The organism is uncultured Salinicola sp. (assembly GCF_937921195.1).
Lineage (GTDB): Bacteria > Pseudomonadota > Gammaproteobacteria > Pseudomonadales > Halomonadaceae > Salinicola.
The window spans coordinates 57,672-98,143 of sequence record NZ_CALFQK010000166.1 but is presented as its reverse complement, the minus strand read 5'-3'; the positions used below and the strand labels follow the sequence as shown (position 1 = coordinate 98,143).

Below are 40,472 nucleotides of genomic sequence, written 5' to 3'. Positions count from 1 at the left end.
AGCTGTAGGAACCGTCCGCGTTCAGCGTGAAGGTGCCGCCGTTGGAGCCGGTGATAGACTGCCCCACGCTACCTGCCACGCCATTGACCGCACTCACCGTTAGCGTCCCGCCATCGACATCGCTATCGTTGGCCAGTACGCCTTGGGCGGCGGAGACGTTGAGGGTGGCGTTCTCACCGGTGCTGCCGGTATCGGCGCGAGCTACCGGCGCGTCGTTGGTGCCGGTCACCGTCACGGTCAGTGTCGAGGTAGAAGTGCCACCCTGACCGTCGCTGACGGTGTAGCTGATCTGCGTCTTGTCAGTTTGGCCTGCAGCAAGGCGATCGAACGCCGTGCCCGGATTGAAGCTGTAGGAACCGTCCGCGTTCAGTGTAAAGGTGCCACCGTTGGAGCCGGTGATCGCCTGACCGACGTTGGCATCGGTGCCGTTCACTGCCCTGACACTCAGGGTGCCGCCGTCGACATCGCTGTCGTTGGCCAGCACGCCCCGAGCGGCGGAGACGTTGAGGATGGCATTTTCACCGGTGCTGCCGGTATCGGCGCGAGCTACCGGCGCATCATTGGTGCCGGTTACCGTCACGGTCAGCGTCGAAGTAGCGGTGCCACCCTGGCCGTCGCTGACGGTGTAGCTAACTTGGGTGGTGTCCTGCTGCCCCGCAGCCAGACGATCGAACGCCGAGCCTGGGTTGAAGCTATAGGAACCATCCGCGTTCAGCGTGAAGATGCCACCGTTGGAGCCGGCGATAGACTGCCCCACGCTGCCTGCCACGCCATTGACCGCGCTGACGCTCAGCGTGCCGCCATCGACATCGCTGTCATTGGTCAGTACGCCCTGAGCGGCGCCGACGGTGAGGGTGGCGTTCTCACCCGTACTGCCGGTATCGGCGCGGGCAACAGGGGCATCGTTGGTGCCGATGATATCGATCGTGATGGTCTGACTCGCGGAACCGTCAGCCGATTTCACTGCAAAGGTCTCGGTTCGAACCTGACCTTCACCAAGGTATTGAACCTTGCTGTCATCGACATTGAAGGTCCACCGACCATCGGTCGTGATGGAAAGCGAGCCCAGCGAGGAGGTCACGCCATCAGTCGTTCCACTGGCACCCATGAAGGTCGCGCTACCCGGGTTGAAACTCGACTGTCCGGTATCGATGTCGGTCACCGAGAGCGTGCCCGTCGTGGCGAGTTTCCCGCCGCTAACGCCACTATCTTCAACGACGCTGCCAACAGCAGGGCCGCTGATGATAGCCGCGTCGTTGGTGCCGACAATCGTCGCAGTCAAGGTTGTCACTGCGAAATTGCCGTGGCCATCGCTGACGGTGTAACTGATCTGGGAGGTGGTTTTTTCGCCCGCACCGAGTGAGTTGTAGGTATCTCCCGGCAAGAATCGATAACTGCCGTCGGATTGAACGATGAACGTTCCGCCGTTGGAACCGGCGATGGACTTTCCAACGCCCTCCGAGCTGCCATTGATGGCAACGACATGCAGCGTCGACCCGTCGCTTCCCAAGTCAGAATCGTTGGCCAGAACACCGTGTGCCGCATCGATGCTCAGCCCCTGCTCCTGCTGGGTCGAGCCAGTATCGGCAATCGCCGTTGGCGGCGTGGTGTCGACACCATAAGTGTGCGTGGTCGTGGCGGTGCCGGTGTTGCCGGCCGCGTCGGTGTGGCTGACCGTGGCATTGATCCGGTCGGCGCCGGCGTTGGCCAGCACCGCACCCGGGACAGAGACACTGAAGTTGCCGTTGGCACCCACCGTCGTGGTGTAGGTCTGGCCGCCTATCTCGATCGTCACCGTGTCGCCGCTGACCGCATCGCCGCCGGCCTTGCCGCTCAAGGTGACATTCTGCCGCGATTCGGCGGCGTTGATCACGTCGTCGCCGGCGATGGTATTCAGGCTGATCGTGACGACCGGCGCGATGGTATCGACGGTATAGCTGCCGGCGGTATTGGCGCTGCCGGTGTTGCCAACCGCATCGGTGTGGCTGACAACGGCCTGTATCGAGCCATTCTGGGCCAGCTGGTTTCCGGGCACGGTGATGCTGAACGAGCCGTCGGCTTTGACGCTGCCGGTATAGGTCTGGTTGCCCACGGTCAGTGTCACGCGGTCGCCGGCGGCGTATTCACCGCTGACCTTGCCGGTCACCGGGATCGATTGGTTGGCTTCGGCGGCGTTGACGACGTCATCGCCGGCAATGGTGTCCAGGGTGATACCGAGCGTCGGTGACGTCGTGTCGACGCCATAGGCGTGCGTCGTCGTGGCGGTACCGGTGTTGCCGGCCGCATCGGTGTGGCTGACTACGGCCGTCACCGTCGAGCCTGGCGCCGTTGCCAGGAGGCTGCCCGGCACGACGACGCTAAAGGTCAAATCGTCGGCGACCGGAACCTGATACTGCTGGCCGCCGATAGCGATGGTGACGGTATCGCCCGCCACGGCATCGCCGCCAACACGCCCCGTCAGGGTAATGGATTGACCGGACTCGGCGGCGTTGATCACGTCGTCGTCAGCGAGGGTATCCAACTGCACGGTTGGCGCCGGCGCATCGAGATCGACACTGTAGGGCCGGGTCGAGGTCGCGGTGACCACGCTGCCCTCGCTGGCATGCGTCAACGTTGCCGTGGCCGAGGGAAATTGAGCCAGCAGGCTGCCCGGGACGACAACCGAAAAGCCGAGATCCTCGTCCAGCACCGCAGAATAGGCGACACCACCGATGGTGACCGTGACCTGGTCTCCCGCGACAGCGTCTCCGCCGCCCTTGCCGCTGACGGTGATGCTCTGGCCCGATTCCGCGAGATTGACGATGTCATCGATAGCGATGGCATCGAGGCTGACACTGACGGCCGGGGTCGGCGTAGCCCCGCCGTCTGCCGTGCCGTCGCCCGGCGTCGCGTTCGGCTCCGGATTGAAGCTCGCGGGCGTCACCGTCACCCGATCGGGATCGGACAGTGTCGCTGCATAGCGATAGGTGCTGGACTCTTCGCGTGCGGTCCGGGCGATGTCGAAAGGCGCGGAGAAACCGCCGCCCTCCGACATCGTCCCGCCGCCCTCTCCGGCACCGGCCGCCGGGGCTTCCTGAATGGCCGTGGGATCCTGTCCGGAAGCGATGGCCGCCTGCAGTGCCGCCACCTCCGGATCCGCCGCAGCAGGTTCCGCCATGGTCAACGTGGCGACGCCTTCGATGATCTGCAATGTCAACGGCTGCCCTGCACTCAACGGCAGCACGGTACCGTCGGCGAGAATCAGTCGGCCGCCGTCCGGGGAGAAGAGAGTGGCGCCTTCCGGAACCGCCATCCCCTGAACCAGGGGCTTTTGCGGGTCCATCAAAAAGACATTGCCATCAACCCGAACGACAGTGACGAGAGCAGCCATCGACTTTCACCTCAGCAGACCGAAGAAGCGGAGACCAGTGCCCCGTCATTCGCGAAAAGTAACGTTTTTGTATCCGCATGCAACAGAAATTTATCAATTATTCTGTAATGCTTTTGCTAATCGTAGTGCAGGTTTTACAAACCTTAGCAAATCCAGCGCGTTATAAAATGTTAGCGCGTCGGGGCTCGACCAAAGAGACGATTAGCACGTCAAATCGATGGCGTTATAAGATTGGGCAGGCCCACTCCCCACGTGCGAGACATCCATGTTCGACGTAATCCCCGCCAGCCTGCGTCAATCCTGCTCTTCCCGCGTTCAGGAGATGCCCGACAACCAGATCGTCGCGGTCGCGGACCTCGCCCGGCACGATGCCTCGGTCGTGCGGCTCTGGATCGGTGAAGGGGATCTGCCCACGCCTGTCTACATCAAGCAGGCGGCGATGGATGCACTGGCGGATGACGATACCCGTTACAGCTACTCTCAAGGCTTGCCCGAACTGCGCCAGGCGCTCTCCGACTACCATCGTCGGCACTGGCAGGCGGACATCTCCAGCGATCGCTTCTGCGTCACCATTGGCGGCATGAACGCCGTCACCATGGCCATGCAGGCGATTCTCGATGAAGGCGACGAGGTCCTCATGCCGACGCCGGCATGGCCCAACGCCAGGCAGATGATCGAGATCGTAGGTGGGGTCAACGTCTCGGTGCCCTTCGATTTCTTCCCGGATGGCGACATCTCGCTCGACCTGGACAAGCTTTTCGCCAAAGTGACAGACCGCACTCGCGCCATCTTCATCAACTCGCCATCCAACCCGACGGGCTGGCGCATGCCGCTCGAGGACATGCAGCGATTGAAGGAGTTCTGTCGCGACAAGGGGCTATGGATCGTGGCCGACGAGGTCTACAACCATTTCGTTTATGACGACGAAGGCCCAGCGGCATCCTTCCTGCAGATCTGCGGGCCGAATGACAAGCTTCTGGTGACCAACACGTTTTCCAAGAACTGGTGCATGACGGGGTGGCGCGCGGGATGGGTCGTGTTCCCTAAAGGCATGGATCAGCTGTTCGCCCGCCTCTGCCAGTACAACACCACTGGCGTGGCATCGTTCATCCAGCGGGCTTGCATCGTCGCGTTGGAAGATGGCGACGAATTCATCCGCCAGCAGGTCGAACGTTGTCGAGCCTCGCGAGACATCCTGGTCGAGGGCCTGAGCGCGCTGGACAACGTGACCGTATTCTCGCCTCAGGGCACCTTCTACCTGTTCTTCAAGGTTCACGGGCTCGATGAATCCAGCCTGGAGACGGCCAAGCGAATTCTGCGGGAAGCCAAAGTCGGCGTAGCGCCGGGCAGTGCCTTCGGCCCGGAAGGTGAAGACTATCTGCGGATCTGCTTCGCTATCGCTCCCGAGCTTGCCAAGGAAGCGCTCGACCGGCTGACCCCGTTTCTTGCCAGGCTGGCCGCCGCACCGCAGGACACTGCCGCCAATCTAGAGGGCTAAAACCGCCTATCTAGAGGGCTAAACGAGACTGCCCGCCGATGACAGCGGGCAGTGTCGCGCGACATTCGAAACCGTTCAGCAGGTCGATAGCCTTTCCAGAAGCTCGCTGCGGCGGGTTTCCGGCATGAACGCGGCCTCGATGGCGTTACCCGCCAGCTGCTTGAAGCGATCACGATCCCACTCGAAGGCCTCGTAACACGCCAAATAATTGTTCAGCACGCCGCCACCGAAATAGGCCGGATCGTCCGAGTTGAGCGTCACGTTCACACCCTGCTCGATCATCGCGGGCAACGGATGATCTTCCATCGTCGGAACGACCTTCAATCGCACGTTGGAAAGCGGACAGACCGTCAGCGGAATCTGCGACTCCCGCAGGCGAACCATCAGTTCGGCATCCTGCAGGCAAGCCACGCCATGATCGATTCGACAGATGTCGAGTACGTCCAGCGCCTCGCTGATATAGGCCGCCGGCCCCTCTTCCCCCGCGTGGGCGACGCGTGGAATACCCAGCGCCTTGGCCCGCTCGAACACCGCCGCGAACTTGGCCGGCGGATTGCCCACCTCGGCACTATCGAGTCCGACGGCGTCGATCGACTCGTAGAAGGGCGCCGCTCTCTCGAGCACGTCCATCGCTTCGCTCGCGTCACGATCCCGCAGGAAGCTCATGATCAGCGCCGTGGTCATGCCCCAGCGGCGCTCTGCGTCTCGCATGGCGCGACGCAATCCCTCGAACGGGACCGCCAGCTCGACCCCGCGGTTCAGATGCGCCTGGGGATCGAACGACAGCTCGACATGCACCACGCCCTCTTCATTGGCGCGCTCGAAGTACGCCATCGCCAGGTCATGGAAATCCTGCTCGGTGTGCAGCACCCGCATGCCCTGGTAGTAAAGATTCAGAAAAGACTGCAGATCGCTGAAATCGTAGGCCGCGCGCACCTCATCCACCGTGTCGTAAGGCAGCGCCACGTTATTGCGCGCCGCCAGCGAGAACATCAGCTCCGGCTCCAGCGAACCCTCGATATGTAAATGCAGTTCGACCTTGGGTAGTTCACGCAGCCAAGTCTTCACGAGCGCTCCTCGCCAATTGAGTGGATGCGTTTCAGGATGCCGAAAATGGTCCATGGAAGAAAGCGTCGGCGAGGATGCCGACGGACCCCAGGAGCGATGACCAGCTCGATTTTAACGCAGTATCCAAGAGCGCGGTGATCCGTCGGCATTCTCGGGCTCACACCCGCGTCGTCAGCACCTTGATGCCCAACGCCACCATCGCCAGGCCCAGCACCCGGTCGATCCAGTGGCTGAAGCGCTTGAAAGCGCGATGGATTGGCGGCGTGGAGAGCAGCAATGCCACCGCTGAGAACCAACCCAACTGGATGAGCATGATCCAGGCGCCGTAGATGGCGATCTGATAGAGCGGCATGTCAGGCGACAGCACGATGGTGAACAGCGAGACGAAGTAGATGGGTGCCTTGGGATTGAGCGCGTTGCAGAGAAAGCCCGTGCCGACGGTACGCAGCGCCGAACGCGGCGGCAGGGTTTCAGCGTTGTCAGTGCCTGGCTCGAGGGAGGCGGGTCGGGATCGCAACCCCTTGATGCCGAGATAAAGAAGATAAGCCCCGCCCAGCAGTTTGATCGCCCACAACGCTTCGGCGGAATTGGCAATCACCGCCGCCAGCCCGAAAGCGGAATAGACGATATGAATCGACAGCCCCAGCGCAATGCCCAGGCTGCACAGTAGGCCGATACGCTTGCCGTGGTTGAGCGTCTGCTGGGTGACCAGCACGAAGTCCGGCCCCGGCGAGGCGGCCGCCAGCAGATGCACGAAGGTGATGACGATCAGACCGTGTAGGATTTCCATGACGATTCCTGCGATGCTGAAGAGAAGCGTGAGGGACTCCTGCCATGATCGAACACTTTCGCCATCAAGCCTACTGCAATCTGTGGTCCAACCATCGTCTGCTGAAGGCCTGCGCCCCATTGCCGGTGGCCGAACTCCAGGCCAGGCGCAGCAGCTTCTTCCCCTCGATCCGTGCCACGCTCAACCATATCCTGGTCGTCGACGCCTACTATATCGACGCGCTCGAGGAGGGCACGCTCGGTCAGCGGGCATTCGAGGACGAGACCCCGCACGCGAGCATCGATGCGCTGTGGCCGGCCCAGGAAGCGCTGGACCGGCGCCTGGTCGCTGTCTGCGAAGCGCTGACCCCCTCGACGCTGGCCGAAAACGTCACGCTCCAACGGGCCGAGCGCCGGCAGCTGGAACCGGCACATCGCGTGCTGGCGCACCTCTTCGTCCACCAGACGCATCACCGTGGTCAGGTTCACGCCATGCTCTCGGAGAGCGATGTCGCACCGCCACAGCTCGACGAATTCTTCCTGCTCGACGAAGCGCCTCTAAGGCAGGCGGAGTTCGAGGCGCTGGGAATCAGCGAAGCGCAGGTGTGGTCGACGCTTCGCTAGCGTCGGTCAAACCAACTCGCGATGCGCCTCGGCGAGCGCCGCCATGCTGTTGAAGCGGAAGTCGACCCTCGGCATGTCGCCTGGATTCATGGTCGCGCCGAAGCCTTCCTTGTCGTGGCGACGATAGATCCAGCAGTTGGCCAATCCATACCGGTTGGCCGGCTGGTGGTCGTGGAACATGCTCTCGGCGGTATGCAGGATTTCCGACTTGTCGATCCCGCGCTCACCGAGTTTTTCCAGCATATAGTCGAAGTTGCGCGCCGCCGGCTTGTAGGAGCCGATGTCCTCGGCCGTGTAGACCGCATCGAACTCGACACCAAGCTTGCGCTGGCTGTAGGCGAAGCTCTCGTTGTCGACGTTGGATAGCACCACCAGCTTGTAGTGCTGCTTGAGATAGCCGAGCGCCTCTGCCGTGTCGGCGAAAGCCGGCCACTGCTTGACGAAGTCGCCATAGGCAAGGCACTCGTCGTGGCTGACCGCCACGCCCCACTCTTCCGCCAGGCGCTTGTAGACGACCGCCAACAGCAGCCGGTACTGCAGATGCGGCGTGTAACGCTGCTGGGCCGATTCATGCCGGGCGTGCGCCTCGAGCACCTGGTCGCGACTCAGGCTCTGCCCGGTGCGCTGCAGCAGTGGCTGCAGCCCGGCGACCATGCCGCTCTCCCAGTCGATCAGGGTGCCGTAGACGTCGAAGGTCAGGGTGGTGAAATCCGTCAATTGCATGGGGATCCCTCTGGTAGTGTCGAGATGCGTTTCCAACGTCGTATGTCGATGATTCGGCCGGCGTTCAGCCGGAATCCGTATTGAGCAGGCGCATGGCGACCTGGAGCTGCAGTCTGGCGTCGGCGTCGTTCAGGGGCATGCCCAGCGCTGTCTCCAATCGCTCGATCCGGTAACGCAGCGTGCTGATATGGATATCGAGCGCACGGGCGGCCCGCGCCAACTGAAAGCCACTGTCCGCCAGTGCCGAGAGCGTCTCGATGGCGCTCTGCCGTCGCGCGCCTTGCCCCAGGGCACGGGAAATACGCTCGAGGAACAGTCGTCGAGCCTCGGTATCGCCCTCCAGCACCCGGTCGAACAGCAAGGCTTCGAAATCCCGGCGCTCTCCCGGCCTGAGGGAGGGCAGCAGGCGCGCCACGTCTCCGGCACCCTCGGCAATGGCCGTCGCCCCCCGCACTTCGCGACTGATCGCCATGGCCGCCGCGCCATCGTTGAGTTCGCGCCAGAGCATTGCCGTCGAGATATCGGTGCGAACCAGGAACAGCAGTTGGTTGAGCGAGACGGAGATCAGCGGCGGCAGGCCCTGTGCCTCGAGCTGCTCCCTCAGGCGACGCTCCCATCGCTCCCGACGCAGCAGCCCGTCCCGGCTCAGCGGCACCGGCTCGTTGAGCAGGATGGCACAGACATGGTAGCCGGTATGAGGATCCCACCCCTGCAGCGACGCGCGCTCCAGCGCGGCCGGGGTGGGCTCGAATCGTCCCTCCAGCAGCGAGTCGACGAAGGCGTAGCCGAGCCGGGTTTCCTGTGCCTGCAGCGCCCGTTGGTGGGACAGGTGCAGCGCCGAGATCAGGGCGGCCTGCTCGGCGGCGCGCCGTTCCATCTCGCCCACGGGAGAAGCCGTCTCGTCGATCCACAGCGTGGCGGCCGGCACCTCCAGAATTCGCACCGGGCAGGCCAGCATTCGGCCGCCGCCCTCCTCGCCCAGGGAGCGCGCCGAGACCGCGGTCAGAAACTGGGCATCAGCCAGCATGGCCGAGGTCGGCAGGCGCATCGCCTCGATCCCGGCGCTTCCCCCCAGCCATTCGCCCTCCAGACCGGTGAAGAGCACGTCCCGCTCGAGCAGCAGGCTCAATGCCGTGGCGATATCGCCCAGGCTGCGCGCCGTCAGCGCCGACCGGGTGAGGTCGCGATGAATCCGCTCCGCCTGGGCGATCAACTGTCCCTGGCGGGCGATCAGCCAGGCGTGCACCTCCTCGGTGATCTGGCTGAACGGAACGTCCCAGGGGATCTCCAAGAGCGGAAAATCCAGCGCTTCGGCCACGCGCCGGCTGGTCTCGGGAAAGGCGGTGAGGAACCTCGGCACCGCTAGCGCCACGCCGGCCAGCTCCTTCTTCACCAGCGCCTCGATCAGTGCCCGCTCGGCGGACGGCTCGTCAGGCCAGTGATAACCGGTGGTCAGCAGCAGTTGGCCCGCGCGAACCCAGGCGACGATATCGGGATGATCGACCATGTGCACCCAGCGCAACGGTCGATCCAGCGAACGCTCGCCAGCCACCACGCGAGCGTGGCGCAGATTGGTCTCACGCAGCGCCGTGGCCAGGTCGAGTTCGACCGGCGGTCGCGCCATGCCGGCCTCGTCAACCGACACGGCGGTCAGCCATCCAGCCGCGTCGAGACGAACTTGGTATCGAGATATTCATCGATGCCGTAGCGGCCACCCTCGCGACCCAGGCCGCTGTCCTTGACGCCGCCGAACGGCGCCTGGGGCACGGAAGGCGCGCCATCGTTGACGCCGACGATACCGTAGTCCAGCACTTCGGAAACCCGTGCCGCCCGACCCAGATTGCGGGTCCAAAGGTAGGCGGCGAGGCCGAACGGCGTGGCGTTGGCGGCGGCGATCGCCTCTTCCTCGCTGTCGAATACGATCAGCGGCGCGACGGGTCCGAAGGTCTCCTCCTGCATGATCTGCATGTCGTTGGAAACGTCCGCGAGCACCGTCGGCGCGACGAAGAACCCGTCGACATCCCGCGCCGCGGTCAAACGCTTCGCGCCCTTGGCCAGCGCATCGTCGATGTGAGACTGCGCCTTGTCGCGCCCGGCCTGACTGACCAGCGGACCGATCTGGGTCGTCTCGTCCTCCGGCTGCCCCATGCGCAGTTCGTCGACCGCCGCGGTCAGACGCGCGGAGAAGGCGTCGAGAATGCCACGCTGAACGTAGATGCGATTGGCACAGACGCAGGTCTGGCCGCCATTGCGGAACTTGCTCGCCATCACCTCGGCCACCGCGGCCTCGATGTCGGCGTCGTCGAAGACCAGGAACGGCGCGTGCCCGCCCAGCTCCAGCGACATGCGCTTCATGGTGGCGGCGGACTTGGCGTAGAGATGCTTGCCGACCGGGGTGCTGCCGGTGAAGGTCACCTTGCGGATGCGTCGATCTTCCATCAGAGCGTCGCTGACCGCCGCGGGTCGCTCGGCGGTGATCACCTGGAACACCTCCGCCGGACCGCCGGCCTGCTGCCAGAGCTGGGCCAGCAGCAGCGCCGTGACCGGCGTCTGCTCCGCCGGCTTGACGATCACCGAGCAGCCTGCCGCCAGCCCCGGTGCCACCTTGCGGGTAATCATGGCGGCCGGGAAGTTCCATGGCGTGATCGCGAGCACCGGGCCGACCGGCTGACGCAGCACGGCGAGCCGCTTGTCCGGATGCTGGCTGGGCAGGATGTCGCCATCGATACGCTTGGCCTGCTCCGCGTACCACTCCAGGAAGCTGGCGGCATAGTCGACTTCCCCCCGCGCCTCGCGGATCGGCTTGCCCATCTCCCGGGACATGGTGACGGCGAGGATTTCCTTGGCCTCCATCATCGCCCGGTGCCACGCCTTGAGCAGAGCCGCCCGTTCGAAGGCGGTGGTCTTGCGCCACGCCTCGAAGCCGCGCTGGGCGTTGTCGGCGGCCAGCTTCGCCTGCGCCACGCCGCAGTCGGCGACCTCTGCGATCACCTCCCCGGTGGCGGGGGAACGCAAGGCGTAGCGGCCCGCATCGGCGGCATCGAAGCCGACGATCGAAGCGGGATAGTAATGGGCATCAGCGGGCGTACGAAGCGGTACGGTTGGACTCTGAAGAGAGGATGAGGAGGAAGACATCGATCCGGTCACCTGTGCGAAAAGAAGGAAGTCTAGCCATCCTACCTTCAGGTCGAAGCGAAATCCTCCTGCAAAAAGTCGGATAAATCGGTCAAAAAACCCTGCTTGTCGTAGGGCGCATCAAACCACCTGGATCTTCGAGGCGGCCTCTTCGGTCATCCGGCCGCGCCAGGTCCGCCCGGGATCGCCGCTGGTCAACAGGGTGTCGAAGTCCGGCAGTTCGGCGAAGAACGCCGCTCGCATCACATCGAGCTTGCTCTCGTCGGCGACCAGGATCCTGCGTTCCGCATGTTCGATGGCGGCCTGCTTGGGTGCCACTTCATGGAAGTGGAAACAGCTTGCTCCCTTTTCGGCATGGACCCCGGCAGCGGAGATCAGCGCCTTGTTGATACCCAGGCGGCGAATCGCCGTGGTGACGTCCTGCCCGCCGAAGGAGTCGGAAGCGGCGTAGTAGAGCCCGCCCAGCACCACCAGGCGCATGTTGGGCATGTCGCGCTGGCTGAACGCGTTGGCGACGTTGAGGGCATAGGTCACGATGGTCACGTTCATCTCGCGCGGCAGCAACGCGCAGAACGGCATCAACGTCGTGCCACAATCGACGAAGACGGTATCACCCTCCTCGATCATCGACACGACCGCCTCGCAGAGACGTTGCTTGGCCTTCGCATAGCGATCTCTCTGTGCATCGAGATTATAGGCGGCGGCAAACTGAGGGTTGTCGGCCATGACCAGGTGGCCACCAAAGGAGATGATGGCACCGTTACTGGCGGCGATGTCCCGCCTCACCGTCATCTCGGAGACGTCGCACAGCGTCGCCGCATCGGCCAGCGGAAGCGCGCCGTTGCGCCGGATCGCTTCACGGAGTCTCTCGAGCCTCACGGCGCTGCGGCCATTCATGACATTCTCCCGACATTATCTTCCCGATCAGGGTGTTGCGACATCGTTTCACGCGCCATGTCTCTTCCTTGGACACTCACCAGCTGGCACGGTATCACCGCCGGTCATCGATGTTACCCCGTAACGCAGCGAGGAGCCCGCGGGCTCCTCGTCGACGAATCCACTCCAGCAGCGTCAGAACTGCCAGCCAACGCCGAAGTAGTAACCCCATCCGGTGGAACGCAACTCGAAGCTGTCGCCGTGACTGTTGGGGAACGGCGCCATCTCGCCATCGTTCCACTGGCCGCCGTTGTGGAAATAGCGTGCCACTGCCATGAAGCGCAGATGCGTGAACTGGTACAGCAGCACGTTGGTCGCCACGGTCGACTCGTTGGTACGGGTCGGATCGTTGTCGCCCAGGTCCGAACCGAAGTCGTGGTTGGTGAAACCGACGTAGACCAGCGACGCACCGTTATCGAAGCTGCCCAGCGGATAGGAGTAGTTCAACTGCGCGCGGTAGCCGTCCCAGGAGTGCTCGTTGGCGGCACCGTAGTTTTCCCACTGGCGACGCTTGTAGAGATTGAACGAGAGCCCGAGCGGCGAGCCGGTATCGATATCGGTGCCCAGGCCGGCATAGAGCGTGTTCTGACGGCTCTCCGTGGTATGTCCCCAGTCGAAGATATAGTCGAAGGCGACGAACCACTCCTTGAACGGGCCGAAACTCAGGTCCTGGCCGGTCATGTCGTCGATGGAGAGACGCGGCTCCAGCTCCATGAACACCGGCGACCCCTTGTCGAAGATGCCACTGTCCGCTGCATTGCCGACACCGAAGAATTTCGGGAAATCGATATAACCGTAGAGGTCCAGCGGCCCCTTGCGACCGAAGAATTCGTACTCCAGGTAGATATCGTCGACCTGCTGCGGCCCGAACCGGATGTTCTTGCTGCCGATGACGGTGAGGTTCTGGTGATACCAATCGGACAGATAGGGCCCGTCGGCGGTCTGCCCCTCTGCCGCCGGCCCTTCGTCCGGCGTCTCCTGCTCGATGACCGGCGCGTCGCCCTGACCGTCGGCGGCCCAGGCCGGGAACGCGGCCAGCGTCATCGCCCCCAATCCCAGCGACACCGACAACGCCAGATGGCGAGATCCTCCTTTCGGCCACCATTCCATAGCACCCATTGGCCGTGCGATTCGTTCTACCATGCCATTCCCCTACTCTTATTGTGTTGTCATCGTGCCGTCATTGCGGCTGCGTCATCGTCCAGACGGTTATCGCCGATTTGTGACTATTTTTTCATTCCCCTGACCGCCTGTGGCTGGCACAGGCATGCCATCGCGTCACTGCTACGCAATAGTGACTCGGAAATAGGTCGTAAAGCACTACATATGGGCCCATTCTTTGTCCAAAAGTACTCTATGAGCTTGTGAGAATAAAAACAACAAGTGACGGGGAAAACCAAAAAATGTTAAAAACATCTCAAGAAGATGTCCTGTCGAAAGGCGTTTTCTACCCATCAGGACCAACACCAAGGACAACAACATGACACTCATCATGGGCCTGGTCGGCGTCGTCGTGCTGCTGCTGATCGCGCTGATCTTTTCGAGCAACCGCAAGGCGATCAGCCTTCGCACCGTCATCGGCGCCTTTGCCATTCAAGCCGGCATCGGTGCCTTCGTGCTCTACGTGCCGTTCGGCCAGGCCGTGCTGGGATCGGTCTCCAGCGCCGTCAGCCAGGTCATCAGCTATGCCAACGACGGCATCGGCTTCCTGTTCGGCAACCTGGCCGATCCGACCAATGTCGGCTTCGTCTTCGCCATCAAGGTGTTGCCGATCATCATCTTCTTCTCGTCGCTGACGGCCGTTCTCTACTATCTGGGCATCATGCAGTGGGTCGTGCGGATTCTGGGTGGCGCGCTGCAGAAGGTACTGGGCACCTCGCGCACCGAGTCGCTCTCCGCCACCGCCAACATCTTCGTCGGCCAGACCGAGGCGCCACTGGTGGTGCGCCCGTTCCTGGCCAGCATGACCCGCTCGGAACTGTTCGCGGTCATGTGCGGCGGGCTTGCGTCCGTTGCCGGCTCCGTTCTGGCCGGCTACGCCGAGCTCGGCATCCCGATGGAGTATCTGATCGCCGCCTCGTTCATGGCCGCGCCAGGCGGTTTGCTGTTCGCCAAGATCCTGATGCCGGAGACGGAGAATCCCGACGATGACACGCGTCAGGCCAAGGATGTACTGGAAGCCGAGGACAAACCGGCCAACGTACTGGATGCCGCCGCTTCCGGCGCCTCGTCGGGCCTGATGCTGGCCGCCAACGTGGGCGCGATGCTGCTGGCCTTCATCGGCCTGATCGCCCTGATCGACGGCATCCTGGGTGGCGTCGGGGGCTGGTTCGGGATGGATTCGCTGAGCCTGTCGATGATCCTCGGCTGGTTGTTCTCGCCGCTGGCGTTCGTGCTCGGCATTCCCTGGCATGAAGCGACACTGGCGGGCTCGTTCATCGGCCAGAAGCTGGTGGTCAATGAGTTCGTGGCGTACATCAACCTGGCCCCCTATATCAGCGGGGATACCGTGGTCGAGTCGACCGGCCAGGCGATGTCCGCCCATACCGCCGCGATCCTGTCGTTCGCGCTGTGCGGGTTCGCCAACCTCTCATCGATCGCGATCCTGCTCGGCGGTCTGGGCACGCTGGCGCCCAGCCGCCGGCCCGAGATCGCCCGCTACGGCCTCAAGGCCGTACTTGCCGGCACCCTGTCCAACCTGATGTCGGCCACCCTGGCCGGGATCTTCCTGTCGCTGGCCGGCACGGCCTGAACCGGGATGCGTATCGCATGATCGCCATGAAACCCCGGCAGACTCGGCGGAGACATGCCGGGAGCCGGGCTCGGCAGGAAGCCGCCACCAACACGCCGGACAAGGAGATAGGAAGATGAGCAGTCTCGAGCAAGCCGCCAGCCGGGCGCTGGCCATGATGGACCTCACCTCGCTCAACGATGACGACGATGACGCTACCATCCGGACACTGTGTCGTCGTACCGACACGCCGTACGGCGCCCCCGCCGCGGTCTGCCTCTACCCGGCGTTCATCGACGCGGCGGATCGCGAACTGACGGCCATGGGAATTCGCGACCGGGTACGGATCGCCACGGTGACCAATTTCCCCGACGGTAGCGTCAACGTCGAGCGCGCCTGCCGCGAGACCCGGGCAGCCGTCGCGGCCGGTGCCGACGAGGTCGACGTGGTATTTCCCTACAAGGCGCTGATCGGCGGCGATGCCGAGTCGGGACGCGCCCTGGTCGCAGCCTGCCGCGACGCCTGCGGCGATCGGCTGCTCAAGGTGATACTGGAAACCGGCGAACTCGAGGATCCGGCGTTGATCCGCCAGGCCGCGGATATTGCGCTGGAGTGCGGTGCGGACTTCCTCAAGACCTCCACCGGCAAGGTGGCGGTCAACGCTACGCTGGAAGCCGCCGACATCCTGCTCTCCGCCATTCGCGACAGCGGCCGCGACGTCGGCTTCAAGGCGGCCGGCGGCATCCGATCCACCGAGGATGCCAAGGCCTACCTGGATCTGGCCGCCGGCATCATGGGCGAGGCGTGGCTCACCCCGGCGCACTTCCGCTTCGGCGCTTCCGGCCTACTGGATGCGCTGCTCGCGACGCTGTCCGGCGACGACACCCAACCGACCGGCGGCGGATACTGAATCAGGTCGACCACGAGCGGAGAGTGCCATGCTGACGCAGGAAATCATTCGACGTAAGCGCGATGGACAGACCCTCGACCGCAAGATGCTCGATCTGGTCATGGGCGGCATCGCCGACGGCAGCATCGGCGACGCGCAGATCGGCGCGTTCGCCATGGCCGTCTATCTCAACGGCATGAACCGGGACGAGGCGGTGGCGCTGACCGAATCGATCCGCGACTCCGGGCAGGTGATGCGCTGGGGCGGCCCCGACGATCTCGAGTGCGCCGGCCCGGTACTCGACAAGCACTCCACCGGCGGTGTCGGCGATCTGGTATCGCTGATCCTCGGCCCCTGGGTCGCCGCCTGCGGTGGCCATGTACCGATGGTCTCCGGGCGCGGCCTCGGCCACACCGGCGGCACCCTGGACAAGCTCGAATCGATTCCCGGCTACGACGTTACGCCATCCGACGCCGTTTTCCGCCGCCTGGTGAAAGAGGTCGGCGTCGCGATCATCGGCCAGACCGGGTCGCTGGCGCCGGCCGACAAGCGCCTCTATGGCGTGCGCGACGTGACCGCCACGGTGGAGTCGATCCCGTTGATCGTGGCCTCGATTCTGGGCAAGAAGCTCGCCTGCGGCCTCGAGACGCTGGTGATGGACGTCAAGGTCGGCAGCGGCGCCTTCATGCCGACGCAGGAAGCGTCCCGGGAACTGGCCGAGGCGATCGTCACCATCGGTTGCAGTGCGGGCACCCGGACCAGCGTACTGTTGACCGACATGAACCAGCCGCTGGCCGACTGCGCCGGCAATTCACTGGAAGTCTTCGAGGCACTGCGGCTGCTTGGCGGTCATGGTAAAGAGAGCCGCCTCTATCAGGTGACGCGGTCGTTGGCCCAGGAGATGCTGCTCCAGTCCGGCCTGGCCAGCGATGCCGCAGATGCCGACCAGCGGCTGGACCGCGCGCTCGACTCCGGCGAGGCTCTCGAGCGCTTCTCGCGCATGGTGCAGGGGCTCGGCGGCCCGGGCGATCTGGCGGAGCGTGCCGGCCACTATCTCCCCACCGCCCCGGTCACGGTCGATCTCGAGGCGGATCGGGCGGGTTTCCTCAGCGCCATCGACACGCGCGCGCTCGGCCTTGGCGTGGTCGAGTTGGGCGGCGGCCGACGCAACGCGGGTGACGCCATCGATCACCGAGTCGGCCTCTCACACATCGCCCCGCTCGGCCAGCGCATCGAACCGGGGCAGCCGCTGGCACGCATCCATGCCGTGGATCGGGCCGCTGCCGACGCCGTCAGCCAACGCCTGCGTCGCGCCTTCGACCTGAGCGAGGTGCCCGTCGAGCAGCCGCCGCTGGTTCACGCCACGCTGCGTCAGGAAGACCTGTCATGAACGAGGAGAAGAGATGAAACGTGCGATTCTGCTGGTCCTCGACTCCTTCGGCATCGGCAACGCCCCGGACGCCGCGGACTACGGCGACACCGGTTCCGACACGCTCGGCCATATCGCCCGCTATCGCGCCGATGCCGGCCGGCCGCTCGAGCTACCCAACCTGGCTCGCCTGGGGCTCTATCACGCCCATCGGCTGAGCACCGGCGACTGGGCGGCCGGCGTCGACGTTCCCGACACCGTCGAGGGTGCCTGGGCCTGCGCCCGCGAAATCTCCTCCGGCAAGGACACCCCCTCCGGCCACTGGGAGATCGCCGGCGTACCGGCACTGTTCGAATGGGGCTACTTCACCGAACGCGAGAACAGCTTCCCGCCAGACCTGCTCGAGGCGTTGATCGAGCGCGCCGATCTGCCCGGCGTGCTCGGTAACTGCCACGCCTCCGGTGTGCCGGTGATAGAGGCGCTGGGCGAAGCGCACATCGCCAGCGGCAAGCCGATCGTCTATACCTCGGCGGATTCCGTGTTCCAGATCGCCGCCCATGAGACCCACTTCGGTCTCGATCGCCTGTACCGACTGTGCGAGATCGCCCGCGAACTGCTGATGCCCTACAACATCGGCCGCGTCATTGCCCGACCGTTCATCGGCGAAACGTCGGAAACGTTCGAGCGCACCGGCAACCGTCGCGACTATGCCATCGAACCGCCGACGCCGACCGTGCTGCAGAAGCTGCACGACGACGGCGGCAGGGTACTGGGCGTCGGCAAGATCGGCGACATCTACGCCCATTGCGGGGTCAGCGAAGTGCGCAAGGCCCACGGCTTCGAGGCGCTGTTCGACGCCACCCTCGCCGCCATCGGCGACGCCGGCGATCGAACCCTGGTAATGACCAACTTCGTCGACTTCGACACCCTCTACGGCCATCGCCGCGATCCGGAAGGCTATGCCGGCGCACTGGAAGCCTTCGACCGGCGCCTGCCGGAGGTGATGGCCAGGCTCGAGCCCGGCGACCTGCTGATCCTCACCGCCGATCACGGCAACGACCCGACCTGGCGCGGGACCGACCACACCCGTGAACAGGTGCCCATCCTGGTCGCAAGTGACAGGCTGGCCCCCGGCAACTACGGCCGCCGCGAAAGCTACGCCGATATCGGCCAGACCCTGGCCGAGCATTTCGGACTGACCTTGATGGACCATGGGCGTTCACTACTGACGGAATCGCCCCAGGGAGACAACTGATGGCAACCCCGCATATCGACGCCCAACCGGGCGCCTTCGCCGACACCGTATTGATGCCTGGCGACCCGCTGCGAGCCCAGTTCATCGCCGAAACCTTTCTCGACGATGTGGAGTGCGTCAACCGGGTGCGCAACATGCTCGGCTTTACCGGCACCTACCAGGGTCGCAGGATATCGGTGATGGGCAGCGGCATGGGCATTCCTTCCTGCTCCATCTACGCCAAGGAGCTGATCACCGAATACGGTGTCGAGCGGCTGGTCCGGGTCGGCTCCTGCGGTGCGGTGCGCGACGACGTCGCGGTCAACGACATCGTCATCGGCATGGGGGCGAGTACCGACTCCGGCGTCAACCGCGCCCGCTTCGGCGGTCACGATTTTGCCGCCATCGCCGATTTCGAGCTCGTCCGCCATGCGGCGGACGCCGCCCGTGAACGCGGCACGCCCGTGAAAGTCGGCAACCTGTTTTCGGCGGATCTGTTCTACACGCCGGACGTCGACTTCTTTCAGACCATGAAGCGCCACGGCATTCTCGGCGTCGAGATGGAGGCCGCCGGCCTGTATGGGGTCGCCGCCGAGTTCGGCGCCCGCGCGCTGACCGTGTGCACCGTCTCCGACCATATCCTCGCCGGCGAGGCGCTCGATGCCCAGGCGCGCCAGACAGGCTTTGCCGAGATGATGGCGATCACCCTGGAAGGGCTGCTGCGCGATGACCGGGAGACGAGCCGATGAGCGACATCCAGGTACCCGACGACGTCCGGCGGACGGCACTGAACGTTCGCGATCACGCCTACGTGCCCTACTCCGGCCACCCGGTGGGCGCGGTGCTGATCAGCGAGAGCGGCAAGACCTACGCGGGCTGCAACGTCGAGAGCGCCAACTACAAGGGCCTCTGCGCCGAGGCCAGCGCCATCGCCGGGCTGATCTCCAGCGGCGAGCGCGAGATACGCACGATCTACGTCATCGGCCCCGGCGAGCATCTCTGCACCCCCTGCGGCGACTGCCGGCAACGCATTCGGGAATTCGCCACGCCGAAGACCCGGATCGTGGTCCTCGACGGCAAGGGCAGCCCGCTCAAGCGCTATACCATGGACGAACTGCTGCCCGACTCCTTCGGCCCGGAAAACCTGAACAAGACCTCGGGGATGCGCTGAGCGATGTGCGATGACCTCGCCTTTCGCCCGGCAACGCCCGACGACCTGAGCGCACTCTGGTCGATTCGAAACCGGGCGGCGAGGATTCAGTGCGTGGGGCACTACCCGCCCGCCGCACTGGATACCTGGCTTGCCGCCGCGCCGAGCGACGGTTTCCGACATCTTCTTCGACAGGGTCACGCGATCGTGGCGGAACGGGATCGGAGCATCGTCGGCTACACCGTCGTCGATGTCGGCGAACGGGAGCTGGAAGCGCTGTTCGTCGCACCGAACCATTTTCGTCGCGGTCATGGTTCGAAGTTGCTGGCACGCGCAGAGGAGCTGGCCAGGCAGGAAGGCATCGACATCTTGACGCTGTCCGCCGCGCTCAACGCCATCGACTTCTATCTCGCCCACGGTTACGAACTGCTCGCCCTTGACGACTACGCTCATCGCAGCGGGGTGAGGTTGAAACGCGGCGTGATGCAGAAGTCGCTCAAGCTCCTGGGCCGATCGTCCTGAACCCGACATTACTGCTCGAAGCTGCCGGTGTGTTCGATGTCCGTGCCGCGTTCCGGTAGCGATTGCAGTACGAGTCGTGGCACAGAAACGAGCCGCCTCGCATCACGCGGCGCGCGACGTCGGCCGGTCCCGGCGGGTTGCTCAACGGCGAGCGCGCGTAGTAATCGGGGTCGAAGCCATCGCCGCACCACTCCCAGACATTGCCGACCGTCTGATACAGGCCGTAACCATTGGGCGGGAAAGCCTCGACCGGCGCGGTTAAACGCCAGCCATCCTCGATGAGATTGGTGTGGGGGAAGTCGCCTTGCCAGATGTTGCAGCGCCATGTCCCGCAGTCGTCCGTCACGTCGTCACCCCAGGGATAGCGGCATCCCGCCAGCCCCCCACGCGAGGCGTACTCCCATTGTGCTTCACTGGGCAACCCGCGCCCCGCCCATTGACAGTACGCCACGGCATCGCGCCAGCTGACGTGAACGACAGGATGATCCAGCAGGTCATCCACCGTCGACAACGCCCCGCCCGGGGCGCGCCAATGCGCACCCCGTACCGCGACCCACCACGCCATGCCGTCGAGGGCGCCGAGCACGTCCTCCCTCGGTGCCTGAACCTGATGGCGAAACACCGCCGAGACTCCCCACCGCTCGGCCTCCGTGCGATATCCCGTGGCGTCGACGAAACGCGCGAAATCGCGGTTGGTAACGGTGGTCGCATCGATGACGAACGCGTCGAGATAGACCGCATGCGTCAGGTGTTCGCCATCGCGACGGTTGGCGATGTCGGTGCCTTCACCCATGACGAACGAACCGGCGGGAATGGCCGCCTGCTCGATCGGATGGCTACCGGCTCCCGCCAGTCGACGTGGAAGCCCGTCGGCCCCGGCCTCCGGGTTCTTTCGTGCCGAAGTCGGGGTACAGCAGGCACGACCGTTCGATGCCATTCGAAACGCCCCCTTCAGCGCCAAGGCGCCGCCCATGTCGACGTATGGGTCGCGCTTTCGGCCCGCCAACGCGCGATCACCTGGTGGAGGTGATCGCGCAGCGCTCGGCAGGAGGGGTCGTCCCAGCGGTTGTCGAGCTCGTCGGGATCGCTTTCCAGGTCGAAGAGCTGCCCCTCGTCACTGTCGACGAAGGTCACCAGCTTCCAGCGGTCGTCACGCACCATGGTCATCAATTCGGTGTCGGTCAGGATGAAATCGCGGGCGTGCTCGGCGAAGACGTGCTCGCGACCCGCCCACGCCTCGCCCTGCAGCGCCGGCAACAGTGATTGCGCTTCCATCCAGGCCGGCGGTTCGACACCCGCCAACTCGAGAACGGTCGGCCCCAGATCCATGAGCGAAGTCAAACCTTCGATGCGCTGGTTCCCTCGCACGAACTTCGGCCCCCAGACGATCGCGGGGACATGCACACTCGACTCGTACATATTCCATTTCTGGCTATGACCGTGGTCGTTGAGGCAGTCGCCATGATCCGAGGTGAACACGATGATGGTGTCCTCGAGGACGCCACGCCTCTCCAAGGCGTCGAGCAGCCGCCCGACCTGCGCATCGATCATCGTCACGTTGGCATGATAATGGCGCCGCTGGCGGACCATCTGCTCGGGGGTCGGATGCTCCAGATGCTTGACCGCGTCATGATCGCTGTCGAGATGGTTCTGGCGCAGCGCCCTGAGCGGCGCCGGCTGACTGGCGATATCGTCCGCGCCGCCGACCGGCATCGGCACGTCACGCGTCTCGAACGGTTGGAGGTATTCAGGCGTGGGATCGTAGGGGGGGTGCGGTCCGGGAAATCCAATCTGCAGAAAGAACGGCTCGTCACCGGGGTAACGCTCGAGCCACATGGCCGCGAAGTCACCGACGAAGTTGTCGGCATGCAGCTCGGCAGGCGCCTCCCAGACGAAAGCTCCCAGGCGATCGTCATAGTCGGCGCGGTGACGGTAGGTCACCCGGCTCGGCTTGTCGACGCCCCGGGCCCACAGCGCCTTGTCCCACTGGTCGAGGAAGAACGGCAGGTTGGGATGGTCGCGATCCTTGTTCTCGACCACGTGGCGCTCGTGGAAGCCGAGCGGCGTCTCGTACGGGAAGGTATGCATCTTGCCGATATTGGCGCAGCGGTAGCCCGCCTGCGCCAGTTGTTCGACCCACGAATGCCGCCACGGCTCGTCGTTTCGGAACACACCGGTGCTGTGCGGATAGAGGCCCATGAACAGACTGGCTCGTGACGGTGCGCAGGATGGCGCCGTGACGTAGGTTCTCGCGAAGGTAGTGCCCTCCTGGACCAGCCGATCAAGATTCGGAGTGATCGCGTGCTCATGTCCCAGTGCGTGGATCGTGTCGAATCGCTGCTGGTCCGTGATCACGAACATGATATTGGGAACTTTCCTCTCTGACATGGACGCGGCTCCTTGCTCCATTGATGGCGATTTCACAGCTCGCTGCGATAGGTTTCGGTGATCGCGATGACGCAGGCGAGGCTGACCAATGTCATGGCAAACAGATAGAGCGCCGGCCCCCAGTAACTACCGGCGAAGGCACTGGCCAGCGCGGCGGCGATCAACGGCGTCGGTGCACCGCCCAACAGCGCCGAGCCCTGATAGATCATGCCGAGCGAGGTGTAGCGTACGCGCGTCGAGAACATCTCGGCGAAGAAGGTGCCCTGAATGGTGAACATCAGCCCAGTGCCCACCGCCTGCACCACGATGATGGTCGGCCAGACGACCCAGGCCTCTCCGGTGGACAGCAGGGGAAAATAGGCCAGCCCCCCGATGGCGCAGACGACGATGCCCGCCATGTAGACCGGACGGCGCCCCACCCGGTCGGAGAACATGCCGATCAACGGTGTCAGGAAGACCTGTACCGCGGCGGACATGACGAAACCGGTCAGCATCATCTGCTGCGACAATCCCAGCGTCGACGTGGCGTAGGCGATACCGAAGACGTTGATGACGTTGAAGGTCACCGCATCGGCCATGCGCGCGCCGAGTCCGAGCAACAGATGGCCCGGTTGCTCGCGAAGCAGGCTCATCAACGGGATGTGGCGCGCGGGCTCTTGTGTCTTTCGCTTGCGGAAGACTTCCGTCTCTGGCAGCGAACTGCGAAGGAACAGGGCGAAGACGAGAAAGACACCGCTCAGCAGAAACGGAATCCGCCAGCCCCACGCCAGAAAGCTCGACTCCGGCAACAGTTGGACCAGGGAGAAGACCCCGGTAGAGACCAGCAGCCCCATCGGCGTACCCAACTGGTGAAAGCTGCCCATCAGCCCGCGCTTTCGGCTCGGCGCGTTCTCCAGCGCAACCAGCGCACCGCCGCCGAATTCACCGCCTATTCCCAGCCCCTGCACGATACGAAGGGTAATCAGCGCCGCGGGCGCCCACCAGCCGATCGATTCGTAAGTCGGCACGAGCCCCATCAACAGCGTGCATACGCCCATGATGAGAACGGTGATGATCAGCATCGTCTTGCGACCGTGCCGGTCTCCGAAGTGGCCGAACAGCAACGCACCAATGGGGCGGGCGATGAAACCGGCGGCGAAGGCGCCGAACGAGGCCATCAGGCTGACGGAAGCGTCGGCATCGGCGAAGAACAGTTGCGGAAACACCAGCGCCGAGGCGATGCCGTAGAGATAGAAGTCATACCATTCGATGAAGGCACCGCTGAACGCAGCAAATGCCGCCTTTCTGGATTTGCCCTCTGACCGCGTGGGGTCCTGCAGATCATCGACGCTCATGACATTCCTCTCGTTTGGCGAACCCCGTCAGGAGGCAGCGGGCCCATGACCCAAGTTGTCGTTGGTGATCCAGTCACGATGAGACGGCGCATGCTAATGCTCGGATGAGCGCCATTAGTCTCAAACGAGCAAGAGCGTATGCTGGTACTATCGCTCAGGGCAAGTTTTCGACCGACGACTACAACTAAGGATGTAGAGGGAGGCTTTATGACGGATGCCAGCAAAACTCGGCCACAAAGGGCTTCTGTCGGCGAGGATCAGATATTTGAGATGGTTCGTCGTTATTTCCTGGAGGACGAATCCAAGAGCGATCTGGCGCGTCACTTCGGTATCAGCCGTTTTCAGGTCGCGCGACTGTTGAAGGAGGCCCGGGAAACGGGGTTGGTCATGATCAGCATTCGCCATCCCGCGCAACTCTCACCGGAGATGGGTTTGGACGTGGCCGCGGCCTTGGGAATCGAACACGCGATTGTGGTGGACCGCATACCGGGCAGCGACCAATCCACCATCGAAGCCGTCGCCCATCGCCTTGCCATAGTGCTCGACGATGAGATCAAACCCGGCCAGACCGTCGGCATGACCTGGAGCCGTGTGATCGAGTCGATGGCACGCCAGATTCGCCAGTTGCCCACCTGCGAGGTCGTGCAGCTCGCCGGAGCCATCCACCTCACCGGCAACCGACTCGGATCCGTCGAGACCATTCGCATCATCGCAGAAGCCGCCAATGGCACGGCATACCCCATCTATGCCCCCCTGGTACTGCAGGAGGCCGAAACAGCGAGGGCGTTGGCGCGCCAACCCGATATCGCCCGCTCGTTGGCCCGAATCGAGGAGTTGGATATCGCCGTCGTATCGGTCGGTGCCTGGCGCCCCTCCGGCTCGGCGCTCTACAACATGCTGACAGCGAGCGAGGCCGAGGAGATAGCCGACAAAGGCGCCTGCGGCGAAATCAGTGGTCGACTCTTCGATCAGCATGGACAGGCCATAGAAAGCGAACTGGACCGTCGCGTTCTCGGTATCTCGGTGGACCAATTACGCAGAGTTCCCCGGGTCATCGGTACCGGTGCCGGTGCTTATCGAGCCCAGGCAACGATCGCGGCCGCCAAGGCTGGACTGTTCAATACCCTCATCGTCGACCGCAGTCTGGCCCAGGCCATTCTCGACCTTACCGGGTCGTTCACTGCCAACGCATGAGCAGCTCGATATATCGACTTGCAGCACTGGCCTATGCTTCAGCGGAACCTATCGGCGAGGCGCAACGGTGACGACTCTTCGTCGAGTTTGGGTATACTCGGAATCCAGCCAATGACGACAACAACCCTTTCTCCGCTTGGATTCATCGATGGCCCCAGCGCGCTTTTCCGCTTTCGAGCTTCTGCTGCTGAAAAGTCGTTACCCGCCGGATACCGCGGCCCTGCTGCTGTTGACGTGGGTCTACGTCAACAAGCGCGCCGTGCTTGCCGAGGACCGGCGCTATCTCGAAGTGCTGGCCAACGGCTATCGCCATTCCCGGGATCTCGACACGTTGCTGGCGATCGCCAGAGCCGACCTGAAGGCCATCCAACTGGCCGCCGAGGTGGTGTTACGCGAACGCGTCGATGAACAGTCGCATCCCTTCCTGCGGCGCGCGATCGGGCTGGCCACGAGCGAGGGCGATCTCAGCCCGCGCAATCACCACATCCTGCGCTTTCTCTCCGATCTTTCAGGCGTGACGCCGGCTGCTTTTGCACGGCTGTTCCGCGAGGTGGCCGGCCGCGCCCTGACGCCTCCCAGCGACCCCAGCCGACAGGCGTATTGGCAACAGCAAGAGCAAGCCGAGCCGGCAGCCGAGGCAGACACCGATACCCCGGCTCCCTCCCCACGCAGGACTCAGCGTTGGCTAGGCTGGCGAACCCGAATCCTGTCCGCGCATGCGCGGCGACGGGAGAATCGCCTTGAGCGTGACCGCCTGCGCCAGCAGGCACGTCAACGAGCGGAGCGGCGGCGCCAGGAAGAAGAACGCCTGCAACGGGCACGCCAGGCCGAGGCCCAGCGCCAGGAAGAGGAGCGCCAGGCCGACGCCCAGCGCCGGGAGCGAGCGCGTCAGGAAGAAGCCTCACGTCAAGAACAGCAGCGACGACAACGCCAGTGGCAGCAGGCGGCCGGCATCCCCCAACCCCACTACCGAATCCGGCTGGCCTTGCAGGTCCTGGAACTCGACGAGCATGCCTCCTCGACCGATATCAAACGCGCCTACCGCCGCCTGGCACAGCGCCATCATCCCGATCGCTTCCACGGCCAGGGCGACTTGCGAATATCCTTGGCTTCGCAGCGTTTCCAGCGGATCAAGAACGCCTACGACCTGTTGATGCAACATGCGTGATCTCTATCGCCGACTCGGCATCGCCAAGGACGCAACGCCCAGAGCCATCGTCAGGGCCGCAGAACGCTGCAACAATCGGACGCTGAAGGCCGATGCGCTGAGCGCTCTCGGCGACGCGGCGCATCGCGAAGCCTATGACGACCTGCATGCACTGCTGGACGACCTCGGCAGGCTGCGGGCGGGTCTGGGCATGACCCATGCCCCCCACTGGCAAGGGGACACCGCCAACGATTTTTCCTCGTCCCCCGAACGCATCGTGGTTCGCCAGGAACTGCTGACGCAACAGCTGCAGATCGCACTCAGCCGCCATCAGACGCGCTGGCGACGCTGGTCCTGGCTTGCCCTGGCAGTACTGATCGGATGGCTCGCCGCTTATGGCATCGGCCGCTGGCTGAGTTAGTGCCAGAGGAGAACCGAGACGTAGCCAATTAGCGATAGTCCATCTTCACTACCCGCTTGCCCAGATTGTCGCCATCGAATAGCCCTGTCAGCGCCCTGGGAACCGCCGCCAGCCCACCTTCGACGATATCCAGACGCCAAACGAGTTCGCCCGCTGCCACAGGCAGTTGGGTAGCGCGCTGGAACGCTTCCCACTCATGGAGATATTCGGGCGCGACGAAAGGGTGAACACTGACGCCCAAACCACCGAGTCGCGCCAGGTTGGCTGGCGCCCGGCGGGGTTCGGGCTGCTGGTATTGGCTGATCAGCCCGCACAGCACCACTCGACCGCCGGGGCGCATGAGGGTGTTGGCGATCTCGAACGCCGATCCGCCGAGACTCTCGAAATTGAGCGTGATGCCATCAGGTACGATCTCGCGCAGCCGCTCGGCATAGTCCAGCGCGCGGTGGTCGAGCACGTGCTCGAAACCGACCGCCTTCAACCACTCCCGCTTTTCTCTGCGTCCGGCGGTCACGATCACCTGCGCCCCGGCACGTCGAGCCCACTGCGCCGCCAGAGACCCCACCGCACCGGCAGCGGCACCGACCAGCACCGTGTCCGATGCCAACGGTCGGCCGATGCGGCACACTCCCAGCCAGGCAGTGAATCCGGTCATCCCTAGCGGATGCAGTCCCGCCAGGGGCGGTTCCGCCGACGCCGGATAGCGGATCAACCCAGCCCCGTCATGCTCCACCATCGTCTGCATCGGAAGATGCCCGAGCGCCCAGTCACCCCGTTGCCACATCGGCGACTGACTCTCCCCGACCCGAGCCAGCGCCCAGCCCGAGAGCACACTGCCAGTCTGCCATCGCGCGATATAGTCGTATCCCTCTGGCTGCATGCGGTTTCGCATGTAAGGGTCGACACTGAAATAATGGGGTTCCAGACGCAGCGATTTCCGGCGATCAATCGCCGCCGAACGCAGCCCGATGTCATCGGGCTGCAGTGGGCCTTGCGGCATTCGCCGCAGAAAAAGTTGTTCGACCAGCCCGGCTACCGGCGTCACCGCCGCTCTCTCAGAGGGTCCAAAAGCCCACTGAGGCCGTTGTGATCGATCTCGTGCATCAACGCCAGCAGACGCCCGATCTCCCCGTCGGGGAAGCCTTCCCTGGCGAACCAGTTCAGGTATGGGCCCGGCAGGTCGGCGATCAACCACCCCTCGTACTTGCCGAAGGGCATCTTGCGACTGACCAGTCTGGTGAGGTCTTCAGGCTCCATTGCGTCTCCTTCGTCGATTCCTGGCCGCATCATTCTACAGCGCCTGGCGGCCACCTCCGCCACCCTGCCCATGAGCTAGTCGCATGGCCTCATTCCCAGCGACCGCTTGCCCGACGGGGCGGCAAAGGCGTTAGGTTATACCGCCATGAGCACGGCGCATCGGCGCCTACGATAACGATAACGGGAGACGGCTATGCAAACGTCGCTGCGGCCACTGGTATTCTGGCCGACCTTTCTGATCCTGCTGGCAGCGGTCGTGGCCAGCTATGTCGATCTGGACGCGTTTCTGGCCACGGCCAGCGCACTCAACGATGCGGTCCTGACCAACTTCTCGTGGCTGTTCAGCCTGGGCAGCCTCTATCTGCTGATCATGGCGGTGATCGTCTATTTTTCTCCGCTCGGCCGTGTCCGCATCGGCGGCCGGGATGCCACGCCACTGCTGTCGCGGCTGCGCTGGTTCTCGATCACGCTATGCACCACGCTGGCCGTGGGCGTGCTGTTCTGGACCACCGCCGAGCCCCTCTACCACTACATGGGCCCGCCCGCCTCCAGCGGCCTGGAGGCCGGTTCCAGCGATGCCATGCTGTTCGCGATGTCGACCATGTTCCTGCACTGGTCGTTCACGCCCTACGCCATCTACGCCGTCCCGGCGCTGATCTTTGCGCTCGCCTTCTACAACCTGCGCCTGCGCTTTTCGATCTCGAGCATGCTGGAGCCGATCTTCGGCCCCAGGGTCAAACGCTTCGGCGGGCTGATCGATGCCATCTCGCTCTATGCGCTGGTGGCCGGCATGGCGTCTTCGCTGGGCACCGGCGCGCTGACCCTGGCCGGCGGCGCGGGCCAGTATCTCGGCGGCGAGACCAGCCCGCTGCGACTCGGCGTGATCATCGCCATCATCGTGGTGACCTTCGTGCTCTCTGCCGCCAGCGGTCTGCAGAAGGGGATCGCCCGGCTGTCGTCGTTGAATGCCGTGCTGCTCGCCATTCTCGGCGTGTTCATGTTCATCGTCGGCCCCACCGTCTTCTGTCTGGCACTGGGCGTCGAGTCGTTCGGCGTCTATCTCGACGGTTTCTTCACCAAGAGCCTGTTCACCGGCGCCGCCGCCGACGACCAGTGGCCGCAGTGGTGGTCGATCTTCTACTGGGCGGTGTGGTTCGCCTGGGCGCCGGTGGCGGCGCTGTTCCTGGGCAAGATTTCCCGCGGCTACACGGTACGTGAGTTCCTGCGCGTCAACCTGCTTTATCCGGCGCTGTTCGCCAGCGTGTGGATCCTGATCTTCTCCGGCACCGCGCTCTACTTTCAATCACATCTGGGACAGTCGCATCTGGACACGGGCGGCGCCGATCTCTATGCCGTGCTCAACGACCGCGGCGTCGAGAACGTGCTCTATGAGCTGTTCCGCCAACTCCCGTTCTCCCAGGTATGGATTCCGCTGCTGCTGTTCATCGCCTACATCTCCTACGTCACCGCGGCGGATTCCCAGACCGACGCCATCGGCAACCTCTGCACCCGCGGCCTGACCGCCGACTCCGATCTCAATGCCGGCGTCCCGATGAAGGTGATCTGGGGCGTGATCGTCGGCGTGGTCTCCTGGGTCATGGTCAGCTTCGTGGGGATCGACGGCATCAAGATGCTCTCCAACCTGGGCGGGTTGCCCGCCATGCTGATCGTGCTGCTGGCCACCGGCTCGCTGTGGGTCTGGCTCAAGCACCCCGATCGGCTCGACACGATGCCGACACGCAAGACTCCCTCAACCACCGCCAAGGACGAGGCATGAGAATCAGACAGGACTTCCCGCACCGCGTGCGAGAGATCGAGAACCAGTGGATCGTGCTGGCCGACGGCACTCGCCTGGCCGCCAGAATCTGGCTGCCGGAGGACGCCGAATCGAAACCGGTGCCGGCGATCCTCGAATACCTGCCCTACCGCAAGCGCGACGGCACGGCGGTTCGCGACGAGCTCACCCACCCCTGGTTCGCCGGCCACGGCTACGCCTGCGTGCGGGTCGACATGCGCGGCAACGGCGAATCCGACGGCCTGATGGAGGACGAGTACGCCCCCCAGGAGCAGGCCGACGCGCTGGAAGTGATCGACTGGATCGCCTCGCAGCCGTGGTGCAATGGCAAGCTCGGCATGATGGGCATCTCCTGGGGTGGCTTCAACGGCCTGCAGGTGGCCGCGCTCAGGCCCGAGCCGCTCAAGGCGATCATCACGCTCTGCTCCACCGATGACCGCTACGCCGACGATATCCACTACAAGGGCGGCAACATGCTGCTGGAGAATCTCGGCTGGGCGGCGACCATGCTGAGCTTCTCCGCGGCGATGCCCGACCCGGCGCTGGTCGGCGATCGCTGGCGGGAGATGTGGAAGCATCGCCTCGACAACATGCCGCTGCTGATGGATCCCTGGCTCACGCATCAGCACCGCGACGACTACTGGCGTCACGGCTCGATCTGCGAGAGCTACGAGAATATCGAAGCGGCGGTCTACATGATCAGCGGCTGGGCGGATTCCTACGTCAACACCATCCCGCGCATGATGGAGAATCTCTCCTGCCCGAAGAAGGCACTGTTGGGGCCGTGGATGCACAAGTATCCGCACTTCGCGATTCCCGATCCCGCCATCGGCTTCCTGCAGGAGGCGCTGCGCTGGTGGGACTACTGGCTCAAGGACATCGACACCGGGATCATGGACGAACCCGAGTGCACCTTCTACCTGCAGGATGGCGTGCCGCCGGCGCCCCGGTATCTGGAACGCCCCGGCCGGTGGGTTCGCACCCATGGTTGGCCCGCGCCGGTGGATGAGATCGAGGCGTGGTCGCTTGCGCTGGGCGACACCGGCCTGACGCCGAACGGTCGATTGAGCCAGGACCGCGCGATCGCCTCCCCGCTCACCGCCGGCTCGCTGCAGGGAGAATACATTCCGCTGTGGTTCGGTGCGGACTTCCCGCCGGACCAGCGCCGCGACGACGGCCTGGCACTGACCTTCGACTCCGAGCCCTATCTCTACGGTCTCGATATCCTCGGCCAGCCCACACTCACCGCCACGCTGACGAGTGCCGAGGATTGCGGCCAGTTGCACGTGCGCCTGTGCGACGTCGCTCCCAGTGGCGAAAGCGCGCTGATCAGCTACGCCACGCTCAACCTCAACCTGCGAGACGATTCGGCCACGATCACCCCGCCGGTACCGGGCGAGCCAATGGAGATACGCGTGGCGCTGGATCTGATCGGCTACCGCCTGCCCGAGGGGCATCGCCTGCGCGTGGCGCTCTCCAGTGCCAGCTTCCCGCTGGTGTGGTCGCCGAAGAAACGCGCCGACCTCATTCTCAAGGCCGGCACGCCGACGCTGTCGCTGCCGATCTGCAAGGCGGAATACGTACCCATGCCGTTCGAACCGCCGGAGAGCGCCACGCCCTGCCGTATCGAGACGCTGCGCGCTGGCCAGCCCAGGCGCACGATCAGTGAAGACGTGGGTAGCGGCGAGGTGACCGTCACCATCGAGGACGACATGGGCGACATTCGCTTCACCGATCACGGTTTGCGCGTCGAGCAGTGGGCGAAGGAGATCTACACCAGCCACCCCTCCGACGCCACGCGGACCCGCGCCGGGATCGAGTGGCACTACCGCGCCGGTCGCGACGAAGGCAATGGACAGTTCGCGGTGGAAGTGACCAGTCGCTATCGGCTGCACTGCGACGAGACCACCTTCTACCTGCGTGCCGAGCAGTTGGCGTACGAGGGCGAGACGCCGGTCAGCGAAAAATCGTGGGAGCGAGAGATTCCACGCACGGCGATCTGATCCCGGCATTGGCGTGTTATGCTCCGGAGCCGTGATCCCCTGGCTCCGGATGCTTGCATGCCCCCGCATGACCCTCTCCCGCCGCTCTCCTGCCTCCGCGCTTTCGAGGCGGCCGCACGCCATGGGAGTTTCACCCAGGCCGGCAGGGAGCTGCATCTGACCCAGAGCGCCGTGAGCCGCCAGATCAAGCGCCTGGAAAACGATCTCGGCCGGCCGCTGTTCGAACGCCACCACGACGGACTACGCCTGGCACCCGCCGGCGAGCACTACTTCGGGGTCGTGCAACGGCTGCTGCGAGATCTACGCGACGAGACGGCACGCCTGCGGCGGCGCGGCGGCGAGCGCCAGCTCACCCTGGCCTCGAGCCCGACCATCGCCTCGATCTGGCTGGCGCGCCGGCTGCCCGACTTTCAGCGCGCCCACCCCGATATCGAGATTCGCATTCTGACCGTCGAGGACCCGCACCGTCTCGATCTGGCGGAGTTCGATCTCGGTATCTACTACCATGTACCACGTGAAGTCGACCCGCCCGGCCTGGAAGCCGAGGCCATCTTCGACCATGAGGAGGTCGCCGCGGTCTGTAGCCCCGTCTATCTGGAACGTCACGGAAGCATTCGCGATCCCGCGGAACTGCTCGATCGCCATACGCTGATGGTGGTCGAGGATCACTATCACGACTGGTTGACCTGGGAGCTCTGGTTTCAGGCGCTCGGCATCGAGTGGCATCCTCCCACCCATACGCTGCGGGCCAACAGTTTCCAGCTGTTGATGAACGCGACGCTCGCCGGACAGGGCATCACCCTGGGCTGGATGCGTCTGCTGGGGGCAGAACTCGAGCAGGGCAACCTGGTGCAGGCGCTTCCGCTGACGCTCCCCAGCCGTGGCCGACTGTCGCTGTTGACCCCGCAGCATCGTCATTTCACCGAACCGATGCGGGCATTTCGGGAGTGGGTGCTGGAGTAGGAATCCGCACCGCCGATCGGGCGGTCCTGTGCGTCGACACGATGCGCCCGGAGCGCCGGATTCCCGGAAGATAGACGAACGAAAGCCGGCAGCGATCACGTTGCCGGCTTTGTCATGGTCGAATCGACCTGCTCTCAGGCGCGATGCTCGCTGCCGGTCCCATGAAGAGGATCGGACTGGGTCACTCGATCCCGCGCCTCGGGAGGAGCCTTGTCGCTACTGCAGAGACGCAGAGCGACGAAAAGCCCAAAGGCGACAAAACCGATGACGATAAGGCTCAGACTGAACAGACTCATTGCGCACCCCCGCGTATCCGCCATCGACCGAGCCAGAACTTGCCATGCTGATCTCGATACCCTGATGGCCACCTGGCGCCTTTACCGGCACCGTTATTCTCGATCGGGCGACTCTTCCCGCGACTGGTCGACTGCTGACGGAGCCGACTCGTGACGCCCGTTCCTGAAACCGAGGGTCATCCATCCGACCCAATCACTGCCTTTTTCGGCGCCAGTGCCAGCGCACTTCCATTAACACTGAATACCACAAAATTTACACTTGGATGCAAATAAAGGCAATCACTACTTTATATTTACCTGATAATACAAATTATGGATGAAAGGCATCCCATCGGCCATTAGCGATTGGTGGCCCAGACCAAAGGCTAGGCCAGTGGATTCGGCTGGCTCTGGACAGGTGCGAGTAGTCATCTCACCCGAACGGGATACCGGACGACTCTCGGGGGCGAATGGCCAGGCTCGGCAAGCGAGGACGACTCGAAGCGCAGCACGATGTCTCCCGGGTGGCGCCCCAGGAACTGCCAAACCGCCGTACTGTCGTTCTCGACCTGCTGGCGCACCCGGCCGGTCGCGACGCGCATGGGAGAGCCCAATGGTTCGAGCGCATCCTCCGGCGATGTCACCAGACGCCAGTCGAAGCGCCCGCCGGCATCGGCGGCCAGGCTGACCGTCAGCGTCTGCCCCACCTGGATCGCCACCGGCAATCCGCTATCGGCCTCGGTCACGCTGAGATCTCCTCTGACGGGAGCCGCGCTTCGTCGGAGGCCGGCCGCCTCCGGTCGCCCCACCTCATCCCGCGCCATCAGCGTATCCCGATCCACCTGCTCCAGCAGGAAGGCGTGTTGCGTCGGATCGTCCGGTTCGAACCGATAGACTGGCTGGTCGCGTGGACTGGCACCATTCTGCATGATCGACCAGCGTCCATGATGGCTGGCCTCCACCACCGGCCGGCGATCGGCGGGATCGCGCTGATAACGTTGATTGAGTTGATAGCCGGCGGGCGTGCCGGTCCGTCTCTCGCGGTAGAGCACCAGTTCGCTGTCCGCCCGACCGCCGCCGCACGCCGGGCAGGCCAGCCGACCCTCGTAGGCCTCGCTGTAGAAGGGGGCGACATCGAGCCGCGACGAAATGACGTCCTGGCGCCTGTCCAGGCCCTCGGGCCGCGTGCAGCCGATCAAGGCAAGGCCGAGCAGCACGGCCGCCGCCAGGCCACGCCGCCCGAGAGGGATCCGCATCTCGTCGATCATCCCGCCTCCCGCCGATGATGGGGTCATCGTGCCACCATCACTATAGAAGCTGCCCTGGCCCCCTGCCCGAAATACAAAACGGCTCACCTGGCAGACCGCCCGGGGCCGATCCCGGCCCCTCCCTGGACAGGCCCGGATTCATTGCGGATCGGGGGTACCCGGGGCCGTCACCGGCTCCCGGGATCCGGTGCCGCCAGCGGCTACCGTCGACTGCTCCATCACCACGCTCATTCTCGGCATGGCCAGGTCGAGGCCCTGCTCGTCGAAACGCTGCTTCAGGCGCAGATTGAAGGCTCGAGCCACGTCCCACTGCATGATCGGCGCGGTGCGCATTCGGACCCTCAAGATGGCGGCTCCGGCATCGAAGCTCTCGATACCCTGCACCTCCAACGCCGACCAGATGTGGTGGCGCATCATCGGGTCGCTGCGCAACTCGTCCGCGATCTCGCGCACGATCTCGATCGCCTCGTCGATTTTCAGATGGTGAGCGATACGGATTCTCAACAGCGCGATGCCGAACTCCCGGGAGTAGTTCTGAATGCCCTGGATCTGGCTGAAAGGAATGATGTGCACGATGCCATCCAGATCGCGCAGCTTGACGGTTCGGATACTCAACGCCTCGACCGTCCCCATGTGCGTTCCCAGGTTGACGAAATCGTCGATCGCCAGCGAGTCCTCGATCAGGATGAACAGGCCGGTGATGAGATCCTGGACCAGCGTCTGCGCGCCGAAACCGACCGCCAGACCGATGACCCCGGCACCGGCCAGCAATGGCGTGACGTTGACCCCCAGATTGGCCAGCGCGATGATCACCGCGATCACGGCGATGGTCACGAACACGGTATTGCGCAGCAGCGGCGTAATGGTCTGGGCGCGCGCGCTGGCGTTGACCCTCCTGCCATGGCGACGGCTGCTGCGCAGCAGCGCGTGCTTGATCGCGGTATCCGCCAGAATCCATACCAGCCACGCCAGCAGAAACGTCACGCCCAATCCGAGCACGCCCTTGGCGATCTGCTGGCCGATGCCGGCGGAGGCACCCACCGCCCATAGCGATGAGCCCCAGACCCGCATCGCCAGCTCGGCGAAGATCATCCAGCTCGCCAGATGGGCCAGGGTGAAGCCGAAGCGTGCCAGGCGCGCCATGTATTCGGAGGAGGGGTTCTCACGGACGTTCATGCCTCGCCGGTGAATCAGGCCGGTGACCACCAGGGTCGCGATCATGAGTCCGGCCGTCACCACCGCGCGGAAAAACGCACTGCGCGAATCCTCGGCCGACATGATCATCGCGATCAGCGACACCGCCACCATGACCAGAATGGGGATGTGCCAGATTTGGCTGAAGACCCGGATCAGTTCGGTGGTCGCGCGACGCTCCTGACGCTGGGAATAGGGGCGATTGCGCATCAGATGCCGTATGGGGCGTCGAAATACCAGAACGAAGATACCCAGCAGCGATGCCGCACACACATTGGCGATCAGCGACAGGAAGGTCGTGACCCCCTCGCCGAGAGGCTCGACCAGCGCCTCGGCATTGGCTGCATCGCCCAATGCGACCAGCGCCCCCAGCGCAAACAGCCACCGGGCCCCGCGTCGACGCAGGATGCGTAGCGCGGTGTGACGATGCCCGCTCCCGAACAGCGAAAAGACGATTTCACAGACCGACGAGAAGACCGCACCGCAAAGCGTGGCGTACGCCGCGACCATGGCCAGCGCAATACCGACCGTGCCGGTCTCGACCTGGTGCACGGTCATCAGCGCGACGACGAAGCCGATCGCCAGGGGCACCACGCGCCGGATGATATGGCGAACGAGCGTCCAGGTCGTCGGCTCCGCCGGTAGATGCCACGGCAGCCCCAACTGACGGACGCCCCATCGCCACAGCGTTGCGACGAGCAGCGTCACACCGACCCAGAGTGCCGTGACCCAGACCAGCTCGAAAAGGATCCTTGGCCACTGCCGGTGATTGCTGACCAGCGTCGAGATATCCTCTCCGGCCTGATCGGCTCGTGTCGACCAGTAGCGGATCGGGTTGTCGAGTCCATCGGTTTCAAGAGACGAGAACGACTGCGCGAGGGCACCGAGCAGACCTCCCGCCCCACTCTCCTGTTTGGCGTCCGCTGCGGTGGCATCACGCAGTTGCTTGAGATGCTCCAGCAGGGACTGGCGCTGATCGCTGTTTTCGAGCGTCGCGATGATTTGATCGAGCGATGCACTCAGTTCCTGTGGAGAGGGCGCGGTTGCCGACTGGGTTCCGCTGCCTTGGCTGCCGCCCATCAGCGATGTCAGCGACTGCGCCGATGCCGGCAGGCTGACCAGTAACGCCAGGACCAGCCCCAAGATCCATCCCCGCTTTCTCAATCCCGTCACGTTGACTCCCTTACGCGTCACTATCGAGCCGTCGATGGCTTGCCGCCAGACATCATGCTATCCAGGCGACGCCAGAACAACGCTTCAACTCTTTGGTCCAAAGGTCGAAGCTGCTCTATCTTCAACGGAGGCGCCGACCCGACCGGAGTGCCGGCGGCGGTGCCTGGCCAGGATCTGCCGGCAAGCGTCGGTTCCGCAGCCGTTCCTCACACTCCGCTCGGGACTGACACTCCGCTGGGAACTTACCTTCCGCCCGGAATTCATACGAGACATCATGCAAGGAGAGAGAGATGCGCCTTTCAGGCAAAGTCGCACTGGTGACCGGCAGCACCCAGGGCATTGGTCGTGCCATTGCCGAGCGTCTCGCCCAGGCCGGCGCCGATGTCGTCGTCAGTGGTAGCCGCCCCTCGGAGCGCGCGGAGGAGACCGCAAGGCGGGTTCGCGCCCATGGCCGGCGGGCAGCGATCGTCACCGGAGACATCGGGGATGTCGATACCAATCGCCGCTTGATCGCGGAGAGCGTCGATGCCTTGGGCCGTCTGGACATTCTGGTCAACAACGCGGGGCTGGAGATTGATTCTCCGTTCCTCGACGTCGACGAGGCCGACTACGACAACGTCATGCGCACCAATCTCAAGGGTGTCTTCTTCACCACGCAGGCTTTCGTTCGCTATCTTCGTGACGAAGGCCGCGGCGGACGCGTGATCAACATGAGCTCGGTCCACGAGGAGCTTCCCTTCCCGGGCTACACCAGCTACTGCATGAGCAAGGGCGGCATGCGCATGCTGACCCGGAACCTGGCCGTCGAACTGGCACCGCTGGGCATTACCGTCAACAGCGTGGCGCCCGGTGCCATCAAGACACCGATGAACTCGGCGCTGGACGAGGATCCGGAAAAACTGCGCCACCTGCTCGGCAACATCCCGCTCAACCGTCTGGGCAGGCCCGAGGACGTGGCGGGCGTGGTCGAATTCCTGGCATCCGACGATGCCGCCTACATGACCGGTGCATCGCTACCGGTAGACGGTGGGCTGCTGTGGCAGTATGAAGAATAACCAGGGGGCCATGTCGTCTCCGGTACGCTCCACGTCACACAGGGAAAAGGACATGCTCGACAGCTTTCAGACGCCTTCCGGGAGTACCGACTCGATCGACGAGGCGGCGGTTACCCCCCACGACCGCTTCGGCGAGCTGTTCGAGGCGGTCGCGCTCGCGCATATCTTCGAGGACTCCAAGACCTTCGCCGACTGCATCCCGAGACAACCGCCCGAAGAGATCGTGGAAGCCTACGAGCAGCAGCGACGACAGGTGGGTTTCGATCTTGCCGTCTTCGTGTCCGATCACTTCTACAGCGACATGATCCCGGGCCGGGGCTACGAAGCCCGTCCCGAGCACGACCTGGTCGAACATATCGACAACCTGTGGCCGGTGCTGACCCGCAACTCGCGCCAGCATCCGCGCTGGTCCTCGCTGCTCGCCCTGTGCCACGACTACGTGGTGCCGGGGGGGCGGTTTCGCGAGTACTACTACTGGGACTCGTATTTCACCATGCTGGGGCTCGCCGCCAGCGGTGAGAACCACCTGATGTGCGCGGTCACCGACAACTGCGCCGATCTGATCATGCGCTACGGCCATATGCCCAACGGCAACCGCACCTACTATCTCAGCCGGTCCCAGTTGCCGCTGTTCTCGATGATGGTCGAGCTGACCGAGCGGCAGGGACTGCGCCAGGCCGTCGACTACCTGCCCCAACTGGAGCGGGAATACGCTTTCTGGATGGATGGCGAGAACACGCTGAAACCCGGCGAGAGCCATCGGCGCTGCGTGCGTCTCGACGAAGAGAGCCGGCTGAATCGGCACTGGGACGATCGCGCCACGCCCCGCGAGGAGTCTTTCAGGGAAGATCTCGAAATCGCCGCCCGCTCTGCCCGTCCTGCGGAGGCGCTGTTCCGAAACCTGCGCGCGGGCGCGGAGAGCGGCTGGGATTTCAGTGGGCGATGGCTCGACGACGTGACGGATCTCAGCACGATTCGCACCACCTGTTTTGTCACCCCGGAACTCAACTCGCTACTTTTTCATCTCGAACAGACACTCTGTCGTCTCCATGCCGCCACCGGCGACGACGCCAGGGCGGGAGATTTCCGACGCCGCTCGCTGCGTCGGCAAGCGGCGATGGACCGATATCTCTGGAGCGATTCCCGGGGAGCCTATTACGACTACGATTTCGTTCGCGGCCAGAGCAGCGTCCATCTGACGGCCGGCTGTGTCGTTCCGCTGTTCGTTGGCGCAGCTTCCGACGCCCAGGCGGAACGTGTCGCCAATATCATCGCCAATCGGCTCATGACACCGGGCGGCCTCGCCACCACGGAGATCACCGATAGCCAGCAGCAGTGGGACCATCCCAATGGCTGGGCACCGCTGCAGTGGATGGCGATCGAGGGGCTACGGCGCTACGGTTTCACCGAGCTCGCCGACACCATCGCCGATCGCTGGCTGGCCCTGGTCGAGGAGCTCTACAGCCGTGAAAACAAGCTGGTGGAAAAGTACGTGCTCTACCCTGGCGCGGACTTCGCCACCGGTGGCGAATACCCCCTGCAGGACGGTTTCGGCTGGACCAACGGCGTCACCCGGGCACTACTCGCCCAGCGCGCCGGGCATCAGTAGCACCACCCCCAACGGCGGCAGCGTCAGCACCAGCGACTGACACTCGCCGTGGGCGGCGACCGCCTCGCTCTGCAAACCGCCGCCATTGCCCGCGTTGCTCCCGCCGTAACATGCCGCATCGGAGTTGAAGCGCTCCTGCCAGTTGCCGGCGGATGGCACCCCGATGCGGTAGCCGCCGAGCCGTTGCGGCGTCATGTTCGCCACCGCCAGCGCCTGGCGGCCGTGGCGATCCCGGCGCCACCAGGCGAAGACGCTGTTGTGGCTGTCGTCACCGATGACCCATTGGAAGCCGTCCGCCTCGCAATCCAGCGCGTGAAGCGCCGGATGCGACCGGTAGAGCGCGTTGAGATCGCCCACCAGGCGCCGGATGCCGGCGTTGGGCGCTTCCTGCAGCAGCCACCAGTCGAGTTCGCGGTCATGGCTCCACTCCCGCCCCTGAGCGAATTCGCAGCCCATGAACAGCAGTTTCTTGCCGGGATGCAGCCACATGAAGCTCAGGTAGGCTCTCAGGTTGGCGAATCGCTGCCAGTCATCGCCGGGCATCTTGTCCAGCAGCGACCCCTTGCCGTGCACCACCTCGTCATGGGAAATCGGCAGCATGAAGCGTTCGTTGAAGGCGTAGATCAGGCCGAACGTCAATTGATCGTGATGATAGCGACGATAGAGTGGATCGTGACTCATGTAGCTCAGGCTGTCGTGCATCCACCCCATGTTCCACTTGTAGCTGAACCCCAGGCCCTGCTGCTCCACCGGTGCGGTGACGCCTGGCCACGCCGTCGACTCCTCGGCGATGACGATCGCGCCCGGTACCTCGTCGTGGACCACCTGGTTGAGATGCTGGAGGAATGCCACCGCTTCCAGGTTCTCCTGCCCGCCGAGATGATTGGGAATCCACTCCCCTTCGCGGCGGGAGTAGTTGCGATAGATCATCGAGGCGACCGCATCGACCCGCAGGCCATCGATGTGGAAGTCGCGCAACCAGTGCAGCGCCGAGGCCAGCATGAAGCCGTGAACCTCGCGCCGCCCCAGATTGTAGATATAGGTATTCCAGTCCTGGTGGTAGCCCTCGAAGGGATGGGCATATTCGTACAGTGCGGTCCCATCGAAACGCGCCAGACCGTGAGGATCGGAGGGAAAATGGCCGGGGACCCAGTCGAGAATCACGCCGATACCCGCCATGTGGCAGGCATCGATGAACGCCGCGAAATCCTGGGGCGAACCGAAGCGTCCACTGGGCGCGAACAGCGACAGCGGCTGATAACCCCATGAACCGCCAAAGGGATACTCCATGATCGGCATCAGCTCGATATGGGTGAAGCCCATCTCGAGCACGTAGGGAATCAACGCCTCGGTGAGATCCCGCCAGCCATAGATCGTGC

Annotated in this window: 33 protein-coding genes (1 of these 33 only partly in view); 17 read left to right on the top strand and 16 right to left on the bottom strand. The window is 64.1% G+C overall.

The features are described from left to right. On the bottom strand, positions 1–3,370 hold a 3,370-nt coding region (locus tag Q0602_RS18980), incomplete at its 3' end, for a retention module-containing protein (RefSeq protein WP_298846712.1). Positions 3,371–3,635: 265 nt separating this feature from the next. Between Q0602_RS18980 and Q0602_RS18975 the strand changes: the two genes are divergently transcribed. After that, positions 3,636–4,868 carry a pyridoxal phosphate-dependent aminotransferase gene (locus Q0602_RS18975; protein WP_298846710.1) on the top strand — a complete coding sequence of 411 codons (1,233 nt, stop codon included), beginning with the start codon at positions 3,636–3,638 and terminating at the stop codon, positions 4,866–4,868. A 75-nt stretch (positions 4,869–4,943) separates the two neighbouring features. Here Q0602_RS18975 and Q0602_RS18970 read toward each other — a convergent pair whose 3' ends face one another. Further along, on the bottom strand, positions 4,944–5,936 hold the full coding sequence (locus tag Q0602_RS18970) for an adenosine deaminase (protein ID WP_298846708.1): 993 nt from the start codon (positions 5,934–5,936) through the stop codon (positions 4,944–4,946). A gap of 157 nt (positions 5,937–6,093) precedes the next feature. Then, positions 6,094–6,726: a LysE family transporter gene (locus Q0602_RS18965; RefSeq protein ID WP_298846705.1), complete on the bottom strand. Its 633-nt coding sequence runs from the start codon at positions 6,724–6,726 to the stop codon at positions 6,094–6,096. A gap of 44 nt (positions 6,727–6,770) precedes the next feature. On the opposite strand from Q0602_RS18965, the gene Q0602_RS18960 reads away from it, so the two are divergent. Then, the gene (locus Q0602_RS18960; RefSeq protein WP_298846702.1) at positions 6,771–7,328 is read left to right on the top strand and encodes a DinB family protein; all 558 of its coding nucleotides are present in this window, start codon (positions 6,771–6,773) and stop codon (positions 7,326–7,328) included. A gap of 6 nt (positions 7,329–7,334) precedes the next feature. Here Q0602_RS18960 and Q0602_RS18955 read toward each other — a convergent pair whose 3' ends face one another. The 5 genes from Q0602_RS18955 to Q0602_RS18935 all read right to left on the bottom strand — a co-directional run bounded on the left by Q0602_RS18955 (position 7,335) and on the right by Q0602_RS18935 (position 13,241). Beyond that, positions 7,335–8,051, bottom strand: a complete 717-nt coding sequence (locus tag Q0602_RS18955; RefSeq protein WP_298846699.1) for a haloacid dehalogenase type II — start codon at positions 8,049–8,051, stop codon at positions 7,335–7,337. Between the two features lie 64 nt (positions 8,052–8,115). After that, on the bottom strand, positions 8,116–9,675 hold the full coding sequence (locus tag Q0602_RS18950) for a PucR family transcriptional regulator (RefSeq protein ID WP_298846696.1): 1,560 nt from the start codon (positions 9,673–9,675) through the stop codon (positions 8,116–8,118). Between the two features lie 26 nt (positions 9,676–9,701). Then, positions 9,702–11,186 (bottom strand): NAD-dependent succinate-semialdehyde dehydrogenase, encoded by a 1,485-nt coding sequence (locus Q0602_RS18945; RefSeq protein WP_298846693.1) that lies wholly within the window; start codon positions 11,184–11,186, stop codon positions 9,702–9,704. 120 nt (positions 11,187–11,306) lie between these two features. After that, a complete protein-coding gene (locus Q0602_RS18940) occupies positions 11,307–12,083 on the bottom strand; it encodes a DeoR/GlpR family DNA-binding transcription regulator (RefSeq protein WP_298846691.1) in 777 nt (258 codons plus the stop codon). Positions 12,084–12,257: 174 nt separating this feature from the next. Further along, on the bottom strand, positions 12,258–13,241 hold the full coding sequence (locus Q0602_RS18935; RefSeq protein WP_298846688.1) for a nucleoside-specific channel-forming protein Tsx: 984 nt from the start codon (positions 13,239–13,241) through the stop codon (positions 12,258–12,260). Between the two features lie 361 nt (positions 13,242–13,602). Between Q0602_RS18935 and Q0602_RS18930 the strand changes: the two genes are divergently transcribed. The 7 genes from Q0602_RS18930 to Q0602_RS18900 all read left to right on the top strand — a co-directional run bounded on the left by Q0602_RS18930 (position 13,603) and on the right by Q0602_RS18900 (position 20,017). Continuing rightward, the gene (locus Q0602_RS18930) at positions 13,603–14,874 is read left to right on the top strand and encodes a NupC/NupG family nucleoside CNT transporter (protein ID WP_298846685.1); all 1,272 of its coding nucleotides are present in this window, start codon (positions 13,603–13,605) and stop codon (positions 14,872–14,874) included. A 115-nt stretch (positions 14,875–14,989) separates the two neighbouring features. Beyond that, positions 14,990–15,763, top strand: a complete 774-nt coding sequence (deoC, locus tag Q0602_RS18925) for a deoxyribose-phosphate aldolase (RefSeq protein ID WP_298846682.1) — start codon at positions 14,990–14,992, stop codon at positions 15,761–15,763. Positions 15,764–15,791: 28 nt separating this feature from the next. After that, positions 15,792–17,132, top strand: coding sequence for a thymidine phosphorylase (gene deoA, locus Q0602_RS18920; protein ID WP_298846679.1), 1,341 nt, complete (start codon positions 15,792–15,794; stop codon positions 17,130–17,132). A 13-nt stretch (positions 17,133–17,145) separates the two neighbouring features. Then, positions 17,146–18,366, top strand: coding sequence for a phosphopentomutase (locus Q0602_RS18915; protein WP_298846676.1), 1,221 nt, complete (start codon positions 17,146–17,148; stop codon positions 18,364–18,366). Next, positions 18,366–19,094, top strand: coding sequence for a purine-nucleoside phosphorylase (gene deoD / locus Q0602_RS18910; RefSeq protein ID WP_298846673.1), 729 nt, complete (start codon positions 18,366–18,368; stop codon positions 19,092–19,094). Before Q0602_RS18915 ends, deoD begins: the two co-directional genes overlap by 1 nt. After that, a complete protein-coding gene (locus Q0602_RS18905; RefSeq protein WP_298846670.1) occupies positions 19,091–19,516 on the top strand; it encodes a cytidine deaminase in 426 nt (141 codons plus the stop codon). The genes deoD and Q0602_RS18905 overlap by 4 nt, the downstream gene beginning before the upstream one ends. A 93-nt stretch (positions 19,517–19,609) precedes the next feature. Continuing rightward, positions 19,610–20,017 (top strand): GNAT family N-acetyltransferase, encoded by a 408-nt coding sequence (locus tag Q0602_RS18900; RefSeq protein WP_298846668.1) that lies wholly within the window; start codon positions 19,610–19,612, stop codon positions 20,015–20,017. On the opposite strand, the gene Q0602_RS18895 is transcribed toward Q0602_RS18900, so the two are convergent. From Q0602_RS18895 to Q0602_RS18885, 3 genes are read right to left on the bottom strand one after another with little or no spacing between them, the layout of a single operon-like run. After that, entirely contained in the window at positions 19,992–20,954 is a 963-nt protein-coding gene (locus Q0602_RS18895; RefSeq protein ID WP_298846665.1) for a formylglycine-generating enzyme family protein, read from the bottom strand. The genes Q0602_RS18900 and Q0602_RS18895 overlap by 26 nt on opposite strands. A gap of 14 nt (positions 20,955–20,968) precedes the next feature. Continuing rightward, complete coding sequence (locus Q0602_RS18890) at positions 20,969–22,405, bottom strand: sulfatase-like hydrolase/transferase (protein ID WP_298846662.1); 1,437 nt, start codon at positions 22,403–22,405, stop codon at positions 20,969–20,971. 32 nt (positions 22,406–22,437) lie between these two features. Continuing rightward, the gene (locus Q0602_RS18885) at positions 22,438–23,739 is read right to left on the bottom strand and encodes an MFS transporter (protein WP_110715885.1); all 1,302 of its coding nucleotides are present in this window, start codon (positions 23,737–23,739) and stop codon (positions 22,438–22,440) included. Between the two features lie 270 nt (positions 23,740–24,009). Between Q0602_RS18885 and Q0602_RS18880 the strand changes: the two genes are divergently transcribed. From Q0602_RS18880 to Q0602_RS18870, 3 genes are all read left to right on the top strand, one after another. After that, a complete protein-coding gene (locus Q0602_RS18880; RefSeq protein WP_162619795.1) occupies positions 24,010–24,933 on the top strand; it encodes a sugar-binding transcriptional regulator in 924 nt (307 codons plus the stop codon). A gap of 148 nt (positions 24,934–25,081) precedes the next feature. Continuing rightward, positions 25,082–26,101 (top strand): DnaJ domain-containing protein, encoded by a 1,020-nt coding sequence (locus Q0602_RS18875; protein ID WP_298846648.1) that lies wholly within the window; start codon positions 25,082–25,084, stop codon positions 26,099–26,101. Continuing rightward, on the top strand, positions 26,094–26,501 hold the full coding sequence (locus Q0602_RS18870) for a hypothetical protein (RefSeq protein WP_295039758.1): 408 nt from the start codon (positions 26,094–26,096) through the stop codon (positions 26,499–26,501). Before Q0602_RS18875 ends, Q0602_RS18870 begins: the two co-directional genes overlap by 8 nt. A 28-nt stretch (positions 26,502–26,529) precedes the next feature. On the opposite strand, the gene Q0602_RS18865 is transcribed toward Q0602_RS18870, so the two are convergent. Further along, complete coding sequence (locus Q0602_RS18865) at positions 26,530–27,546, bottom strand: NADP-dependent oxidoreductase (protein ID WP_298846644.1); 1,017 nt, start codon at positions 27,544–27,546, stop codon at positions 26,530–26,532. Next, positions 27,543–27,758 (bottom strand): DUF3820 family protein, encoded by a 216-nt coding sequence (locus Q0602_RS18860; protein WP_295039751.1) that lies wholly within the window; start codon positions 27,756–27,758, stop codon positions 27,543–27,545. The genes Q0602_RS18865 and Q0602_RS18860 overlap by 4 nt, the downstream gene beginning before the upstream one ends. A 193-nt stretch (positions 27,759–27,951) precedes the next feature. Between Q0602_RS18860 and Q0602_RS18855 the strand changes: the two genes are divergently transcribed. Genes Q0602_RS18855 through Q0602_RS18845 form a run of 3 tightly spaced genes read left to right on the top strand, consistent with a single transcriptional unit; the run spans position 27,952 to position 32,519 of the window. Further along, positions 27,952–29,535: a BCCT family transporter gene (locus tag Q0602_RS18855; protein ID WP_298846640.1), complete on the top strand. Its 1,584-nt coding sequence runs from the start codon at positions 27,952–27,954 to the stop codon at positions 29,533–29,535. Next, positions 29,532–31,556 (top strand): CocE/NonD family hydrolase, encoded by a 2,025-nt coding sequence (locus Q0602_RS18850; RefSeq protein ID WP_298846638.1) that lies wholly within the window; start codon positions 29,532–29,534, stop codon positions 31,554–31,556. Before Q0602_RS18855 ends, Q0602_RS18850 begins: the two co-directional genes overlap by 4 nt. 57 nt (positions 31,557–31,613) lie before the next feature. After that, positions 31,614–32,519 (top strand): LysR substrate-binding domain-containing protein, encoded by a 906-nt coding sequence (locus tag Q0602_RS18845; protein ID WP_295039060.1) that lies wholly within the window; start codon positions 31,614–31,616, stop codon positions 32,517–32,519. A 703-nt stretch (positions 32,520–33,222) separates the two neighbouring features. Here Q0602_RS18845 and Q0602_RS18840 read toward each other — a convergent pair. Both Q0602_RS18840 and Q0602_RS18835 read right to left on the bottom strand, forming a co-directional pair. After that, a complete protein-coding gene (locus Q0602_RS18840; RefSeq protein ID WP_298846635.1) occupies positions 33,223–34,089 on the bottom strand; it encodes a hypothetical protein in 867 nt (288 codons plus the stop codon). Positions 34,090–34,200: 111 nt separating this feature from the next. Beyond that, positions 34,201–36,429 carry a mechanosensitive ion channel domain-containing protein gene (locus tag Q0602_RS18835; protein ID WP_298846632.1) on the bottom strand — a complete coding sequence of 743 codons (2,229 nt, stop codon included), beginning with the start codon at positions 36,427–36,429 and terminating at the stop codon, positions 34,201–34,203. A gap of 290 nt (positions 36,430–36,719) precedes the next feature. Between Q0602_RS18835 and Q0602_RS18830 the strand changes: the two genes are divergently transcribed. Both Q0602_RS18830 and treF read left to right on the top strand, forming a co-directional pair. Continuing rightward, a complete protein-coding gene (locus tag Q0602_RS18830) occupies positions 36,720–37,484 on the top strand; it encodes an SDR family NAD(P)-dependent oxidoreductase (protein ID WP_298846626.1) in 765 nt (254 codons plus the stop codon). Between the two features lie 52 nt (positions 37,485–37,536). Then, entirely contained in the window at positions 37,537–39,093 is a 1,557-nt protein-coding gene (gene treF / locus Q0602_RS18825; RefSeq protein WP_298846623.1) for an alpha,alpha-trehalase TreF, read from the top strand. Here treF and glgB read toward each other — a convergent pair. Continuing rightward, on the bottom strand, positions 39,064–40,472 hold the 3' portion of the coding sequence (gene glgB, locus Q0602_RS18820; protein ID WP_367276995.1) for a 1,4-alpha-glucan branching protein GlgB. The gene runs 871 nt beyond the window's last position; 1,409 of the gene's 2,280 nt are visible here — the last part of the coding sequence; its start codon lies off the right edge, out of view; its stop codon occupies positions 39,064–39,066. The two genes, treF and glgB, sit on opposite strands and share 30 nt — an antisense overlap.

Coding starts and splice junctions, on each gene's coding strand:
- Q0602_RS18975 (WP_298846710.1), top strand. CDS start 3,636: ATGTTCGACGTAATCCCCGCCAGCCTGCGTCAATCCTGCTCTTCCCGC.
- Q0602_RS18965 (WP_298846705.1), bottom strand. CDS start 6,726: ATGGAAATCCTACACGGTCTGATCGTCATCACCTTCGTGCATCTGCTG.
- Q0602_RS18960 (WP_298846702.1), top strand. CDS start 6,771: ATGATCGAACACTTTCGCCATCAAGCCTACTGCAATCTGTGGTCCAAC.
- Q0602_RS18955 (WP_298846699.1), bottom strand. CDS start 8,051: ATGCAATTGACGGATTTCACCACCCTGACCTTCGACGTCTACGGCACC.
- Q0602_RS18950 (WP_298846696.1), bottom strand. CDS start 9,675: ATGGCGCGACCGCCGGTCGAACTCGACCTGGCCACGGCGCTGCGTGAG.
- Q0602_RS18945 (WP_298846693.1), bottom strand. CDS start 11,186: ATGTCTTCCTCCTCATCCTCTCTTCAGAGTCCAACCGTACCGCTTCGT.
- Q0602_RS18940 (WP_298846691.1), bottom strand. CDS start 12,083: ATGAATGGCCGCAGCGCCGTGAGGCTCGAGAGACTCCGTGAAGCGATC.
- Q0602_RS18935 (WP_298846688.1), bottom strand. CDS start 13,241: ATGGGTGCTATGGAATGGTGGCCGAAAGGAGGATCTCGCCATCTGGCG.
- Q0602_RS18930 (WP_298846685.1), top strand. CDS start 13,603: ATGACACTCATCATGGGCCTGGTCGGCGTCGTCGTGCTGCTGCTGATC.
- deoC (WP_298846682.1), top strand. CDS start 14,990: ATGAGCAGTCTCGAGCAAGCCGCCAGCCGGGCGCTGGCCATGATGGAC.
- deoA (WP_298846679.1), top strand. CDS start 15,792: ATGCTGACGCAGGAAATCATTCGACGTAAGCGCGATGGACAGACCCTC.
- Q0602_RS18915 (WP_298846676.1), top strand. CDS start 17,146: ATGAAACGTGCGATTCTGCTGGTCCTCGACTCCTTCGGCATCGGCAAC.
- deoD (WP_298846673.1), top strand. CDS start 18,366: ATGGCAACCCCGCATATCGACGCCCAACCGGGCGCCTTCGCCGACACC.
- Q0602_RS18905 (WP_298846670.1), top strand. CDS start 19,091: ATGAGCGACATCCAGGTACCCGACGACGTCCGGCGGACGGCACTGAAC.
- Q0602_RS18895 (WP_298846665.1), bottom strand. CDS start 20,954: ATGGCATCGAACGGTCGTGCCTGCTGTACCCCGACTTCGGCACGAAAG.
- Q0602_RS18890 (WP_298846662.1), bottom strand. CDS start 22,405: ATGTCAGAGAGGAAAGTTCCCAATATCATGTTCGTGATCACGGACCAG.
- Q0602_RS18885 (WP_110715885.1), bottom strand. CDS start 23,739: ATGAGCGTCGATGATCTGCAGGACCCCACGCGGTCAGAGGGCAAATCC.
- Q0602_RS18880 (WP_162619795.1), top strand. CDS start 24,010: ATGGTTCGTCGTTATTTCCTGGAGGACGAATCCAAGAGCGATCTGGCG.
- Q0602_RS18875 (WP_298846648.1), top strand. CDS start 25,082: ATGGCCCCAGCGCGCTTTTCCGCTTTCGAGCTTCTGCTGCTGAAAAGT.
- Q0602_RS18870 (WP_295039758.1), top strand. CDS start 26,094: ATGCGTGATCTCTATCGCCGACTCGGCATCGCCAAGGACGCAACGCCC.
- Q0602_RS18860 (WP_295039751.1), bottom strand. CDS start 27,758: ATGGAGCCTGAAGACCTCACCAGACTGGTCAGTCGCAAGATGCCCTTC.
- Q0602_RS18855 (WP_298846640.1), top strand. CDS start 27,952: ATGCAAACGTCGCTGCGGCCACTGGTATTCTGGCCGACCTTTCTGATC.
- Q0602_RS18850 (WP_298846638.1), top strand. CDS start 29,532: ATGAGAATCAGACAGGACTTCCCGCACCGCGTGCGAGAGATCGAGAAC.
- Q0602_RS18845 (WP_295039060.1), top strand. CDS start 31,614: ATGCCCCCGCATGACCCTCTCCCGCCGCTCTCCTGCCTCCGCGCTTTC.
- Q0602_RS18840 (WP_298846635.1), bottom strand. CDS start 34,089: ATGACCCCATCATCGGCGGGAGGCGGGATGATCGACGAGATGCGGATC.
- Q0602_RS18830 (WP_298846626.1), top strand. CDS start 36,720: ATGCGCCTTTCAGGCAAAGTCGCACTGGTGACCGGCAGCACCCAGGGC.
- treF (WP_298846623.1), top strand. CDS start 37,537: ATGCTCGACAGCTTTCAGACGCCTTCCGGGAGTACCGACTCGATCGAC.